This is a genomic window from Granulicoccus phenolivorans DSM 17626 = NBRC 107789 = JCM 15570 (assembly GCF_000423085.1).
In the GTDB taxonomy this organism is placed as follows: domain Bacteria; phylum Actinomycetota; class Actinomycetes; order Propionibacteriales; family Propionibacteriaceae; genus Granulicoccus; species Granulicoccus phenolivorans.
The window spans coordinates 56,504-97,188 of the sequence record NZ_AUHH01000013.1; the positions used below are offsets into that span (position 1 = coordinate 56,504).

Genomic DNA, 40,685 nt, shown 5'->3' on the forward strand with positions numbered 1-40,685 from the left:
CGATCCCGCGGGCGGCGATCTCCTCCAGGCCGTGCACCAGCGCCGATTCGGAGGTGGCTGTCGGGCCGGACAACTCGGCCGGGCGCAGGATGATCTCGGCGCCGGCCTCGCGGGCGGCGGCGGCGATCGCCTCGTCGTCGGTGGACACGAACACCTGGTCGATCGTGCGGGCCGCGCGGCAGGCCCGGACCGCCCGGGCGACCAGCGGGATCCCGCCGATCAGCCGGAGGTTCTTGCCGGGTACGCCCTGGGAGCCGCCCCGGGCAGGGATGATCGCGACCACACTCATGCGCCCCATCATGCCCGGCCCGCAGCGGCCGCGTCGGGTCGACGCTCCTGGTGGGCGTCAGTCCAGCACCTCGCCCGACCGGTCGCGGGTCAGCGCCACCGAGATGAACGAGACCACCGCACAGAAGGCGACGAACAGGCCCACCAGCGGGTACCGGTTCGCCTCGCCGCCGACGAGCGCGGTGGCGATCAGCGGAGCGGTGCCACCGACCAGCGCCGCGCCCACCTGATAGCCCAGCGAGATGCCGGTGTAGCGCACGTCGGCGGTGAAACTCTCGGCGAGGAAGGTGCCCATCAGGGCGCCGTAGACCGACCAGATCGCGCCGAAGCCGACGACGGTGGCCACGACCAGCAGCGCCACGTTGTGCTGATTCAGGATCCAGAAGTACGGCACGATGTAGATCACCGCCAGCACGATGCCGACCAGATACAGCTTCTTGCGTCCGACCCGGTCCGACCACGCCCCGATGGCCAGCATGCAGGGGACCGCGACGATGGCCGCCACCAGGACCGCCATTAGGGCTTCACCGCGGGTGAAGCCGCGCTCGACGGCGTAGGTGATCGAGTAGGTGGCGAAGATGAAGAAGGTGGAGGTCTCGATGAACTTCGCGCCGATCGCCTTGAGTACGCTCGGCCACTGGGTCCGGAAGATCTCCACGATCGGGATCTTGGCCTCCTTGCGCTCGGACTTCACCTTGCGGAAGGCCGGGGTCTCATCGATCCGGGCCCGGATCCACAGCCCGAACAGCACCAGCAGCGCCGACAGCAGGAACGGGATCCGCCAGCCCCAGGCCATGAAGGCATCCTCGGGCAGCAGCCAGTCGATGAACCACAGAGTGAGGTTGCCCAGCGCCAGGCCGAACAGGGCGCCGGTCTGCGGGACGGCACCGTAGAAGCCACGCTGTTTGCGCGGGGAGTACTCCACGGCGAGCAGAATGCCGCCGCCCCATTCCCCACCCAGGGCCAGGCCCTGGATCAGTCGGAGCAGGGTGAGCAGCACCGGCGCCAGCGCGCCGACCTGGTACGCGGTGGGCAGCAGGCCCATGGCCGCGGTGGAGATGCCCATCAGGGACAGGGTGAACACCAGGGTCTTCTTGCGCCCGATCCGGTCGCCGATATGGCTGAAGATGATGCCGCCGATCGGGCGGACGACGAAGGCGAGGGCGAAGGAGGCCAGCGACAGCAGGGTCGCGGTGAATCTGTCCTGGTCGGGGAAGAACAGCGGGCCGAACACGACGCTGGCCATCGTTCCGTAGAGAAAGAAGTCGTACCACTCCACGGTCGAGCCGATGGCCGAGCCGATCAGGGCTTTGATTCGGGTTCCTTTGTCGATGTGCTCGACGTCGAAGTCGTCCTGTGTGGTGGTCTCGTCAGTGGTCATGTTCTGCTTCCTCCCCCGACCGGCCATGGTCGTGAAATTCACTATCGGGGAGCGCAAATGCGCTTGACCAGAGATTGCCGAGATTTTCCGTCCCGATGGGTCGGACGATAAGTAGTAATGAACAGTACGAATCAGGGGACGCGGCGCCGGAACCCGGTCAGCGCTGCCACCATCCGCGGGCCGGGCCCAGGTGGGTGGTCAGCAGCGTGCGCAACTCGTTCTGCTCCTCGGCCGGGACCGCCGATTTGGGCACCATCAGCACCTTGGCCGCCGGCAGGATCATCAGGAAGGAAATGGCGTTCTCCCGCCACTTCATCATCGAACTCCATTCGATGACGTCGTCGGCCTCGCCGTAGTTCACCTCCAGGCCCCGGTCGGTCAGGTTCTGGGTGAGGTACTGACCGTGCCAGTTCTTGAAGTGGGAGCGCAGCGCCCCGGCGTACGCGATCACCCCGACCACCGGCGCGAGGACCAGGGCCGCCGCGATCAACCAGATGTAGAGGGGAGCCCCGGTGACCCCGGCGAAGATGAGCAACCCGATGCCGATCACCAGACTGCCCAGCACCAGCAGGGCGGGTGCGGGCAGGGAGCGCAGGGCCATGTCGGCCTGTTGCTTCGCGTCGAGTTGATAGGTGTAACTGAGGTCGCCGTCGGAGCTGATCACCGCCCGAGGGTATCGCGCCGTGGGGCGGCCGCCGGCCCGCTGCGGCACCGACGTGCGTGCGACGGTCAGTCCGGCTCCTCGCGCCGGCGACGTTCGGCGGCCTCGCGGATCGCCCGGCCCCGCTTCTCCAGCCGGCGTTCGGACCAGCGGTTGATGACGATCTGCTCGCTGTGGCGGGGCGGCACCTGCAACTGCACCTCGGCCGGCAGTCCGGCCTGGAGTTCCTGGGCGCGTTCCAGTCCGGCGTCGAGTTCGGCACCGAAGAGCATCGCGCAGTTGCCGACATAGCCCCACAGCAGGAACAGCACCACGCCACCCAGGGTGCCGTAGGTCGGATCGAGGACGAAGAAGCTGGACAGGTACTCCGCCAGGGCCCAGGAACTCAGGGCCCAGGCCGCGATCGCCACCAGCGATCCGGGGGAGAGCACCCGGAATTGGAACTTGCGTACGTTCGGGGTGGCGAAGAACAGCAGGTTCACCAGCATCAGCACCGCGGCAATCAGGACCGGGGCCTGGAAGCCGAGCAACTGCCGGGTCAGCGCCGGGCTGAGATCGGCCACCTGCATGGCGCGGGCGGCCAGCGGGGTACCGGAGACCACCGCGAGCAGCACCAGGGAGAGCAGCGTCAGGGCCGCCACGGCGAACAGCATGTGCTGGACCCGCAGCCACCCGGTCCGCCGGCCCTCGGCGACCTGGTAGATCCGGTTGGTGGCGCGGGAGAAGGCGCTGATGTAGTTCGACACCGACCAGATCGCGCCGGCCGCGCCGATGACCAGCGGCCACCCCGAGCGCGGGCTGCGGGCCAGGCTCACCATCAGCGGAGTCAGCAACTGGATCGATTCCTCGGGCACCAACCCGTGCAGCAGCTCCCGCAGCAGATCCGCCGAGGGCGCCGACGCCCCGACCAACCCCAGCAGCGACAATACGACCAGCAGGGACGGCGCGACCGCCAGCACCGCGTAATAGGTCAGCGTGGCCGCGGAGTCCAGCGCGTTGTTCACCACGAAACCGTGGATCGCGCGGCGCCCGGCGTACGCCCACGACGACGGTCGCAGCCGCCGCAACGGCACCGGCTCCCGTTCCTCGGGCTCCGGTGCCGCCGACGGCGTGGCAGCTGATCCGGGCGACTGGGCCACCTCAGCTGGTCAGAACCGCGCTGACGACCTCCTTGGCGGCCTCCTGCACCTGGGCCAGATGCTCCGGACTCTTCAGCGACTCGGCGTAGATCTTGTACTTGTCCTCGGTGCCGGAGGGCCGGGCGGCGAACCAGGCCGACTCGGTGACCACCTTGAGACCGCCGATCGCGGCTCCGTTGCCGGGCGCCTCGGTGAGGATCGCACTGATCTTCTCCCCGGCCAGTTCGGTCGCGGCCACATCGGCGGGGGACAGCGCCTTGAGCCGGGCCTTCTGCTCCCGGTTCGCCTCGGCGTCGATCCGGGCGTAGTAGGACTTGCCGAAGCGTTCCTCGATCTTCGCGTACCGCTGGGAGGGGGTCTCGCCGGTGACCGCGAGGATCTCCGAGGCCAGCAGGCACAGCAGCAGACCGTCCTTGTCAGTGGTCCAGGTCTTCCCGTCCCGGGTGAGGAAGGACGCCCCGGCCGACTCCTCGCCGCCGAAGCCGACCGAGCCGTCGGACAGGCCCGGGACGAACCACTTGAAACCGACCGGTACCTCCACCAGCCGGCGGCCCAGATCGGCGGTCACCTTGTCGATCAGGCTGGAGGACACCAGCGTCTTGCCGACTCCGCAGTCCGGCGCCCAGCCGTCGCGGTGGGAGAACAGGTACTCGATCGCGGTGGCCAGGTAGGCGTTCGGGTTCATCAGGCCCGCGTCGGGGGTGACGATGCCGTGCCGGTCGGAGTCGGCGTCGTTGCCGGTGGCGATCTGGTACTTGTCCCGGTTGTGGATCAGCGAGGCCATCGCGTCGGGGGAGGAGCAGTCCATCCGGATCTTGCCGTCGGTGTCCAGGGTCATGAACGACCAGGTCGGATCCACCGTCGGGTTGACCACGTGCAGGCCGAGCCCGAGCTGGTCGGCGATGTAGCCCCAGTACTGCACCGAGGCGCCGCCCATCGGATCGGCCCCGATGTTCAGAATGGCCCCGCGGATCGCGTCCAGGTCGAGGGCCTTGCCGAGGTCGGTGCAGTAGGCGGTCAGATAGTCGTGCTCGGTCACCTGCGACTTCGCCTGCGCATAGGGCGTACGCCGGATCCCGGTCGGCTGCTTCATCAGCTCGTTGGCCCGGTCGGCGATCCAGCTGGTCGCGTCGGTGTCGGCGGGGCCACCGTGCGGCGGGTTGTACTTGAAGCCGCCGTCGCGGGGCGGGTTGTGCGAGGGGGTGACCACGATGCCGTCGGCCGGACTGGACGGACCGGCGGCGTTGAACACGATGATCGCCCGGGAGACCGCCGGGGTCGGGGTGTAGTCGTGCTCGTTCTCGCAGCGGACGTGGACCCCGTTGGCCACCAGCACCTCGATCGCGGTCTGCCAGGCCGGCAGGGACAGCGCGTGGGTGTCCTTGCCCAGGTACAGCGGCCCGGCGATGCCCTGGCCGGCGCGATATTCCACGATGGCCTGGGTGGTGGCGGCGATGTGCAGCTCGTTGAACTTGCCGTCCAGGCTGGAGCCGCGGTGGCCCGAGGTGCCGAACACCACTTGTTGGTCGATGTTGTCGGGGTCGGGCGTGATGTCGTAGTAGGCACCCACCACGGCGTCGACGTCGATCAGGTCTTCTGCGAGCGCAGGCTGCCCTGCGCGAGGATGACGAGCCATGCCTGAATCCTAGGCCGTGGGGGCCTCGGCGGCGGGGAGGGGTGGACCGGCGATTGCGCTGGGTTGACCGGTCGGCGGGGCGGTGGTGTGCGATGGAATCTGAGGGCCTCGGGCTTCCTGCGACGGAATGTGACGGCGTCGGTCTTCCTGCGATGGAATCTGACGGCGTCGGTCTTCCCGCGATGGAATCTGACGGCCTCCCACTTCTGGCGATAGTCACCTTGACCCCGCGACGGGAACCGCGTACCAGCTGGCCCTGCAGCAGCTGCGGGAAGGGGGTGCTATCGCCGGGTGGCTCGAACCGGCGCGGGATCGACTGCGGCCATCGAGATTCGGAACCAACTCTGGCCGCTGCCGGGGATCATGCCTCCGCGAGTCGGCCGATGGCCGCCCGGCGGCACCGGCCATCGAGCGATGGCCAGGGCCAGGGTCCGTGGGCAACCCACCGGACTTGACCAACCCGCTGGCAGCGACTCCCGGCAAGGGGCCATGGCTCCGGCACGGTGGCTCCCGGTACCGGGGCGATGACTCCAGCACCGGGGGATGGCTCCCGCGCCGGGCGATGGCTCCGGCGATCGGGCGATAGCAGGCGCATTCCGCGATTGCTGCACCACCCACGAGGTCACTGTTGCGATCGCTGGGTGTCTTCAGCCAACGCGGGAGGCCGAGGCCCGGCAGGATCTATCGCGGGAGGCCGAGGCCCGGCAGGATCTGTCGCGGGAGGCCGAGGCCCGGCAGGATCTGTCGCGGGGAGCCCGCAGGAGCCGCGCGGCGGCCCGAAATCCACGGTCACCGGGCCTGCGTTGTGGGTACCTGCAAGAATGCAGCCATGACCTCAGGACGCTTCAATGACCCCGGAATCCTCGATCTGTCGGCCCTCAAGAAGCCCGCGCCGGGCAGTTCCGGCGGCTCCCGGGGGGCGTACGTCACCGAGGTGGCCACCCCGAACGACCTGCAGGCCCTGGTCAGCAAGTCCCTGCAGCACGTGGTGGTGCTGGAGTTCTACTCCGCGCGGGCCCAGGGTGGCCAGCAGCTCAGCGACGACCTGATCGCCCTGTCCACCGAGGCCCAGGGCAAATGGCTGCTGGCGCGCGCCGATTGCGATGCCCACCCCGAGCTCCCGCAGGCGGTCGGGATCCAGGCGGTCCCGACGGTGGTGGCGATGATCGGGGGCCAGCTCGCCCCGCTGTTCCAGGGGGTACAGCCCAAGGAGGCGATCCGCCAGGTGCTGGACCAGGTGCTGCAGACCGCGGCCGCCAACGGGATCATGGGCAAGACCGAACCGGTCGCCCAGGCCGCGGCGCCCGACGGCGACGGGGCCCAGCCGGTGTCCGACCCCCGGTTCGCCGCCGCCGACGAGGCCCTGGCCCGTGGCGACTACGCCGGTGCCCGCGACGAGTTCGACAAGCTCCTGGCGGCCAATCCGAACGACGCCGAGGCGAAGGCGGGCAAGGCGCAGGCCGGCCTGCTGGCCCGGTCCACCACCCTCGAGCCCGGCCAGGCGCTGGCGTACGCCGCCGCGCACCCCGACGACCACACCGCGCAACTGGCCGCCGCCGATGTCGAAGTGGTCACCGGGAATCCGTCGGGCGCCTTCGACCGGATCATCACCCTGATCCGGACCAGCTCCGGCGACGAGCGGGACGCGCTGCGCGAGCGGCTGCTGGAGCTGTTCGAAACCGTCGGCGCCACCGACCCGGCGGTCCTCAAGGCGCGCCGCGCCCTGTCGGCCGCCCTGTTCTGAGCGGTCCGGGACTTTCCGACCGGGGGCCCACGATGACGACACTGACGGACTGGACGCCGGGGGAGCACACCCACGCCGGGATCGGGTACCCCACCTATCGCCGGGGCACCGGCCCCGGGGTGATCGTGATCCACGAGATTCCCGGGCTGACCCCGGCGGTGCTCCGATTCGCCGATGAGGTGGTGGACGCCGGGTTCACCGTCGTGCTGCCGCACCTGTTCGGACCGGCGGGTGCCGATCTCGCCGGCCCGGGCGACTACGTCCGGTTGGCCCGCCAGTGCCTGTCGGGCCGCTTCACGCTGCTGGCCACCGGGGTGACCACCCCGATGGCCGACTGGCTGCGGAGTCTGGCCCGCACCCTGCACACCGAACTGGGCGGTCCCGGCGTCGGCGCCCTCGGGATGTGCTTCACCGGCGGCTTCGCCCTGGCGATGATGGTGGACGACTCGGTGTCCGCGCCGATCCTGGCCCAGCCGTCGGCGCCGTTCCCGCTGGGGAAGAAGCGTGCCGCCGATCTCAACCTGTCGCCGGCCGACACCGCCCGGGTGGTGGCCCGCGCCGAAGCCGGGTGTCCCGTCCTGGGTCTGCGGTACGCCGACGATCGGCTCACCGGAACCCGCTTCGCGACCCTGAAAGCACTTCTCGGCGACCGCTTCACCGCGGTGGAGTTCCCCGGCGCCAAGCACGGCACCCTGACCACCGACCGGCAGCAGGCCGCGGTGGATGCGGTGCTCGCCTTTCTCGCCGACCGCCTGCGCTGAGCCGGTTCAGGTACGCAGAACGCCGGGCCCACGGGGGCCCGGCGTTCGTGGTGTGCCGGCTCGACTCAGTTGGTCGACTGGTCGTCGCGTACGCCGTGCGGGTCGAAGCGCAGCCACACCGCACCCAGCGGCGGCACCAGCACCGATGCCGAGGCGGGCAGATGGTTGCTCGGGATCTCGGTGGCCACCACCTGGTGGTTCACGTACCCGCCGGTCCCGTTGAACTCCGGCAGATCGGTGTTCAGGATCTCGGTCCAGACCCCCTCGGTGGGCAGCCCGATCCGGTAGTCCTCCCGCGGCGCCGGCGAGAAGTTCACCACCACCGCGACCTGGTCCCCGGCCCCGTCGTTGCGCAGGTAGGAGAACACGTTGCCGCCGGCGTCATCGGCATCGATCCAGCGGAAGCCGGCCGGATCGGTGTCCAGCTTCCACAGCGCCGGGACGTGGCGGTACACCTCGTTCAGCCGCCGCATCAGCAACTGCACCCCGCGGTGGCCCCACAGATCGCTGACCCACCACTCCAGGCCGGCGGATTCGTTGAACTCCGAGCGCTGCCCGAACTCCGAGCCCATGAACAGCAGCTGCTTGCCCGGGTGGGACCACATGAAGGCGTAGAACGCCCGCAGCGTGGCGAACTTCTGCCAGTCATCGCCGGGAATCTTGGTGACCATCGCGCCCTTGCCGTGGACCACCTCGTCGTGACTGATCGGCAGGATGAAGTTCTCCGAGAACGAATAGACCATCGCGAAGGTCATTTCGTTGTGGTGGTACTGCCGATAGATCGGGTCCAGGCTCAGATAACCCAGCGAGTCGTTCATCCAGCCCATGTTCCACTTGAACCCGAATCCGAGCCCGCCGTGGTGCACCGGCTTGGTGATCCCGGGGAAGGAGGTCGACTCCTCCGCGATCAGCACCACCCCGGGCTGGCGCTCATAGAGATGCTTGTTCACATAGCGCAGCAGATCGATCGCCTCGAGGTTCTCCCGGCCGCCGTAGATGTTGGGCACCCAGTTGTCGCCACGGGAGTAGTCCAGGTACAGCATCGAGGCGACCGCGTCGATCCGCAGACCGTCGAAGTGGAACTCCTGGATCCAGTACAGGGCGTTGGAGACCAGGAAGCTCTTCACCTCGTTGCGCCCGAAGTTGAACACATAGGTGCCCCAGTCCGGCTGCTCGCCCTGGCGCGGGTCGGCATGCTCGTACAGTGCGGTCCCGTCGAAGCGGCCCAGCGCCCACTCGTCCTTGGGGAAGTGGCCGGGCACCCAGTCCAGCAGCACCCCGATGCCGGCCTCGTGCAGCTTGTCGATCAGGTAGCGCAACTCGTCCGGGGTGCCCCAGGCCGACTGCGGCGCGAAGTAGCCGGTGACCTGATAGCCCCACGACGGCTCGTACGGATGCTGGGCCACCGGCATGAACTCCACGTGGGTGTAGCCCTGCCAGCTGACGTACTCGACCAGTTCGGTGGCCAGATCCTGGTACGACTTCCCGCGCCGCCAGCCGCCCAGATGCACCTCGTAGATGGCCATCGGTTCCTGGTACAGCTTCGAGTTGCGCCGGTGCTCCAGCCAGGCATCGTCGTTCCACTCGTAGTCGCTGTCGGCGATCACCACCGAGGCGGTCGCCGGGGGCTGTTCGGCGTAGCGGGCGTACGGGTCGGCGCGGTCGATCCAGCGGTCGTCGGCGCCCCGGACCTTGAACTTGTAGACCGCCCCGGCTCCGACCCCGGGCAGGAAGATGCCCCAGACTCCGGTGTGCGGGATCAACCGCATGGGGTGGGCGTCGCCGTCCCAGTCGCAGAAGTCGCCGAAGACCCGGACCTCCTTGGCGTTGGGCGCCCACACGGTGAACCGGGTGCCGCTGATCTCGGTGCCGGACTCGTCGGTGACCGTCACCAGGTGGGCGCCGAGCCGCTTCCAGGCCTCGGTGTCGCCCCCGGTGTGGAATCCCTCGAAATCCCACCCGTGGATATCGCCGAAGAAGTTGTCGGTCATGGTGTGCCCTCCAATGGTGAACGGATCTGTGGTCAGCCGACGCAGCGCGTCGAGGGGGATGTGCAGCCAGTCGGGCCGGTTGCGGGCCTCGTAGAGCACCTCGTAGATCGCCTTGTCGGCCACGTAGGCCTCGATCAGGTCGGCGTCGGGTACGAGCTCGGCGGCGTCGGCCTCCTCCGCACTGCCCGGGCCGGCGTACCCGGCCAGGAACGCCGCGGTCGTTTCCCGGACCCAGGCTTCGGCCTGTTCGGGGGTACGCCCGGCCGCGCCGGCCGCTGCGCCGGCATAGTCGATCGAGCGCACCATCCCGGCGATATCGCGCCACCTCGTGTCGGGCTCGCGGCGTTGGGCGAGCGTCTTCAGCGGCTCGCCCTCGAAGTCGATGATGTACCAGGCCTTCGCCGGCCCGGCGCCTTCCTCCGCCGGGTCCGCCCCGTGCGCCGCAGCCGCCCCCTGCGCCGCAGCCGGCCCGGACGCCCCGGCGGACCCGGCGCTGCGGGCCAGATTGTCCGCATCGGCGGCGGCGTACAGGGTCTGGCCCAGATGGAAGTCGCCGTGCACCCGCTGCACCGTCACCCGGGAGCGGCCCAGCACCGCGAACCGGTCCCGCAGCCGATCCACCAGCGGCTGCAGGGCCGGCACCTCGGCCGCGGTGTCGGTGAGCCGACCGACCATTCGTTCGGCCAACGGCGCACCCTCGACCGAGGCGGTCCCGAACCGTTCGGCCAGCGCACTGTGCACCTCGGCGAGGGCCCGGCCCAGATCGGCGGCGTGCCCGGTGAAGTCGGCCCCCGAGCTCGCTGCGGCCACCGCCAGCTCCCAACCGTCCCGGGCCTCGCGCAACTGCTGCACCAGCATCGCCACATCGGCACTGAGCCGGGCCCCGGAGGCGCTGGACCAGACCGCGTGCGCCGAGCCGTACAGGTCGACCACCGCACCGGTGCGGGCGAGTTCGCGGTGCACCTCGATGTCCAGGTTCGCGCCGACCTCCAGCCGCCGGAACAGCTTCAGCAAAGCGACATCGCCGTACAGCACCGAGGTGTTCGACTGCTCCCCACCGAAGCGCCGCGGCGGCAGCTCCGCGGTCAGCTCCGGCGGCAGCGCGGCGGCCACCTCGGCGCGGACGGCGTCCCCACCGGCGCTCAGGGCCCCGGCCCGCAGCAGCCACTGCAGCAACAGCCGCTGGCCGGCCGGGTCGAGCGAGGCATCGTGGACCGTCACCTCGCCGTAGGTCTCGCTCCACTCGGTCCCCAGCACCGGAGCCGCCGTCGGATCGCCGACCCCGTCGAGGCGACGCCACAGCAGGGTGAGCAGGTAGTACTCGGTCGGGCCGCCGGGGATCGCCACCTCGGCGATCTCCAGCCCCAGGGTGGGGAAGTCGCCGGGCGGGGTCAGCCGGCCCAACGGATGGATCGCGGTGAGGGTCGCGTCGCGGCCCTTGGCGGCGAACCAGCGGGCGCTGGACAGGTGTGCCCAGCGCAGGTCGTGATCGGGGTAGCTCGCCGACATCACCACACCACCGCATCTTCCTCGGCCGACGCGCTCGCGGCGGCATGGACGGCCGACAGGTCACCGATCGGCTCGATCAGGTCCGGGTCGCCCTCCATCAGCCGCAGCCAGTGGAACCCGTGCGGCGCCACGTGCAGCTCGTAGGGCTCCGCGCCGACCATCGGATGCCGTTCGTCCTTGAGCAGGTTGTACGGGATCAGGCCCCGGAAGCGGGACAGGTCCAGGGTGATCGTCTGCGGGCTGGCCGACAGGTTGTTCACACACAGCACCGCCATCGCCCCGGTCAGGTCCCCGCGGTGACTGGCGCCCGAGCCGAACGGCATGGTTCGCAGGAACGCGAACACCGCCTCGTTCTCCCCGCCCAGATCCTCGAAGGTGCCCAGCCCGAAGACCGGATGCCGACGCCGGATCACCAACATCGCCCGCAGCCAGACCAGCAACGAGCCGGGATCCAGCATCTGCTGCTCGACGTTGACCCGCTCCTTGGCGTACCCGGGATCCTGCACCAGCGGCAGGTAGAAATCGGACTCCTCGGCCTCGGAGAAGCCGGCCCCGACCCCGTCGTTCCACTGCATCGGGGTGCGTACGCCGTCGCGGTCGTGCAACCAGATGTTGTCGCCCATCCCGATCTCATCGCCGTAGTAGAGCACCGGCGAGCCGGGCAGGGCCAGCAACAGGGCATGCAGCAGATGGACCCGGGGGAGTTCCCCGTCGACCAGCGGAGCCAGCCGACGCCGGATCCCGATGTTGCACTTCATCCGCGGATCCGGGGCGTACTCCTGCCACATGTAGTCCCGATCAGTCTCGGAGACCATCTCCAGGGTCAGCTCGTCGTGGTTGCGCAGGAACGTGCCCCACTGGCAACCCGCCGGAATCTCCGGGGTGTCGGCGAGAATCTCCGAGATCGCGTGGCGCGATTCCTGGCGCAGGCCCATGTACAGCCGCGGCATCACCGGGAAGTGGAATGCCATGTGGCACTCGTCGCCCTCGCCGAAGTACTCCACCACCTCGTGCGGCCACTGGTTCGCCTCGCACAGCAGCACCCGGCCCGGATACTCCTGATCGACCATCCGGCGGACCGCCTTGAGGATGTGATGGGTCCCGGTCAGGTTCTCGCAGTTCGTCCCGTCCTGCTCGATCAGGTACGGCACCGCATCCAGCCGGAACCCGTCGATCCCCAGGTCCAGCCAGAACCGGATCGCATCGAGCATCTCGGTCAGCACCCGCGGGTTCTCGAAGTTCAGATCGGGCTGGTGGGAGTAGAACCGGTGCCAGAAGTACTGCCCGCGGACCTCGTCGAAGGTCCAGTTCGACTGCTCGGTGTCGACGAAGATGATCCGCGCATCGGCGTACGCGGCATCGGAATCGGCCCACACGTAGTAGTCCCCGTACGGCCCCTCGGGATCGCTGCGGGAGGCCTGGAACCACGGATGCTGATCGGAGGTGTGATTCATCACGAAGTCGATGATGAGCCGGATCCCGCGCTCGTGGGCGCCCTCGACGAAGCGGGCGAACTCCTCGAGGGTGCCCAACTCCGGCAGTACGTCGGTGTAGTTCGACACGTCGTACCCGCCGTCGGCCAGCGGACTGGGGAAGAACGGCGGCAGCCACAGGCAGTCCACGCCCAACCACTGCAGGTAGTCGAGCTTGCTGTTCAGGCCGGCGAAATCGCCGATGCCGTCGCCGTTGGAGTCATGGAAACTGCGCACCATGACCTCGTAGAAGACGGCTGTGCGAAACCATTCCATCAGCAGCCCGGTCCTCTCATTGCAGGACGAGAATGTGTGCCGGGTTGGCCGGGGTGAGCCGGACGAAGTTCTTCGCGCCCCAGGAGAACGACTGCTCGGTGAGTTCGTCGTGGAAGGACAGCACCGCATTGCTCGCCAGCCCCACCGCGGGCAGGTCGATGAAGACCTCGCCCTCCTGGGTGTGGTGCGGGTCCAGGCTGACCACGGTGAGCACCACCGAGTCACCGTCGCGCTTGGAGTAGGCGATGATCTGGTCGTTGCTGACGCTGTGGAACCGGATCCGGCGCAACTGCTGCAGCGCCGGCTGCTGATTGCGGATCCAGTTCAGCTTGCCGAGCAGCATGCTCAGGTTGCCCTGCGCGCCCCCGGACCAGTCCCGCGGCCGGTACTGGTACTTCTCGGAGTCCAGGTACTCCTCGCCGCCGGGCTTGAGGGGGGCGGCCTCGAACAGTTCGAAGCCGGAGTAGACCCCCCAGGTGGGTGACATCGTCGCGGCCAGCACGGCGCGGATGGTGAACCCGGCCGGCCCGGAGTGCTGCAGGAAGCGCGGGTTGATGTCGGGGGTGTTGACGAAGAAGTTCGGCCGGTAGAACCCGTCCATCTCCTGGCTCAACTCGTGCAGGTACTGCTGGAGCTCCCATTTCTCGTTGCGCCAGGTGAAGTAGGTGTAGGACTGCTGGAACCCGACCTTGCCGAGCAGGTGCATCATTTCCGGCTTGGTGAACGCCTCGGCCAGGAACAGCACGTCGGGGTCGGTGCGGCGTACCTCGGCCAGCAGCCAGGCCCAGAACTCCACCGGCTTGGTGTGCGGGTTGTCCACCCGGAAGATCCGGACGCCGTGCTCCATCCAGAACCGCAGGATCCGCAGGCACTCGTGGTAGATGCCGGCGCGGTCCCGGTCGAAGTTGATCGGATAGATGTCCTGATACTTCTTCGGTGGGTTCTCCGCGTACGCGATGGTCCCGTCGGGGCGCTCGGAGAACCATTCCGGGTGCTCGCGGACCCAGGGATGATCCGGCGAGGCCTGCAGCGCGAAGTCGAGGGCGACCTCCAGGCCGAGCGAATGCGCCTTGTGCACGAACCGGTCGAAGGCGGCCAGATCACCGAGGTCGGGATGGATCGCGTCGTGCCCGCCGGCGGCGCCCCCGATCGCCCACGGCGACCCGGGGTCGCCCGGGGCCGGGGTCAGTGTGTTGTTCGGGCCCTTGCGGAACTGTTCGCCGATCGGGTGGATCGGGGGCAGATAGACCACATCGAAGCCCATCGCCGCGGCCGCCTCGAGGCGCTCGTGGCTGGAGTCGAAGGTGCCCGAGACCCAGCGTCCGGTTGCCTCGTCGTGGTGGGCCCCCTGGGAGCGCGGGAAGAACTCGTACCAGGCCGAGAACAGCGCCCGGCGCCGGTCGACGAACAACGGGTAGTCCGGGGTGGGGGAGACGAAGCGCCGCGGCCCGAACAGGGCGAAGATGTTGGGCACGTCGGGGTGCATCAGGTGGTCCAGCCGACCGGGCACATCGCGGTTGGGGTCCAGCGCCCAGCCGATGCTCTCCAGTCGGTGGGCGGCGGAATGGTCCCCGGCGGCCCGGGCGTTGTCGGCGGTCTCGGCGAACAGGGCCTGGCCCTCCAGGCAGACCAGATTCAGGTCGATGCCGGCCGGCAGCTTGATCTCGGCGTGGTGCACCCAGGTGTGGTACGGATCGTCCCAGGCCTCGATCCGGAACGTCCAGGCGCCCGGCTCGTCCAGCCGGACCAGGGCCTCCCAGCGATTCCAGCCCTCCGGCGGGCACGGGCGCATATCGACGCGCCGCTGCGAGCCGTCGGGGCCGGTCAGAATCACCGAGGCGCCGACCGCGTCATGACCCTCCCGGAAGACCGTGGCGCGGATCGGGAACTCCTCGCCGACGGTGGCCTTGGCGGCGTACGCACCCCCCTCGATCACCGGCGACACCTTGGTCACGGGGATCCGGCCGATGATCGTGCCGAGATCGCTGTGCAGGTGGGTGTCGGACGCGGGCCGGGCGGGGCTGCCGGGTGTCTGCTCAGTCACGAGCAACACGCTAGCGGTCAGCCGCCCCGGTGCCACAGGGGGGCAGCCCAACCGATAGCGTGAACCCGTGCGAGCAATCAGACGATTCACGGTGCAGCCCGTCCTTCCCGAACCGCTGACCGCGCTGGGCGAGTTGGCCCACAATTTGCGGTGGTCCTGGCATCAGGAGACCAAGGAACTCTTCCGCGCGATCGACCCGGACAAGTGGGGGACCAGCCGCCACGACCCGGTGGCGCTGCTGTCCCAGGTCCCGGCCGAACGGCTGGCCGCGCTGGCCGGCGACCGCAAGTATGTGCGGAACCTGGAGCGCGCCAAGGCCGACTTCGACGAGTACCGCAGCGCCGACCTGTGGTACCAGCAGTACGCCGCGCAGCATCCGGCGCCGAAGGCCATCGCGTACTTCTCCGCCGAGTTCGGCATCGCCCAGGTGCTGCCGATCTACTCCGGCGGCCTCGGCATCCTCGCCGGGGACCACCTCAAGGGCGCCTCCGATCTCGGCGTCCCGATCATCGGGGTGGGCCTGTCCTATCGCCACGGCTACTTCCGGCAGACGCTGAACGCCGAGGGCTGGCAGGAGGAGCACTACCCGCTGCTCGACCCCTCCGACATGCCGATCCGGCCGCTGACCGAGGCCGACGGGACCCAGGTCGTGATCGAGGTCCCGCTGCGCGGCCAGCCGCTGCGCGCGACCGTGTGGGTGGCCGACGTGGGCCGGGTCCCGCTGGTGCTGCTGGACACCGATATCGACGCCAACCCCGAGGATCTGCGCCGGGTCACCGACAAGCTGTACGGCGGCAACGAGCAGCACCGGCTGTCCCAGGAGGTGCTGCTGGGCATCGGCGGGGTCCGGGCGGTCCGCGAGTACTGCCGGATCACCGGTCATGAAGCCCCCGACGTCTACCACTGCAACGAGGGCCACGCCGGCTTCCTCGGGCTGGAACGGATCCGCGAGTACATGGCCGCGGGCCGCGACTTCGACACGGCCCTGGAACTCACCCGCGCCGGCAGCGTGTTCACCACCCACACCCCGGTGCCGGCCGGCATCGACCGGTTCCCCCGCGAACTGATCGAGGAACAGTTCGGGGACTTCGGGGACCTGCCGCTGGACCGGATTCTCGCGCTCGGCGCCGAGGACTACGAGGGCGGCGATGCCGGCCGGTTCAACATGGCGGTGATGGGCCTGCGGCTGGGGGCCCGCTCCAACGGGGTCTCCGAGCTGCACGGCGAGGTGTCCCGGGAGATGTTCCAGGGCCTGTGGCCGGCTTTCGACACCACCGAGGTGCCGATCGGGTCGGTGACCAACGGCGTCCACCACCGCACCTGGATCCACCCCGAGCTGCTCGAGCTGCTGGAGTGGCCCACCGACGACGTGGACACCGTGATCGACGGGTACAACTGGTCCGCGTTGGAGCGCGTCGATTCCAACACCATCTGGGCGCTGAAGCGGCAGATGCGCGGCGAGCTGGTCACGATGGCGCGAGAGCGGCTGGTGGAGACCTGTCGCCGCCGGGGGATGTCCGCCGACTGGGTGGAGGGCGCGCTGGATCCGAATGTGCTCACCTTCGGCTTCGCCCGCCGGGCCGCCTCGTACAAGCGGCTCACCCTGATGCTGTCCGAGCCCGAGCGCCTCAAGCGCCTGCTGCTGGACCCCGAGCGTCCGATCCAGATCGTGATCGCCGGCAAGGCGCACCCGGCCGACAACATGGGCAAGTCGCTGATCCAGCGGATGGTCCGCTTCGCCGACGCCGAGGACGTGCGGCATCGGATCGTCTTCCTGCCCGACTACGACATCTCGATGGCGCGTCGGCTCTACCCGGGCTGCGATGTGTGGATCAACAACCCGCTGCGGCCGCAGGAGGCCTGTGGCACCTCCGGGATGAAGGCGGCACTGAACGGTGCGGCGAACCTGTCGGTCAAGGACGGCTGGTGGGACGAGTGGTACGACCCCGCCTGGGGGTGGGCCATTCCCTCGCTGGAGGACATCCACGATCCCGGTCAGCGCGATGCCGCCGAGGCCCGCGCGCTCTATGAGCTGATCGAGGGCGAGATCGTGCCGAAGTTCTACGAGAAGGACGCCGCCGGGATCCCGCAGCGCTGGGTGCAGATGATCCGCGACACCCTGTCCGGCCTCGGCCCGAAGGTGCTCGCCTCGCGGATGGTCCGCGACTACGTGACCGAGTTGTACGCCCCGGCGTCGGTCTCGGCGAGCAAGCTGGCCCCGGCCGGCACTGCGGAGGAACTCGGCGCCTGGAAGCACCGGGTCCGGGACGCCTGGCCGCAGATCCAGATCCAGCATGTGGAGGCGAACGTCACCGGGGTGGTCGAGGTCAACCAGGTGATCAGCGTGGCCGCCGACATCCGGCTGGGCGAGCTGTCCACCGACGATGTCGAGGTGCAGATCGTCTCCGGCCACGTCGACGACCTGGACCAGTTGCACGACCTGGAGATCACGCCGATGACCCCGCAGCGGGACAACGGCGACGGTTCCCAGCACTACACCGTGGAGCGGACCGCCAGCCAGACCGGGGCGGTCGGGTACACCCTGCGGGTGGTCCCGCGCAACGACCTGCTGGTCAACTCCACCGAGCTCGGCGTGGCCACCCTGGCCCCGACCAACTGAGCACCTGAACAGCAGATTCTCCTGGCTGGCTGCCTGGGCCTTCGCCCTGGCAGCCGGCCTGCTGCTGCTCGCCTACCCCTTCCTGCCGGTCACCGAGCAGACCGCGCGCTACACCTGGGAGTCCGGCCAGGGGTCGGCCGCGCTGCCGCTGAGCAGCTACCGACCGGCCGCGCTCACCCTCACCCTGGACTGCGCCACCCTGCCCGAGGGGGAGGTGTTCGCCACGACCGCGAGCACCGAGCCCGGCGTCCGGGCGCAGGCGTTGCAGGTCACCCGGGCCGGGGACCGACTCGAGGTCAGCGTGGGCGGAACCAGCCGGACCCGCCCGCTCGCCGACTGCGGCCCGATCCGGATCGACCCGGCCGCGGACCTGCCGTTGCCGGTGGTCGATGCGCTGATCGCCGCGCCCGGGGCCGGCGTACGGGTGGACCTGGTCGCCGACACCCGCTGGGAAACCCGGGCCTCGGTGACCAAGATCGCGGTCGGGGTGGTCGCACTGCTGCTGGTGGTCGCGGCGGTGACGCTGGCGGCCCGAGCCGGACTGGGGGCGCGGGCCCCGAACCCGACGAGCCCGAACCCGACGAGCCCGAACCCGACGAGCCCGAACCCGACGAGCCCGGACGCGGCGGGCGGATCCCCGGCCGGGCGGTCGACCGACCGGCGGCGGATCCGGGGCTGGGACGTGGCGGTTCCGGTGCTGCTGGTGCTGGCGTGGCTGATCGGGCCCGGCACCGATGACGACGGGTTCCTGATCCAGATCATCCGGCAGGCCGGGGACACCGGCTTCGTCGGCAACTATGTGCGCTGGCTGAACGCTCCGGAGGCTCCCTTCGGCTGGTTCTACCGACCGTACGCCTGGTGGGCGCAGGTGTCGCTGGATCCGCGCTGGCTGCGGCTGCCCGCGCTGCTGCTCGGCGGCGGACTGTGGGCGGTGCTGCGCTACGGGCTGTTGCCCCGGTTGCGGGCCGAACTGTCGCCGTGCCGGTGGCACCTGGGGGTACTCGCGGTCGGCTTCGGGGTCGGCTGGTGGGTATTCGGGAACACGCTGCGGCCGGAGAATCTGTTCGCGCTCGGCCTGGCCCTGAGCACCTGGCTCACCCTGCGCGCGGTCGAGCGCCGGCAGGCCGGGCCGCTGCTGCTGGCGGTGCTGATCGCCGGACTGACCGTCGGCGTCGGGCCGGTCGGGCTGGTGGCGCTGGTGCCGGTGCTGCTGGGCGTACGCCGGCTGGGGGTTGCCGACCGGCGGATCGCGCTCGCGCTGGGCACGGTGTGCCTGGCGGCGTACGGCTCGGTGGTGCTGCTGATGTTCGCCGATCAGAGCTGGGCGGGGATGGCGGCGGCGAACCGGGTCCGGACCGATTTCGGGCCGGTGTTCGCCCCGTGGCAGGAAGGGGTGCGCTGGACCAACCTGCGCAACAACCAGGCGGTCCGCCAGATCGTGGTGTACGCCGCGGTCGCGGTCCTGGCCGCCGTCCTCGTGGCGGCGTGGCGCCGACGCCGGGCGCGGGGGCACCGGTCGGGCGGGGCCGCGGCGCCGCTGACCGGCCTGCTGCCCTGGCTGGCGGTCGGGCTCGGAGTGGTGCTGATCCTGTCGCCGACGAAGATTCCGCATCACTTCGGCGCCGGGATGGGGGTGTACCCGCTGCTGCTGGTGCTGGCGGTGGACCGGGCGCGGTTCGATCGGTGGGTGGCGGGGCTGCTCGGCGGTGGGGTCCTGGTCGCGGTCGGGCTGGGGCTCACCGCGCCGGCGAAATGGTGGGAGTACACCGGGCTGGGGCTGCTCGGCAACGGCCGGCCGCAGACCCTCGGCGGGATCGCGGTCGGCTGGTTGGTCGTCGTGCTCGGGCTGCTCGTTGCGGGCGTGATCGTGGTGGCCGGCCGGCGGGGCTTGCGGCCCGTGGTCGCGCTGATCGCACCGGTCGCGCTCTTGCTGCTGCTGGTCGGTCAACTGGGGAACTTCGGTCAGGCCGCGGTGCGGGGCGGCTGGTCGCTCGGCGCGGCGAACCTGGGGCTGACCGGCCGGTGCGGTATCGAGTCCGCGCTGGCCGTCGAACTCGATCCCGCCGCCGGGGTGCTGACGCCGGAATCGGCGATCGACCTGCCGGCGGGCGGGCCCTGGCAGTTGCCGACCTGGACCGCGACCGCGGCCGAGCCGACCTGGCGGTCCCCGGACTATCGGCTGACCGGGCGACCCGGCGATCTTGTGGTCAGCGTCACCGCGGCGACGGCGGGTCGGGTCCGCGTGAGCTTCGACACCGGGCAGGAGTTGGTGCTGGACGGCCGGGCCGACGGCGCGGGGGAGCGGGCCGCGACCGGCATCACCGAGGCGGTGAGCGATCTGAGCGTGGCGATTCCGGCGGGAGCGAGCCGGGTCCGGGTGAGTGCCGAGGCGACCGACCCCGGTCGCGGGTTTGCCGTGGCGGCCCCGCGGCAGCCGATCCGGACCCCGTTGCTCGACCTGGCCGACCGGACCGCGGCCTCGTGGACGCTGGCCTTCGTGGCGCCGTGTCTGCAGCAACCGGTGCTCGCAGCCGGGCAGGCCACGATCTCTCCCTATCTGTTGTCGACCGGCCTGGCACCGGGATCGATGACCTACCAGACGCAGTTCGGCGGTCCGTTCGCCGCGGTGCTGTCGGTGAGCGAGGCCGTACCGCTGCCGGTGACCACCACCGATCCGCGCCGCGGGGGTACCTGGCTGTCCGGGCTGCATCTGGTCCGGCTGGAGCCGAAACCGTTGCGGCCGCTCGCTCCGGTGGACCGGGCCGAGGTGCCCCGGGCCGGGTGGCGCTGACCGACCCCGATCCACCCGGATCAGCGGCCGGGCGCGGACCGGGCGTCAGCCCTCGGCGTGCTCCGATTCGGCCCGGTCGGGCCCGTCCTCCGGCTGCCCCTCGCTGTTGTGCTGGTCGTGCTGATCCGGCTGGTCGTTCTGACCCGGCTGATCGGTCTGATCCGGCTGCTCGGTCTGATCCGGCTCGGTCTGCTCGGCCTCGACCGGCTGCGGGGCGAGCGCGTCGACCTCGGCGCGCAGCAGCACCACACACCGCGGCGGAAGGGTGAGCACCGCCCCGGGCTCGAAGGTCTCCGCCACCGCGGGCAGTTCGTCGTTCTCGGCGGTGTGGGCGAGCAGCGTCCAGTTCCTGGCGTACGCCCCACCGGGCAGGGTGACCTCGATCGGCTCGTGATGGGCGTGCATCCAGATCAGGAAGGCGCTGTCCGGATCGGAGGTGTACATCGCCAGCGACTTGCGGCCCGGATCGTTCCAGGCGCCCTCGTCCATCTGGTTGCCCGACTCGTGGAACCAGGTCAGATCCGGCCGGCCCAGCGGGTTGCCGTCGACATCGCGCAGTTCGGTCTCGTGCCGGAACCGGTCCGGGCTCAGCGCCGGGTTCTCCGCCCGCAGCCGCAGCAGCGTGGCGGTGAGTTCGAAGACGTCGTTCCACTCCTCGCGGGTGGTCCAGTGCACCCAGGAGATCGGCGAGTCCTGGCAGTAGGCGTTGTTGTTGCCGTCCTGGGTCCGGCCCATCTCGTCCCCGGCGGTCAGCATCGGGACGCCGTTGGCCAGGCACAGGGTGGCCATCAGGTTGCGGACCTGCCGGTGGCGCAGCGCCCGCACCCCGGGATCGTCGGTCTCGCCCTCGAAGCCACAGTTCCAGGACCGGTTGTCATCGGCCCCGTCGCGGTTGTCCTCCCCGTTGGCCTCGTTGTGCTTGCCGTCGTAGGTGACCAGGTCGCGCAGGGTGAAGCCGTCATGGGCGGTGATGAAGTTGACCGAGCTGCGCATCAGCCGGTCGCTGTGGTCGAACACGTCCGGGGAACCGGACATCCGGGTCGCCAGCTCGCTCACCCCGGCCACCTGGCCCCGCCAGAAGTCCCGCATGTAGTTGCGGAAACGGTCGTTCCATTCGCTCCAGCGGCTGCCCCAGGCGCCCACCTGGTAGCCGTAGGGGCCCATGTCCCAGGGCTCGGCGATCATCTTGATGTCGGCGAAGGCGGGATCCTGGGCGATCCGCTGCTTGAACGGATGGTCCTGGGTGACGTGGTGGTTCTCGTCGCGGATGAGTTCGGTGGCCAGATCGAACCGGAATCCGTCGACCCCCATCTCGGTGACCCAGTAGCGCATCGAGTCCAGCACCATGTTGAGTACGCCGGGCTCGGAGGTGTCCACCGAGTTGCCGCAGCCGGTCACGTCATAGTCGTTGTGCAGATCGTCGGTGAGCCGGTAATAGCCGCCGTGGTCGATGCCCCGGAAGCTCAGCGTGGGGCCCTGGTGGCCGCCCTCGCCGGTGTGGTTGTAGACGACATCGAGGATCACCTCGATCCCGGCCTCGTGGAACGCGGAGACCATTTCCTTGAACTCGGTCACCTGCTGGCCCAGGGTGCCGATCGAGGCGTACGCCGAATGCGGCGCGAAGAAGCCCAGGGTGTTGTAGCCCCAGTAGTTCGACAGGCCGCGGCCGATGATGAACGGCTCGGAGACGAAGTGCTGGATCGGCAGCAACTCGATCGCGGTCACGCCCAGTTCCTTGAGGTGATCGATCACCGCGGGGTAGGCCAGGCCCTGGAAGGTACCGCGCAGGTGTTCGGGGACCATCGGGTGCAGCCGGGTGAAGCCCTTCAGGTGGGTCTCGTAGATCACCGATTCGTGCAGCGGGCGCCGGCGGGCGATCGGGGTCGGCGCGGGGGAGTCGGCCACCACGACCGACAGCGGCACTGCGAAGGCGGAGTCGGTGATGTCGGGGACGTAGTTGTCGTCGGCCGGGTGGTCCAGGATCGGGCCGGAGTAGTCGACGCCGGCGGTGATCGCCCGGGCGTACGGATCGAGCAGCAGTCGGGCCGGGTTGAACCGGGCCCCGGTGTGCGGATCCCAGGCGCCGTGGACGCGGTAGCCGTACAGCTGGCCGGGCAGGATGTCGGGGACCTCGATGCTCCAGACCCCATCGGCGCCCAGCACCATGTCGTGGTTGATCTGGGTGCGGTCCTCCTCGACCAGGGCCAGCTCGACCGCGGTCGCCCGGGGGGCCCACAGCGCGAAGTGACAGCCGCTGCCCCGCAGCTTGGCGCCCAGCACGGAGGTGTCACCGGGGGCCGGCAGAGCTTCGGTCATGGGGTCTCCTGGGGTCTCGGACGTGAAGTCAGGGACGGCATGCCCGGGCCGGTCGGCGCCGTGGGCAGCGCACACACTACACCCCGGGGGCTGGTGCGCAGGGCGGCTCGCTGACCGCTAGAGTGCCCGTGGACCCCACCTGCGGGGCCGTCCGATGCACTGAACCAAAGGGGATTCAATGACCGAGGCCACCTTCGACACCGGATCGCAGCTGCTTCGCCTGAGTGCCGCCGACGGGGTCGGCACGATCAAGGTCGACACCGGCAAGAAGATGAACCCGCTCAACAACGAGATCCAGGTCGCCGTCGGGCGGGCCGCGGATCTGGCTGCGGAGTCCGCCGACATCGCCGCGGTGGTGCTGACCGGTGGCCCGGTCTTCGCCGCCGGCGCGGACATCAAGGAAATGGTCGACATGGATTCGGCCACCATCCGTGCGGCGATCACCGCGGGGCACGAGGGCTACAACAAGCTGGTCGACCTGCCCAAGCCGGTCGTTGCGGCGGTGAACGGGTACGCCCTGGGCGGCGGTCTGGAACTCGCCCTGTGCGCCGACATCCGGATCATGGCCGACGACGCCAAGGTCGGCGTTCCCGAGGTTACCCTGGGCGTCGTCCCCGGGCTGGGTGGTACGCAGCGGCTGGCCCGGCTGATCGGCCCGGCCAAGGCCAAGGACATGATCTTCACCGGCCGGATGGTCGGCGCCGAGGAGGCCCTGGCGCTCGGCCTGGTCGACCAGGTCCTGCCGGCTGCCGAGGTCGAGGCGGCCGCCTACAAGTGGGCCTCGCGCTTCGTCGGGGGTGCCGCGCTGGCGTACGCCGCGGCCAAGCGTGCGGTCAACGGGGGCCTGGACCGGTCGCTGGCCGAAGGCATCGCGCTGGAGGTGGCGGAGTTCTCCGGCCTGTTCGACACCGAGGATCAGAAGATCGGGATGCGGGCCTTCGTCGCCAAGGAGAAGCCCACGTTCACCGGCCGCTGATCCGGCGCCGCGGCCCGGTCCGCCCGGTGCCATAGGTTGCGCTGATAACACCCCGTCCCAAGAAACTTGGGGCGGGGTGAATCTATGTTCACTACCTGTTGTGTAGTGTGGCCCCCAACAAGCCCGGTGCCCCCGGCGGCCACGACCGCCCGGGCGTACCGAAATGTGTTGCGCAGGTCCGCCTGCGCCCTTTCAGAGTGGAGAGAGATGAAGATCGTCGCGCTAGTGAAGTACGTGCCCGACGCCACCGGGGATCGCGAGTTCTCCGATGACGGCACCGTCGACCGCGAGGTTGCCGGTCTGCTGTCCGAACTCGATGAGTACGCGGTGGAGCAGGCCCTGCAGATCGCCGAGAACGCGGATGACGCCGAGGTGATCGCGGTCACCGTCGGCCCCGACGACGCCAGCGACGCCCTGAAGAAGGCTCTGCAGATGGGGGCCGGGTCGGCGGTGCACATCAACGACGACGACATCCACGGCACCGACGCGCTGGGCACCAGCAAGATCCTCGCCGCCGCGGTGCAGAAGATCGAGCCCGATCTGGTGATCTGCGGCATGGCCTCCACCGACGGCAGCATGGGCGTGGTCCCGGCGATGCTCGCCGAGCGCCTGGGCTGGCCGGCGGTCACCTACGGCGTCGACCTCAAGGTCGAGGGGTCGGAGGTCTCGATCCGCCGCGACGGCGACACCGCCTCGCAGACCATCTCCGCCCAACTGCCGGCGGTGGTCTCGGTCACCGACCAGTCCGGTGAGGCCCGCTACCCCTCGATGAAGGGGATCATGGCCGCCAAGAAGAAGAAGGTCGAGGACTGGGAACTCGACGATCTGGATCTGGACGGCGACGACTTCGGGTTGGAGGCCGCGTACAGCAAGGTCGAGTCGACCTCGCCGCGCCCGCCCAAGGCCGCCGGCACCAAGGTCGTCGACGAGGACGGGTCCGGTGGCAAGGCCCTCGCGGACTTCCTGGTCAACGGCAAGTTCATCTGATCGACCGGTTTCGAAGGAGTTACGTAGATGTCGAATGTTCTCGTTGTTGCTGAAGTTTCCGGTGGGGTTGTCAGCAAGCCGACCCTGGAACTGCTGACCGCCGCCCGGCGGATCGGTGAGCCCGTCGCCGTGGTGTTCGGTGCCGCCGGCGAGGGTGCCGCCACCCTGGGCGAGTACGGCGCCACCCGCGTCGTCGAGGTGAATGACCCCGCGTTCGCGGAGTACCTGGTCGCGCCGCAGGCCGAGGCGCTGGCTCAACTGGCCGGGGCCGAGTCTCCCGCCGCGATCCTGCTGGCGTCCTCGCTGGACAACAAGGAGATCGCCGGTCGCCTGGCGGTCAAGTTGGACTGCGGGGTGATCACCGATGCCGTGGACATCGCCGCCGATGGCACCACCACCCAGTCGGTGTTCGCCGGTAACTTCACCGTGCAGGCGAAGGTCACCAAGGGATGCCCGATCGTCACCCTGAAGCCGAACTCGGTGGCCCCCGAGGCCGCCCCGGCCGCCGGCGCGGTCGAGCAGGCCTCGGTGACGATCTCCGATGCCGCCAAGGGTGCGCGGATCACCAGCACCCAGGAGAAGGCCGCGTCCGGGCGTCCGGAGCTGACCGAGGCCGCGATCGTGGTCTCCGGTGGCCGCGGTACCGGGGGCGACTTCTCCGAGGTGGAGGCCTTCGCCGACACCATCAAGGCCGCCGTCGGTGCCTCCCGCGCCGCCGTCGACGCCGGGTGGTACCCGCACAGCTTCCAGGTGGGGCAGACCGGTAAGACCGTGTCCCCGCAGGTGTACGTCGCCGCCGGCATCTCCGGTGCGATCCAGCACCGCGCCGGGATGCAGACCTCGAAGAACATCGTGGTCGTGAACAAGGACGAGGAAGCTCCGCTGTTCGAGATCGCCGATCTGGGCGTCGTGGGTGACCTGCACAAGGTCCTCCCGGCCGCCACGGAGATCCTCAAGAACCGCTGATCTCCCAGCGCTTGCGCAGATACTGACAGCGCCGACCGGTTTCCCGGTCGGCGCTGTCGTTGTTCGGTCTCCCGGGAGGGCTCAGAGCTTCGCGTACGTGTCGGCGTTGAGGAACCTCGCCACGGCTCGGTAGGTGTTCGGGCCGGGCTGCCCGTCGATCGGGCCGGTGTACCCGTGTTGGGCCGCCAGGCGCTGGAGCGCGCGGTAGGTGTTGACGCCGGGCCTGCCGTCGATCGGGCCGGTGTAGCCGTGGTTGCGCAGGGCGCGCTGGAGGGCCGCGTAGGTGTTGCTGCCCGGTTTGCCGTCGACGGGCCCGGCGTACCCGTGGCTCTGCTTCAGCCAGTTCTGCATCCGCTGGTAGAAGATGGGGCCCGGTACGCCGTCACTGGCCGTAGCGCTCTTCGGGATGGTGCCGCCCGGGGACGTACTCGGCGCGGACCCACTCGGTGCGGCGCCGCCGGGAGCCTGCGCGTAGTCCAGCGGATTGCGCCGGACCCCGTTGGGATCGTAGAGGTGCCAGTGCAGGTGCGGGCCGGTGCTGCTCCCGGCGCCGGGGGCACCGGGCCGGCCGCCGGACCGGGCGATCACGTCGCCGCTGTTCACCCGCGCCCCGTGTTCGGCGGCGAAACCGGAGCAGTGCAGGTAGTACGACCCCCAGCCGTTGTCCATCGCGACGATGGCGGCCCAGCCGCCGGTGCCGTAGTTCTTGTTGATCGCCAGGCGCCCGGCGACGGCCGACCTGAGCCCGGTGCCCACGTCCATGCCGTAGTCGATCCCGCCTTCGGAGTAGGACATGTGGTCGGCCCAGGTACCGGTGATCCGGTACCCGGTGAACCAGTTCACGATCGTGCCGGGGCCGGCGGCCCGGGCCAGGGTCGGGACGGCCAGACCGCCGACCGCGAGAGCGCCGGCGCCGAGACCGGCGCCGAACAGGGTGCGACGGGACAGACGGGGAAGCGTGGGCATGATGTCTCCTGGGGTCGGCGACAGCGATCGACCGGGGGTGGGGTCGATCCGGGTGGGACGGTGCGACACCGGCAACCTAGGCGCCGGCACGGTCCCCGGACAGCGGCGGGAACCGGGAACCTTCCCCCGGTGATCTCCGGTTGCCGCGGTCACGAGATGTGGCGCAGCTGCTCCCACACCTCGGGCCAGGTGCCGCGCAGACCGCGACAGACCAGGATCGGTTGCCCCTGGGCCTCGTTGTCGATCCCCAGCCGGTTGTCGATGGTGGCGACCTGGCTGCACTCCGCGAAGTGCTGGGGCAGTCGGCCGTCCCGGGCGAAGCGAATGGCCACCACGGTGGCGTCCGGGTCGGTCGGCCGACGGAAGTCGGCGTACGCATTGTGCGGTGAGTACGCCGGCGGCAGGCCCCGGTCGGGGCCGAAGCGGTCGATCGCCCCGGCCTCGCCGTAGCTGGCACTGAGCAGGATGACCCGCTCGCGTTCGTCGGCCGGGAGTTCGCGCACGACCGCGGTGACCTGATCGGCCAGTTCCGGCCAGCCCACGCTTTCCGCGCCGGACGCATTGGCCCGCGCGACGACCGGGATCGCGGCCACCGGCAGCAGGGGAAGGGCGATCGGCAGGGCAACCGCGGCGGTCAGCGCCAGGGTGATCCGGCGGACCCCGGTCGCGGCGATCCCGGCCAACGCGACCGCGACCGTCAGCGGCAGTACGTAATAGGGGCGGCCGCCGGTCACCAGTACCAGCACCAGACCGACCGGCCACGCCCACAGCAGCGGTCGGAAGATCCGTCCGTCGGCAGCGGTGGCCAGCCAGCGGACCCCGCGGACCAGGGCGGGCACCAACAGCGGCCCCAGCAGCAGGACCTGCATGGGCAGCAGCAGTGCCCGGTTCTCCGTGCCGATCCGCTCCGCCAGTGCTTGGGCCATTGCGAACTGGGGCCAGCCGTTCGCGGCCTGCCAGAGCAGATGGGGCGCGGCGATCGCCAGGGTCAGCGCAATTCCGACCGGCAGCCACCAGGTGCGCAACAGATCCCAGCGGCGTTCCAGGAGGACGCCCACCGCGAGGGCGATGAACAGCACCACGATGAGATTCTTGTTGAGCAGGGCCAGGCCGGCCACGGCACCGATCACCGGCCACAGTCGACAATCGCCGGTTCGCAGCAGCCGCGCGGTCAGCCACAGCACCACACTCCAGGCGAGCAGGTCGAAGGTGGCGGTGGACAGCAGATGCCCGATCCCGAGCGTGAACGCCCCGGCCGCCACGGCGACGGCCCCGAGGACCTGGCGGCGCCGATCGCCGCCGAGCTCGCGGACGAACAGCGAGCCGGTCGCGACCGTCCCGGCGGTCGCCAGTGCCGGCGCGATCCGCAGCACGAGGAGATTGCCCGGCGCGATCGTGTCGGCGAGCCGGGCCAGCAGCGGGGTGAACGGCGGCTGGTCCACGTAGCCCCAGGCCAGGTGCCGTCCCGCCTCCAGAAAGTACAACTCGTCGCGATGCCAGCCGTAGCGCGCCGCCACCAGCAGGAGCAGGCTCGCCGTCAGGGCCATCACGATGAGCACTCCGGGCGGCAGTGCCCGGTCGGCGGTGGTGCTCCGGACGCGTTTCCCGGTGGAATCCACGGTGGCCCCTCGCGGCTGGCATGAGCCCGGCCGGCACTGGTCCGGGCCCGCTGACGTGGGGACCCAGTCTACCGGGCACCCGCGCAGCGATGCCCCGGCCGACCGCGGTGGGCCGGCGCGCTAGCGTGGTCGGGTGTCCAGCGCAACAGCCCGGGTCTACCTCGACCATGCCGCGACCTCGCCGCTGCGCCCGCAGGCCCGGGCGGCCCTGACCGAGTACGCCGGGCTGGTCGGAAATGCGTCGAGCCTGCACACCTCCGGGCGCCGGGCCCGGCAGGTGCTGGAGGAGGCCCGGGAATCCCTGGCCGCCGATCTCGGCGCGGCCCCGGCCGAGGTCATCTTCACCTCCGGCGGCACCGAGGCGGACAACCTCGCGGTGCAGGGGAGCTGGCTGGCCCGCCGCCCCGGCCGCAATCGGGTGCTGGCCTCGGCGATCGAGCATCCCGCCGTGGCCGAGACGGTGGGGGCCCTGCGTACGGCGGGGGCGGACGCCCGGGAGATCCCGGTCGACGCCGCCGGGCTGCTCGACCTGACCGCGCTGAACGACCTGCTGACCGAGCCGACCGCGGTGGTGTCGGTGATGGCGGTCAACAACGAGACCGGGACCGCGCAGGACCTGGCCGAGGTGACCCGCCGGGCGCAGGCCGCCGGCGCCTGGATGCATGCCGACGCGGTCCAGGCCCTGGGCCACCTGCCGATCGACTTCGCCGCGAGCGGGCTGGACCTGCTGTCGGTCTCGGCGCACAAGGTCGGCGGTCCGATCGGGATCGGCGCCCTGCTGGCCCGCAAGGACCGCAGCCCGCGGCCGATCGGGCACGGCGGGGGACAGGAGCGCGACCTACGCTCCGGCACGCTCGCCCCGGCCCTGGCCGCCGCCTTCGCCGCCGCGGTACGGGCTGCCACGACGGCCCGGGAAGCCGACCGGGCGGCCCAGACCCGGTGGCGGAGCCGGATCGCCGCGGCGGTCACGGAGATTCCCGGCGGGCGCGTGAACGGCGCACCGGGGTCCCCGGCGATCGTGAATGTGTCCTTCGCCGACTGTCGCGCCGATGATGTGTTGTTGCTGCTGGACCGGGCCGGGATCGACGTCTCCACCGGCTCGGCCTGCACCGCCGGGGTGCATCAGCCGAGTCCGGTGCTCGCGGCGATGGGGCGTACCGACGAGCAGGCACGCCAGTCGCTGCGGATCTCGATGGGCTGGACCACCACCGACGCCGACATCACCGCGCTGCTCGCCGCACTGCCGGAATCGGTCGCCCGGGCGCAACTCGCGTATTCTTGAGCGGGCCGATTTTCCAGCACAGCTCGAACCAGGACAGGAGGGCCGGATGCGCGTACTGGCCGCAATGTCGGGCGGGGTCGATTCCGCCGTCGCCGCGGCACGGATGGTGGCCGCCGGCCACGACGTGACCGGAGTCCACCTGGCCCTGTCGAAGAATCCGCAATCCTTCCGCACCGGCTCCCGCGGCTGTTGTTCGCGGGAGGATTCCCACGACGCCCGGCGCGCCGCCGACGTGCTCGGGATCCCCTTCTACGTGTGGGATCTGTCCGATCGCTTCCGCGATGACGTGGTCGAGGACTTCGTCGCCGAGTACGCCGCCGGCCGGACCCCGAACCCGTGCCTGCGCTGCAACGAGAAGATCAAGTTCTCCGCCGTCCTGGAGCGGGGCCGCGCGCTCGGCTTCGATCTGGTCGCGACCGGGCACTACGCCCGGCTGACCGAGACCACCACGAACGGGGAGTGCGAGGTCCGGCTGCACCGGGCCGTTGATCCGGCAAAGGACCAGTCCTATGTGCTGGGCGTGCTGACCCAGGAGCAGTTGCGGTATTCGGCGTTCCCGCTGGGGGACACCCCCAAGGACGAGGTACGCGCCGAGGCCGCCCGGCTGGGCCTGGCGGTGGCGACCAAGCCGGACTCCCACGACATCTGCTTCATCCCCGACGGGGACACCGCGGGCTTCCTGGCCCGGCAGTTGGGGGAGCGACCCGGGGACATCGTCGACGAGGCCGGCGCGGTGGTCGGCCACCATGCCGGTGCGCACCGGTTCACCGTCGGGCAGCGCCGCGGCCTGCAACTGGGGACCCCGGCCGCCGACGGGCAGCCGCGGTATGTGCTGGGCATCACCCCGGTCAGCAACACCGTGACCGTCGGGCCGAAGGCTGCCCTCGCCGTGGACCGGATCCGGGCGATCCGGCCGCGCTGGACCGCCGCCGAGCTGCCCGCGGGCACCGCGCGTGGCCTGGTCCAGGTCCGGGCGCACGGGGAGCCGCTGCCGGCGACCTGGACGCTCACTGCCGACACCCTCGAGGTCGAGTTGGACACCCCCGCGGTCGGCATCGCGCCCGGTCAGGCCGTGGTCTGCTACCGCGGCACCGAGGTCGTTGCCTCGGCCACGATCGATTCCACCGGCAGCGCCGCCGCCGACGCCGACGTCGCCTGATGTCCGGGGTCCGCGCCTCGGCGCTCGGGTCCTGGCCGGGGACCGATTTTGCGGCGACCCAGCGGATGGTCCTCGGCGAACTCACCGAGCTGCCGCACCTGGTCGAGCTCCCCGCCCGCGGCGTCGGGGCCCAACTGATCGGCCGGGCCACCGCCATGGTCACCGAGATCGGGCTGGACCTGCAACCGGCCGGCTGGCGGCTGGCCGGTTCCCCGGGGATCGATCAGTCCCGGGCTCGGGCGTTGTGGCGCAACGACCTCGACCGGCTCGAAGAACTGGCCCAGGGGTACGCCGGCGCGTTCACCGTCGCCGTGGCCGGTCCCTGGACGATGGCGGCCCTGGTGGAGAAGCCGCGCGGGGACAAGGTCCTCGCCGATCCGGGCGCCCGGCGCGAACTGGGCCAGGCGCTGGCCGACGGTGTGGCAGCCCAACTGCGCGAACTGCGGCGCCGACTGCCCGGTCTGGCCCTGCGCCTGCAGCTCGATGAACCGTTGCTGCCCCAGGTGGCCTCCGGCGCGATCCGCACCGCCAGTGGTCTGCACCGCCACCGGGGAATCGACCGGGCCGAGCTGTCGGCGGCCTGGACCGCGTTCGGGGAGCAGCTGACCCGCCACGGCGCCGGGGAGGTCCCGATCACCCTGCACTGCTGTGGTGCCGGACTGCCCTGGGAGGCGGTGGAGCAGGCTCCGCTGACCGGCCTGTCGGTGCCGGCGTACCTGCAGCGCAGCGCGGACTGGGACCATCTGGCCGGCTGGTTGGATCGGGGCCGCGAGCTGTGGCTGGGGGTGCTGCGGACCGATCGGGCGAACCCGCCCGAGCCGGCGGTCCGGCCGATCGTCGCGGCGGCGCTGGCCGGCGTACGCCCGCTCGAACTGGGCCCCACGGTGACCGAACGCCTGGTGCTGACCCCCGACTGCGGCCTGGCCGGCTGGCCGATGCCCCGGGCGATCGCGGCGGTACGCGCCCTCACCCGAGCCTGCGACGAGGTGACCGACCGCCTCACCGAGAGCTGACCGCGATTTTTGTCCCCGGCGGGCGCTAGATTCGGGTCCGCCCCTGCACCAGCGATCAATGGGAGTCGACGATGGCCGAAGTGGATCGGACCCAGTACGAGGCGGACAAACAGCGCCTGCGCGAGGCCGCCGAGGCCTACTACAACGGCACCGACCTGCTGCTGGACGATGCCACCTTCGACGCACTGAGCCGACAGCTCGCCGCGATCGAGGCGGCCCATCCGCAGTGGGCCGCCGGGGACTCCGCGACCGATCAGGTCGCGGCGGGGGCCGCGGTGGCCGGCGATGTCGCCCACACCGTCCCGATGTTGAGCCTGGGCAACGTATTCGATCCCGACGAACTGGGCGACTGGCTGGCCGGGGTCGCCAAACGGGCCGGAACCGAGGACCTGGTGTTCACCGTCGAGCCGAAGTTCGACGGCCTCGCCCTCAGCGCCCGCTACGAGGAGGGCCGGCTGACCCGACTGGTCACCCGCGGCGACGGCTACCACGGCGAGGACGTCAGCTACGCCGCCCCGAACATCGTCGGTCTGCCGCCGCGGCTGACCGAGCCCGTCGCGATCGAGGTGCGCGGGGAGGTGATGCTGACCACCGCCCAGTTCGAGGCCGCCAACGAGGCCCGGATGACGCACGGGGACCGACCCTTCATCAACGCCCGCAACGGGGCCGCCGGAGCCCTGCGCGGTGCTGCCGACCGCAAGTATCCGATCGCGATGTCGTTCTTCTGCTACGACGTGATCACCCCCGAGACGACGTCCCCCGAGGGCGCCGGTGCCGGCCGCTACGTGACCGCGCTGCAGCGCGCCCACGACCTGGGCATCACCATCGGGGTGGAGACGATCTCGGGCATCGACACCTACGCCGCCGCCGAGGTGCCCGCGGCGGTGACCGCGATCGAGGAACGGCGCGGCAGCCTGCCGTTCGCGATCGACGGCGCGGTGATCAAGGTCGACGACTATGCCGCCCGGGCGAAGATCGGCTCCTCCTCGAAGGCCCCGAACTGGGCGATCGCGTACAAGTACGCCGCTGAGGAGGGCATGTCGAAGCTGATCGACATCATCTGGCAGGTCGGGCGTACCGGGGTGATCACCCCGCGGGCGGTGATCGAGCCGGTGATGGTGTCGGGCACCACGATCACCTACGCCACGCTGCACAACCCCGATGACATCACCCGGAAGGGATTCCGGATGGGCGACACGGTCATCGTCAAGCGGGCCGGTGAGGTGATTCCGCGGCTGGAAGCCCCGGTGGTGAACCTGCGCGACGGCTCGGAGACCGAGATCGAGTTCCCCGAGGTCTGCCCCCGCTGCGGGTCGCCGATCGACAAGTCCGAGGCGCGCTGGCGCTGTTCCCGCGGGCGCCAGTGCGGGCTGGCCGAGGCGGTCACCTATGCCGTCTCCCGGGAGGCCTGGGACATCGAGGGCCTGGGCAAGAAGCAGGTGGAGAACCTGGTCGCTTCGGGCCGGGTGGGCGGTGTCGATGACGTGTTCACCCTGACCGAGACCGACCTGATCGAGTTCGGCAAGGTGGCCCCGGCCAACGCCCCGAAGATCACCGCCGAGATCGAGCGGGCGCGGACCTCCCCGTTGGCGCGGACGATCACCGCCCTCGGCATCCGGGGCACCGGCCGGGCGATGAGCCGGCGGATCGCCAAGCACTTCCGGACGATGGATGCCTTCCGGGCCGCCGGCATCCCCGAACTCGAGGCGGTCGACGGGATCGGCACCGAGAAGTCCGCGATGATCGTGCTGGAGCTCGCCGAGCTCGCGCCGGTGATCGATCATCTCAGTGAGCTCGGGGTCAGCATGGCCGACGAACTCGATCCCGCCGTTGCCGAGGTCGCCGCGGAGGTGGCCCCGGACAGCGTCGACACCGCCGCCGGCTCCGCCGGCGCCGCCGGCGCCGGGGAGCCGGGCGCCGAGGAAGCGGGGGCGGACGCGGACGGCGCTGCCGGCGCGGCAGCCCAGCCGCTGGCGGGGATGAAGGTCGTGGTCACCGGATCGATGGTCGGCCCGTTGGCCGACCTGTCCCGCAATGAGATGAACGAACTGATCGAGTCCCTGGGTGGGCGGGCGACCGGCTCGGTGTCGAAGAACACCGATCTGCTGGTGGCCGGCGAGAAAGGCGGATCGAAACGGGCCAAGGCCGAGCAGTTGGGGGTGCGGATCGTGAGCGAGGACGAATTCGCCGCCCTGATCGGCCGGGTAGGGTGAAGCGGTGGCGACCGACTACTTCCGTGAGCTGGCCCTCGACCCGCGGCTCAGCGACGCACAGCTGGCCGAGCAGATGCAGCTGCTGCTCCGGTACGCCGGCAGCCCCGATCCGGCGCAGCGGCACCGGGCCCAACTGGCCGATGAGGCGCTGGACCTGTTGCGGCACCACGGCCGCGCGGCGCTGGCGGGCCCGTCCGGACAACCGGTCGGCCAGCCCGGCGGACAGCCCGACGGCGGCCGGCCGGTGATGCGCCCGGCGCTGCCGAACAGCTCGGTCGGGATGGGCATCGACCGCGGCGAGCGGACGATGGAGCCGGTGCCCCCGCTGGTCCGCGCCGAGGATCTGCTTGCCCCGGAGAAGCCCTACTCCCAGGCCTCCGCGGTGCCGCCGCCGTCCCCGGCCCGGGTGGCGCCCGGGCCGATGGCGCCCGCCTACGCAGCCCCGGCCACCCACACGGTCGCGCCCGCCGCGGTGCCCAGTGCCGGTCCGCCGGCGTACGCCCCGCCCCCGGTGGAGGTCGACCTCACCGCCTCGGGACGGCTGTTCTCGAATCTGAATCTGAACGGCCCGGCCGCCGCCCGGGTGCGGCCCCGGATCGGGGAGTGGGGTCCGCAGGAGGTCCCGAGTACGCGGGCCAAGCGCCGGATGCGGTGGCTGGTGCCGGTGGTGTTCGGGGTGCTCGCGGTTGTGGTGGCGCTGTCGATGTACTGGTTCTACTCGGTGCTGCTCGGCAAGCCGTTCTTCGGTATGTGAGCCACGGCGACCGGCCGGGGCCGGCTCAGTCCGCCTCGGGAACCATCGAGGCCAGGTAGCGCAGCCGCGCCACCTCGGCGCGCACGTACGGCGGACCACCGGAACGGCCGACCACGATCGCCCGGTCGCCGCGGACCGGGGCGCTCGCCACCACCGTCTCGACCCAGTCCGGGTACCAGCCGTGCGGCAGTTCGAGCGAGCCGGCGTCCTCGCTGGGAGCCAGCTTGGCCACGTGTTCGGGTTGCAGATCGGGTGCGAGGGCGGTGGCCGCCAGACAGGCGTGCGTCCGTCGGTCGACCAGCGCGGCCCACTGCGAATGGAAGGCAACCGGAGCGGACTCGAGCAATGCCTCGGCCGCGTGGTCGGGATCGTCGACCATCAGTTCCAGGGTCTCCATGTCGGTTTCCAGCCCGCCACCGCTGGGGTACCGCGAACACCACAGCACATGGACCTGGTCGATCTGCGTACAGGCGCTGACCGCATTGTCCGGCATCATCCCGTCGGGCAACGCCACGATGAAGTCGTCGACCGCGCGGTCCTCCTCCCGGCTGACGACCTCGACCGCATGGATGTCGGCGCCGATCGCGCCCAGTGCGGACGCCACCTGGCCGAGCATGCCCGCGCGGTTGGGCAGGGAGATCCGGATCAAGTACACGGGGCAGTTCCTTCAGGTGCTCGGGGGTAGCAGGGTCAGTGTAGGGGACCTGCGACGAAAGCCGGGGGTCCGCTATCGGGGGGACAGTGGTCCGGGGTCGGGCATGAAATATTGGGTAGCGGCATCCTTGACTAGGATTGCGGACAAGTGTTGCGGTCAGGTGTCGCTGCGCCCGGGGCTGTGTTGCGGTCGTGTCACATGTGACCGATGGGGTCACCTCGCCGGGGGCTCGGCCATCCGATCGTGTGATGCATCCCAGGAATGGAGAGTCCCTCGTGGCGTTGAGCGTGGAGGATGTGGCCAGGTTGTCCGACCTGGCCCGCATCGATCTGTCCCCTCAGGAGTTGGAGCACCTGGCTCCGCAGTTGGAGGTCATCCTCGAGGCGGTGGCCCGGGTGTCCGAACTGGACACCGAGGGGGTCGAGCCGACCTCGCATCCGCTGCCCCTGCGCAATGTGTTCCGGCCCGATGTGGTCCAGCCCTCGCTGACCAACGCCGAGGCACTGGCGATGGCCCCGGTGGCCGAGGACGAGCGATTCCGCGTCCCGCGGATCCTGGGGGAGGAGCAGTGACCGAGATTCTGCGGGCCGCCGCCACCGACCTGGCCGCCGCCATCGCCGCCGGTGAACTGTCCTCGGTGGAGGTCACCCGGGCACACCTGGACCGGATCGCCGAGGTCGATGACCGGGTGCACGCCTTCCTGCACGTGGACACCGAGGGCGCGCTCGCCCAGGCCGCCGCCGTCGACGCCGATCGGGCCGCCGGGAAGGAACTCGGCCCGCTGGCCGGCGTACCCCTGGCGCTGAAGGACGTGCTGACCCAGCGCGGGGTCCCCACTACCGCCGGGTCGAAGATGCTCGAAGGCTACCTGCCGCCCTACGACGCCACCGTGGTCAGCAGGCTGCGCGAGGCCGGGATCGTGATCCTCGGCAAGACCAACATGGACGAGTTCGCGATGGGCTCCTCCACGGAGAACTCCGCCTACGGCCCCACCCACAACCCGTGGGATCTGGACCGGACCCCGGGCGGGTCCGGCGGCGGTTCGGCCGCGGCGCTGGCCGCCTTCGAGGCGCCGCTGGCGATCGGAACCGACACCGGCGGCTCCATTCGCCAACCCGCCGCGGTGACCGGCACCGTCGGGGTCAAGCCCACCTACGGCGGGGTCTCCCGCTACGGCCTGATCGCCCTGGCGTCCTCGCTGGACCAGGTCGGTCCGTGCGCGCGCAACGTGCTGGACGCCGCACTGCTGCACCGGGTCATCGCCGGCCACGACCCGCGCGACTCGACCTCCGCGGCTGCCGCGGTGCCCGATGTGGTGGGGGCGGCCCGGCACGGCGACGTACGCGGGATGCGGATCGGGGTGATCCGTGAACTCGGCGGCGAGGGCTACCTGCCCGCGGTCGAGCAGGCCTTCCACGACACCGTCGAGCTGCTGTCGGCCCAGGGCGCGGAGGTCGTGGAGGTCTCCTGCCCGAGCTTCGACCATGCCCTGAGTGCCTACTACCTGATCCTGCCGGCCGAGGCGTCCTCGAACCTGTCCCGGTTCGACGCGATGCGCTACGGCCTGCGGGTCGGTGACGACGGCGAGCACTCCGCCGAGCAGGTGATGAACGCCACCCGTGGGGCCGGGTTCGGGGCCGAGGTCAAGCGGCGCATCATGATCGGCACGTACGCCCTGTCGGCCGGCTACTACGACGCGTACTACGGCACCGCCCAGAAGGTCCGTACGCTGATCATCCGCGACTTCGACGCCGCGTTCGAGCAGGTGGACGTGCTGGTTTCCCCGACCACCCCGACCACGGCCTTCCGGCTCGGCGAACGGGTGGATGACCCGCTGGCGATGTACAAGTACGACCTGTGCACGCTGCCGACCAACCTCGCCGGGAATGCCGCGGGTTCGTTCCCGGTCGGGCTGGCCGACGGGCTGCCGATCGGGTTCCAGGTGATCGCGCCGCCCCTGGCCGACGAACGGATCTACCGCGTCGGCGCGGTTCTGGAGCGGGAGCTCCGGGCTCAGTGGGGCGGGCCCCTGTTGGATCGGGTGCCGGCGCTGAACGGAAAGCAGGAGCAGCGATGAGTGAGACGTTGGTCGACTACGACACCGCGGTGGCGCAGTGGGACCCGGTGATGGGTCTGGAGGTCCACGTCGAGCTGAACACCGCCTCGAAGATGTTCTGTGGCTGCTCGACCGCCTTCGGTGCGGCGCCCAACACCAACGTGTGCCCGGTCTGCCTCGGTCTGCCCGGGGCGATGCCGACGGTGAACGCCAAGGCGATCGAGTCCGCGATCCGGATCGGGCTGGCGCTGAACTGCTCGATCGCGCCGTGGTGCCGGTTCGCGCGGAAGAACTACTTCTATCCGGACATGCCGAAGAACTACCAGATCTCCCAGTACGACGAGCCCATCGCGCACGACGGCTGGCTGGACGTCGAGGTGGACGGGGAAACCTTCCGGATCGAGATCGAGCGCGCGCACATGGAGGAGGACACCGGCAAGTCCACCCATGTCGGGGGCGCCACCGGCCGGATCCACGGCGCCGATTACTCCCTGCTCGACTTCAACCGGGCCGGGGTGCCGCTGATCGAGATCGTGACCCGCCCGATCGTCGGTGCCGGGGAGCGGGCTCCGCAGATCGCCCGGGCGTACGTGGCGGCCCTGCGGGACCTGATCAAGGCGCTCGGGGTCTCCGAGGCGCGGATGGAGCAGGGCAACCTGCGCTGCGATGTGAACGTGTCGCTGCGGCCGTCTCCGGAGCACGAACTCGGCACGCGGACCGAGACCAAGAACGTGAACTCGCTGCGTTCGGTCGAGGGGTCGGTGCGCTACGAGATCTCCCGGCAGGCCGCCGTTCTGGACGACGGACAGGCGGTGCACCAGGAAACCCGGATGTGGCAGGAGTCCACCGGGATCACCACCCCGGGGCGCTCGAAGGAGACCGCCGAGGACTATCGGTATTTCCCCGAACCCGATCTGGTGCCAATCGCGCCGGATGCCGACTGGGTCGAGCGCCTGCGGGCCACACTGCCCGAGCCCCCGGCCCAGCGGCTGCGCCGCCTGCAGAAGGAGTGGGGCTTCACCGACGCCGAACTGCGGGACGTGGTGAACGCCGAGGCCACCGGTCTGATCGAGGAGACCGTTGCCGAGGGCTGCTCCCCGGCGGCGGCGCGCAAGTGGTGGCTGACCGAACTCGCTCGACGGGCAAATGAGGCCGGGACGGAACTCAGCGAGCTCGGGATGCGTCCGAAGGCGGTGGCCGACATCCAACAGCTTGTTGAGGCGGGCACCATCAACGACAAGCTCGCCCGTCAGGTGATCGACGGGGTGCTGGCCGGGGAAGGTACGCCTGCCGAAGTCGTCGCCGCTCGGGGCCTGGCCGTGGTCTCCGACGACGGGGCGTTGTCGCATGCGGTGGACGCGGCCATCGGGAACAATCCGGCTGTTGCCGACAAGATCCGGGCCGGCAGGGTGCAGGCCGCCGGAGCCCTGATCGGGGACGTCATGAAGCAGCTGGGCGGGAAAGCGGACGCGGCGAAGGTGCGGGAACTCATCCTGACCAAGCTCGGGCCCGGGGCCTGACCCGGATCCGCCGTCGGCACAACAGACCACACAGACGCTGAGACTCGAGGAGAACGCGATGAGCGGACAGCAGGGTTGGGGCAACAACCCCGGCGGTGGATTCGGACAGCAGCCCGGTGGTGGCGTACCGAACCAGGGATGGGGCGGCCAGCCCGGCCAGGGCTCCGGCGGCGGCTACGGACAGCAGAATCCCGGTGGTGGCGTACCGAACCAGGGATGGGGCGGCCAGCCCGGCCAAGGCTCCGGCGGTGGGTACGGGCAGCAGAATCCGGGTGGTGGCTTCGGGCAGCAGAATCCGGGTGGTGGCTTCGGGCAGCAGAATCCCGGTGGTGGCTTCGGGCAGCAGGGCCCCGGCGGTACGCAACCCCTGCCGAACCAGGGTGGCTGGGGCCAGGGCCCGCAGACCGCGCCCGGCGGCGGTATGGGTGGCGGAACGGGCGGCCCCGGGGGGCCCGGCGGATACTCCCAGGGGCAGCAGCCGCCGAAGAAGAAGAAGGGCTGGCTGCTTCCGGTCCTCATCATCGTCGGCGTCCTGCTGGTCGGCGGCATCATCACCGCGGTCGTGGTGAACAGCAACAAGAGCAGCGACGGGGTGGCCCCGCCCCCGGTGCCGCCCAGCAGTTCCACGGCGAACCGGCCCACCGAAACGACCCGGAGCCCGCGGCCGACCTCCTCCTCGACCAGCCAGAAGCCGACCGGGGGCCAGACCTCCTCGGGCGGCAACAACTCCAAGAGTGTGCCGGGCAGCCTGCCGGCGTCCTTCGGCAGCTACTCCAAGATCGGTGAGTCCGGGAACGTGCTCGCCTATTCCGCCGGCAGCAAGCAGATCGGCGCGGTGGCGACGAACCTGCCGTACTCGGCGATCAAAGCGGCCGCGGACTCCGGGCAGATCACCGACGTGACCACGGTCGATGCCACGATGCTCTGCGGACAGATCCAGGGCTACCGGTCCTGTTTCCGCGAACTCAACGGAGGCTACCTGCAGGTCTCCGCGATCTCCGGCTTCACCGGCTCCGAGGAACTCGCGCAGGTCACCAAGCAGCTCTACGACGCACTCTGAGACCCGGCGAACGAGTGGAGACGACCATGTCCGCACAGCCTGCGCAGCCTGCCGCCGCGGCAGGCCGGATCCGGCGTACGGAGAGGGTGTGGTCGGTGACCATCATCGCGGTCGCCACGGTGCTGATCGCCGGGATCGTGGTGGCGCTGCTGGCCGTCGGGCCGAAGTTCTGGTTGAAGAGCGCGGACTCCGTTCTGCCGCATGCGATCACCGGGTTCGAGCAATCCGGTGGCGGCCCGCGCGACCGGGTCTACCTCGGCGAGTCCGGGGTGGCGGTCGCGGTGATCCGACGCGAGAGCTTCGCCGCGGCGAACAAGGACGGGCTGTCCCGGGTGGATGGCTCCACCTATTGCGGAGCTACCCCCGACCTGCCGCAGGCCTGTGTGAAGGAACTCGACGGGGGCACCCTGCTGGTCGGGATCACCCGGTCCGCCGGCGACGAGGTCGATGTGCGGGAAGTGACTCGGGAGATCTACCAGCGGCTGTGACGCTGACGCCCCCGGCGATGCGTGGTCTGGCTGCCCGCGGGTGCTGGTTGCTCCTAGCGGGGTCGGGTGGTTCCCGCGAGTACTCGTGCTGGGTCACGGGTGCTCGTGCCGGGTCGCGGGCCCGGATGTGGTGCGCGGGCCCTGCAGGGGCCGCGTGACCGAACTCGGCCCGCGCACCGGAAGTCAGCCCGCGGTCCGGCCGGGTTCCGCTGCAGTTGGGGCCTGCTCCCGGTGCCCGGTCTACTGGGGAGGCGGGGTCGGGTGGCTGTCCGCGGGTGCTCGTGCCGGGTCGCGGGCCCGGATGTGGTGCGCGGGCCCTGCAGGGGCCGCGTGACCGAACTC

General features: G+C 70.5%; 28 protein-coding genes and 1 pseudogene (1 of these 29 cut by a window edge). 17 read left to right on the forward strand and 12 right to left on the reverse strand.

Translation table 11 applies throughout. The features are described 5' to 3' along the window. From G531_RS21065 to pgm, 5 genes are all read right to left on the reverse strand, one after another. On the reverse strand, positions 1-289 hold the start of the coding sequence (locus tag G531_RS21065) for an acylneuraminate cytidylyltransferase (protein WP_081683907.1). Its footprint begins 962 nt before the window's first position; only the first 289 of its 1,251 coding nucleotides appear in the window; the start codon lies at positions 287-289; the stop codon falls past the left edge of the window. A 57-nt stretch (positions 290-346) separates the two neighbouring features. Further along, complete coding sequence (locus G531_RS21070) at positions 347-1,669, reverse strand: MFS transporter (protein WP_081683908.1); 1,323 nt, start codon at positions 1,667-1,669, stop codon at positions 347-349. Positions 1,670-1,826: 157 nt separating this feature from the next. Then, entirely contained in the window at positions 1,827-2,333 is a 507-nt protein-coding gene (locus tag G531_RS0106990) for a YcxB family protein (RefSeq protein ID WP_145978694.1), read from the reverse strand. Between the two features lie 65 nt (positions 2,334-2,398). Then, the gene (locus tag G531_RS21075; protein WP_035758041.1) at positions 2,399-3,469 is read right to left on the reverse strand and encodes a YihY/virulence factor BrkB family protein; all 1,071 of its coding nucleotides are present in this window, start codon (positions 3,467-3,469) and stop codon (positions 2,399-2,401) included. Between the two features lies 1 nt (position 3,470). Next, positions 3,471-5,105: a phosphoglucomutase (alpha-D-glucose-1,6-bisphosphate-dependent) gene (pgm, locus tag G531_RS0107000; protein ID WP_026926690.1), complete on the reverse strand. Its 1,635-nt coding sequence runs from the start codon at positions 5,103-5,105 to the stop codon at positions 3,471-3,473. 829 nt (positions 5,106-5,934) lie between these two features. Between pgm and G531_RS0107005 the strand changes: the two genes are divergently transcribed. Next, positions 5,935-6,849 (forward strand): tetratricopeptide repeat protein, encoded by a 915-nt coding sequence (locus tag G531_RS0107005; RefSeq protein WP_026926691.1) that lies wholly within the window; start codon positions 5,935-5,937, stop codon positions 6,847-6,849. Positions 6,850-6,881: 32 nt separating this feature from the next. After that, positions 6,882-7,610, forward strand: coding sequence for a dienelactone hydrolase family protein (locus G531_RS0107010; protein ID WP_026926692.1), 729 nt, complete (start codon positions 6,882-6,884; stop codon positions 7,608-7,610). 65 nt (positions 7,611-7,675) lie between these two features. Here G531_RS0107010 and glgB read toward each other — a convergent pair whose 3' ends face one another. The 3 genes from glgB to G531_RS0107025 form a co-directional block, all read right to left on the reverse strand. Next, positions 7,676-9,601 carry a 1,4-alpha-glucan branching protein GlgB gene (gene glgB / locus G531_RS0107015; RefSeq protein WP_026926693.1) on the reverse strand — a complete coding sequence of 642 codons (1,926 nt, stop codon included), beginning with the start codon at positions 9,599-9,601 and terminating at the stop codon, positions 7,676-7,678. A 1,508-nt stretch (positions 9,602-11,109) separates the two neighbouring features. Next, entirely contained in the window at positions 11,110-12,858 is a 1,749-nt protein-coding gene (gene treS / locus G531_RS21080) for a maltose alpha-D-glucosyltransferase (RefSeq protein ID WP_245630486.1), read from the reverse strand. Positions 12,859-12,874: 16 nt separating this feature from the next. Then, entirely contained in the window at positions 12,875-14,902 is a 2,028-nt protein-coding gene (locus G531_RS0107025; protein ID WP_281177509.1) for an alpha-1,4-glucan--maltose-1-phosphate maltosyltransferase, read from the reverse strand. A gap of 91 nt (positions 14,903-14,993) precedes the next feature. Here G531_RS0107025 and glgP point away from each other — a divergent pair, with 91 nt between their 5' ends. Together glgP and G531_RS0107035 are read left to right on the forward strand one after the other, a co-directional pair. Next, complete coding sequence (glgP, locus tag G531_RS0107030) at positions 14,994-17,522, forward strand: alpha-glucan family phosphorylase (RefSeq protein WP_245630487.1); 2,529 nt, start codon at positions 14,994-14,996, stop codon at positions 17,520-17,522. 214 nt (positions 17,523-17,736) lie between these two features. Continuing rightward, positions 17,737-20,313, forward strand: coding sequence for an arabinosyltransferase domain-containing protein (locus tag G531_RS0107035; RefSeq protein WP_026926696.1), 2,577 nt, complete (start codon positions 17,737-17,739; stop codon positions 20,311-20,313). A 186-nt stretch (positions 20,314-20,499) separates the two neighbouring features. Here the strand turns inward: G531_RS0107035 and glgX are convergent. Then, positions 20,500-22,629: pseudogene (glgX, locus tag G531_RS21085) on the reverse strand (glycogen debranching protein GlgX); the annotation flags it as partial. 178 nt (positions 22,630-22,807) lie between these two features. Here glgX and G531_RS0107045 point away from each other — a divergent pair. The 3 genes from G531_RS0107045 (at position 22,808) to G531_RS0107055 (ending at position 25,558) form a co-directional block, all read left to right on the forward strand. Continuing rightward, positions 22,808-23,605, forward strand: a complete 798-nt coding sequence (locus G531_RS0107045; protein WP_035758045.1) for an enoyl-CoA hydratase/isomerase family protein — start codon at positions 22,808-22,810, stop codon at positions 23,603-23,605. 207 nt (positions 23,606-23,812) lie between these two features. Next, positions 23,813-24,592, forward strand: a complete 780-nt coding sequence (locus G531_RS0107050) for an electron transfer flavoprotein subunit beta/FixA family protein (protein ID WP_035758048.1) — start codon at positions 23,813-23,815, stop codon at positions 24,590-24,592. A 27-nt stretch (positions 24,593-24,619) separates the two neighbouring features. Next, positions 24,620-25,558 carry an electron transfer flavoprotein subunit alpha/FixB family protein gene (locus tag G531_RS0107055; RefSeq protein WP_026926699.1) on the forward strand — a complete coding sequence of 313 codons (939 nt, stop codon included), beginning with the start codon at positions 24,620-24,622 and terminating at the stop codon, positions 25,556-25,558. Positions 25,559-25,639: 81 nt separating this feature from the next. On the opposite strand, the gene G531_RS0107060 is transcribed toward G531_RS0107055, so the two are convergent. Together G531_RS0107060 and G531_RS21090 are read right to left on the reverse strand one after the other, a co-directional pair. Beyond that, on the reverse strand, positions 25,640-26,524 hold the full coding sequence (locus G531_RS0107060) for a peptidoglycan DD-metalloendopeptidase family protein (protein WP_035758051.1): 885 nt from the start codon (positions 26,522-26,524) through the stop codon (positions 25,640-25,642). A gap of 149 nt (positions 26,525-26,673) precedes the next feature. Beyond that, positions 26,674-28,143 carry an ArnT family glycosyltransferase gene (locus G531_RS21090; protein ID WP_051215179.1) on the reverse strand — a complete coding sequence of 490 codons (1,470 nt, stop codon included), beginning with the start codon at positions 28,141-28,143 and terminating at the stop codon, positions 26,674-26,676. Positions 28,144-28,276: 133 nt separating this feature from the next. Between G531_RS21090 and G531_RS0107070 the strand changes: the two genes are divergently transcribed. The 5 genes from G531_RS0107070 to G531_RS24425 all read left to right on the forward strand — a co-directional run bounded on the left by G531_RS0107070 (position 28,277) and on the right by G531_RS24425 (position 34,564). Further along, positions 28,277-29,425: a cysteine desulfurase family protein gene (locus G531_RS0107070; RefSeq protein WP_026926701.1), complete on the forward strand. Its 1,149-nt coding sequence runs from the start codon at positions 28,277-28,279 to the stop codon at positions 29,423-29,425. 46 nt (positions 29,426-29,471) lie between these two features. Beyond that, entirely contained in the window at positions 29,472-30,584 is a 1,113-nt protein-coding gene (gene mnmA / locus G531_RS0107075) for a tRNA 2-thiouridine(34) synthase MnmA (protein WP_026926702.1), read from the forward strand. Next, positions 30,584-31,597, forward strand: a complete 1,014-nt coding sequence (locus tag G531_RS21095) for a uroporphyrinogen decarboxylase/cobalamine-independent methonine synthase family protein (protein WP_035758056.1) — start codon at positions 30,584-30,586, stop codon at positions 31,595-31,597. The genes mnmA and G531_RS21095 overlap by 1 nt, the downstream gene beginning before the upstream one ends. Positions 31,598-31,668: 71 nt before the next feature. Next, entirely contained in the window at positions 31,669-33,810 is a 2,142-nt protein-coding gene (ligA, locus tag G531_RS0107085) for an NAD-dependent DNA ligase LigA (protein ID WP_026926703.1), read from the forward strand. A 4-nt stretch (positions 33,811-33,814) separates the two neighbouring features. Continuing rightward, complete coding sequence (locus G531_RS24425; protein WP_051215180.1) at positions 33,815-34,564, forward strand: hypothetical protein; 750 nt, start codon at positions 33,815-33,817, stop codon at positions 34,562-34,564. A 25-nt stretch (positions 34,565-34,589) separates the two neighbouring features. On the opposite strand, the gene G531_RS0107095 is transcribed toward G531_RS24425, so the two are convergent. Further along, positions 34,590-35,219 (reverse strand): ACT domain-containing protein, encoded by a 630-nt coding sequence (locus G531_RS0107095; RefSeq protein WP_051215181.1) that lies wholly within the window; start codon positions 35,217-35,219, stop codon positions 34,590-34,592. Positions 35,220-35,467: 248 nt separating this feature from the next. On the opposite strand from G531_RS0107095, the gene gatC reads away from it, so the two are divergent. Genes gatC through G531_RS0107120 form a run of 5 tightly spaced genes read left to right on the forward strand, consistent with a single transcriptional unit; the run spans position 35,468 to position 40,343 of the window. After that, on the forward strand, positions 35,468-35,791 hold the full coding sequence (gatC, locus tag G531_RS0107100) for an Asp-tRNA(Asn)/Glu-tRNA(Gln) amidotransferase subunit GatC (protein ID WP_035758059.1): 324 nt from the start codon (positions 35,468-35,470) through the stop codon (positions 35,789-35,791). Beyond that, positions 35,788-37,296 (forward strand): Asp-tRNA(Asn)/Glu-tRNA(Gln) amidotransferase subunit GatA, encoded by a 1,509-nt coding sequence (gene gatA / locus G531_RS0107105; protein WP_026926707.1) that lies wholly within the window; start codon positions 35,788-35,790, stop codon positions 37,294-37,296. The genes gatC and gatA overlap by 4 nt, the downstream gene beginning before the upstream one ends. Further along, the gene (gene gatB, locus G531_RS0107110; protein ID WP_026926708.1) at positions 37,293-38,795 is read left to right on the forward strand and encodes an Asp-tRNA(Asn)/Glu-tRNA(Gln) amidotransferase subunit GatB; all 1,503 of its coding nucleotides are present in this window, start codon (positions 37,293-37,295) and stop codon (positions 38,793-38,795) included. Before gatA ends, gatB begins: the two co-directional genes overlap by 4 nt. 58 nt (positions 38,796-38,853) lie before the next feature. Beyond that, a complete protein-coding gene (locus G531_RS25635) occupies positions 38,854-39,855 on the forward strand; it encodes a hypothetical protein (RefSeq protein WP_145978696.1) in 1,002 nt (333 codons plus the stop codon). A gap of 26 nt (positions 39,856-39,881) precedes the next feature. Beyond that, positions 39,882-40,343 (forward strand): hypothetical protein, encoded by a 462-nt coding sequence (locus G531_RS0107120; RefSeq protein ID WP_145978697.1) that lies wholly within the window; start codon positions 39,882-39,884, stop codon positions 40,341-40,343. Positions 40,344-40,685 lie beyond the last annotated feature (342 nt).

Bases quoted from the DNA above. Each gene is read 5' to 3' on its own strand.
- G531_RS0107045 (WP_035758045.1), top strand. From the start codon at position 22,808: ATGACCGAGGCCACCTTCGACACCGGATCGCAGCTGCTTCGCCTGAGT.
- gatB (WP_026926708.1), top strand. From the start codon at position 37,293: ATGAGTGAGACGTTGGTCGACTACGACACCGCGGTGGCGCAGTGGGAC.
- G531_RS0107120 (WP_145978697.1), top strand. From the start codon at position 39,882: ATGTCCGCACAGCCTGCGCAGCCTGCCGCCGCGGCAGGCCGGATCCGG.
- G531_RS0107055 (WP_026926699.1), top strand. From the start codon at position 24,620: ATGTCGAATGTTCTCGTTGTTGCTGAAGTTTCCGGTGGGGTTGTCAGC.
- G531_RS0107050 (WP_035758048.1), top strand. From the start codon at position 23,813: ATGAAGATCGTCGCGCTAGTGAAGTACGTGCCCGACGCCACCGGGGAT.
- G531_RS0107060 (WP_035758051.1), bottom strand. From the start codon at position 26,524: ATGCCCACGCTTCCCCGTCTGTCCCGTCGCACCCTGTTCGGCGCCGGT.
- glgB (WP_026926693.1), bottom strand. From the start codon at position 9,601: ATGACCGACAACTTCTTCGGCGATATCCACGGGTGGGATTTCGAGGGA.
- G531_RS0107010 (WP_026926692.1), top strand. From the start codon at position 6,882: ATGACGACACTGACGGACTGGACGCCGGGGGAGCACACCCACGCCGGG.
- treS (WP_245630486.1), bottom strand. From the start codon at position 12,858: ATGGAATGGTTTCGCACAGCCGTCTTCTACGAGGTCATGGTGCGCAGT.
- pgm (WP_026926690.1), bottom strand. From the start codon at position 5,105: ATGGCTCGTCATCCTCGCGCAGGGCAGCCTGCGCTCGCAGAAGACCTG.
- mnmA (WP_026926702.1), top strand. From the start codon at position 29,472: ATGCGCGTACTGGCCGCAATGTCGGGCGGGGTCGATTCCGCCGTCGCC.
- gatC (WP_035758059.1), top strand. From the start codon at position 35,468: ATGCATCCCAGGAATGGAGAGTCCCTCGTGGCGTTGAGCGTGGAGGAT.
- G531_RS21095 (WP_035758056.1), top strand. From the start codon at position 30,584: ATGTCCGGGGTCCGCGCCTCGGCGCTCGGGTCCTGGCCGGGGACCGAT.
- G531_RS21070 (WP_081683908.1), bottom strand. From the start codon at position 1,669: ATGACCACTGACGAGACCACCACACAGGACGACTTCGACGTCGAGCAC.
- G531_RS0107005 (WP_026926691.1), top strand. From the start codon at position 5,935: ATGACCTCAGGACGCTTCAATGACCCCGGAATCCTCGATCTGTCGGCC.
- G531_RS25635 (WP_145978696.1), top strand. From the start codon at position 38,854: ATGAGCGGACAGCAGGGTTGGGGCAACAACCCCGGCGGTGGATTCGGA.
- ligA (WP_026926703.1), top strand. From the start codon at position 31,669: ATGGCCGAAGTGGATCGGACCCAGTACGAGGCGGACAAACAGCGCCTG.